This is a genomic window from Devosia indica (assembly GCF_003056405.1).
In the GTDB taxonomy this organism is placed as follows: Bacteria; Pseudomonadota; Alphaproteobacteria; order Rhizobiales; family Devosiaceae; genus Devosia; species Devosia indica.
Genome location: NZ_PYVZ01000007.1, coordinates 111,901 through 169,031 on the forward strand (window position 1 = coordinate 111,901; position 57,131 = coordinate 169,031).

At 61.2% G+C, this 57,131-nt stretch carries 53 protein-coding genes, 1 tRNA gene and 1 riboswitch (2 of these 55 only partly in view); of the genes, 26 read left to right on the top strand and 28 right to left on the bottom strand.

Translation table 11 applies throughout. The features are described from left to right. The 6 genes from plsX to DDE76_RS08965 all read left to right on the top strand — a co-directional run. Positions 1 to 974, top strand: partial view of a phosphate acyltransferase PlsX gene (gene plsX / locus DDE76_RS08940; protein ID WP_104895061.1) — the 3' portion only. The gene continues 97 nt to the left of window position 1, outside the view; the window shows 974 of its 1,071 coding nt (coding positions 98-1,071); the start codon falls outside the window, past its left edge; it ends in the stop codon at positions 972 to 974. Continuing rightward, positions 971 to 1,951, top strand: coding sequence for a beta-ketoacyl-ACP synthase III (locus DDE76_RS08945; protein ID WP_245891854.1), 981 nt, complete (start codon positions 971 to 973; stop codon positions 1,949 to 1,951). The genes plsX and DDE76_RS08945 overlap by 4 nt, the downstream gene beginning before the upstream one ends. A 223-nt stretch (positions 1,952 to 2,174) precedes the next feature. Beyond that, positions 2,175 to 2,486: an integration host factor subunit alpha gene (locus DDE76_RS08950; RefSeq protein ID WP_104894606.1), complete on the top strand. Its 312-nt coding sequence runs from the start codon at positions 2,175 to 2,177 to the stop codon at positions 2,484 to 2,486. A gap of 105 nt (positions 2,487 to 2,591) precedes the next feature. Then, positions 2,592 to 3,047 (top strand): MerR family transcriptional regulator, encoded by a 456-nt coding sequence (locus DDE76_RS08955; RefSeq protein WP_104894605.1) that lies wholly within the window; start codon positions 2,592 to 2,594, stop codon positions 3,045 to 3,047. Positions 3,048 to 3,146: 99 nt separating this feature from the next. Next, a complete protein-coding gene (gene iolG / locus DDE76_RS08960) occupies positions 3,147 to 4,184 on the top strand; it encodes an inositol 2-dehydrogenase (RefSeq protein ID WP_104894604.1) in 1,038 nt (345 codons plus the stop codon). 65 nt (positions 4,185 to 4,249) lie between these two features. After that, positions 4,250 to 4,621, top strand: a complete 372-nt coding sequence (locus DDE76_RS08965) for a VOC family protein (protein ID WP_104894603.1) — start codon at positions 4,250 to 4,252, stop codon at positions 4,619 to 4,621. 9 nt (positions 4,622 to 4,630) lie between these two features. Here DDE76_RS08965 and iolB read toward each other — a convergent pair whose 3' ends face one another. The 7 genes from iolB to DDE76_RS09000 form a co-directional block, all read right to left on the bottom strand. After that, positions 4,631 to 5,431 (bottom strand): 5-deoxy-glucuronate isomerase, encoded by an 801-nt coding sequence (gene iolB, locus DDE76_RS08970; RefSeq protein WP_104894602.1) that lies wholly within the window; start codon positions 5,429 to 5,431, stop codon positions 4,631 to 4,633. Continuing rightward, positions 5,376 to 5,627 carry a hypothetical protein gene (locus DDE76_RS08975; RefSeq protein ID WP_104894601.1) on the bottom strand — a complete coding sequence of 84 codons (252 nt, stop codon included), beginning with the start codon at positions 5,625 to 5,627 and terminating at the stop codon, positions 5,376 to 5,378. The genes iolB and DDE76_RS08975 overlap by 56 nt, the downstream gene beginning before the upstream one ends. Before the next feature lie 57 nt (positions 5,628 to 5,684). Then, positions 5,685 to 6,602: a myo-inosose-2 dehydratase gene (gene iolE, locus DDE76_RS08980; protein ID WP_104894600.1), complete on the bottom strand. Its 918-nt coding sequence runs from the start codon at positions 6,600 to 6,602 to the stop codon at positions 5,685 to 5,687. Positions 6,603 to 6,611: 9 nt separating this feature from the next. Then, the gene (gene iolD / locus DDE76_RS08985; RefSeq protein ID WP_104894599.1) at positions 6,612 to 8,459 is read right to left on the bottom strand and encodes a 3D-(3,5/4)-trihydroxycyclohexane-1,2-dione acylhydrolase (decyclizing); all 1,848 of its coding nucleotides are present in this window, start codon (positions 8,457 to 8,459) and stop codon (positions 6,612 to 6,614) included. Next, positions 8,456 to 10,375 carry a bifunctional 5-dehydro-2-deoxygluconokinase/5-dehydro-2-deoxyphosphogluconate aldolase gene (locus DDE76_RS08990; RefSeq protein WP_104894598.1) on the bottom strand — a complete coding sequence of 640 codons (1,920 nt, stop codon included), beginning with the start codon at positions 10,373 to 10,375 and terminating at the stop codon, positions 8,456 to 8,458. The genes iolD and DDE76_RS08990 overlap by 4 nt, the downstream gene beginning before the upstream one ends. Positions 10,376 to 10,477: 102 nt before the next feature. Next, positions 10,478 to 11,308 (bottom strand): MurR/RpiR family transcriptional regulator, encoded by an 831-nt coding sequence (locus tag DDE76_RS08995; RefSeq protein ID WP_104895059.1) that lies wholly within the window; start codon positions 11,306 to 11,308, stop codon positions 10,478 to 10,480. A gap of 110 nt (positions 11,309 to 11,418) precedes the next feature. Continuing rightward, complete coding sequence (locus DDE76_RS09000) at positions 11,419 to 12,390, bottom strand: DMT family transporter (protein ID WP_104894597.1); 972 nt, start codon at positions 12,388 to 12,390, stop codon at positions 11,419 to 11,421. A gap of 99 nt (positions 12,391 to 12,489) precedes the next feature. Further along, positions 12,490 to 12,634, bottom strand: a riboswitch (FMN riboswitch). 268 nt (positions 12,635 to 12,902) lie between these two features. On the opposite strand from DDE76_RS09000, the gene trxC reads away from it, so the two are divergent. Then, positions 12,903 to 13,334 (top strand): thioredoxin TrxC, encoded by a 432-nt coding sequence (gene trxC, locus DDE76_RS09005; protein WP_104894596.1) that lies wholly within the window; start codon positions 12,903 to 12,905, stop codon positions 13,332 to 13,334. Between the two features lie 79 nt (positions 13,335 to 13,413). Then, a complete protein-coding gene (locus DDE76_RS09010; protein ID WP_104894595.1) occupies positions 13,414 to 14,832 on the top strand; it encodes an MFS transporter in 1,419 nt (472 codons plus the stop codon). 38 nt (positions 14,833 to 14,870) lie between these two features. Here the strand turns inward: DDE76_RS09010 and DDE76_RS09015 are convergent, their stop codons facing one another. Beyond that, positions 14,871 to 16,877, bottom strand: a complete 2,007-nt coding sequence (locus DDE76_RS09015) for an aldo/keto reductase (RefSeq protein WP_104894594.1) — start codon at positions 16,875 to 16,877, stop codon at positions 14,871 to 14,873. A gap of 221 nt (positions 16,878 to 17,098) precedes the next feature. Here DDE76_RS09015 and DDE76_RS09020 point away from each other — a divergent pair, with 221 nt between their 5' ends. Next, on the top strand, positions 17,099 to 17,992 hold the full coding sequence (locus tag DDE76_RS09020) for a helix-turn-helix domain-containing protein (RefSeq protein ID WP_104894593.1): 894 nt from the start codon (positions 17,099 to 17,101) through the stop codon (positions 17,990 to 17,992). Positions 17,993 to 17,995: 3 nt separating this feature from the next. Then, the gene (locus DDE76_RS09025; protein ID WP_104894592.1) at positions 17,996 to 20,098 is read left to right on the top strand and encodes a CHASE2 domain-containing protein; all 2,103 of its coding nucleotides are present in this window, start codon (positions 17,996 to 17,998) and stop codon (positions 20,096 to 20,098) included. Here DDE76_RS09025 and DDE76_RS20035 read toward each other — a convergent pair. The 5 genes from DDE76_RS20035 to DDE76_RS09045 form a co-directional block, all read right to left on the bottom strand. Next, positions 20,095 to 20,220, bottom strand: coding sequence for a hypothetical protein (locus tag DDE76_RS20035; RefSeq protein WP_281261859.1), 126 nt, complete (start codon positions 20,218 to 20,220; stop codon positions 20,095 to 20,097). The genes DDE76_RS09025 and DDE76_RS20035 overlap by 4 nt on opposite strands. Before the next feature lie 107 nt (positions 20,221 to 20,327). Continuing rightward, complete coding sequence (locus tag DDE76_RS09030; protein WP_104894591.1) at positions 20,328 to 21,725, bottom strand: CehA/McbA family metallohydrolase; 1,398 nt, start codon at positions 21,723 to 21,725, stop codon at positions 20,328 to 20,330. A 14-nt stretch (positions 21,726 to 21,739) separates the two neighbouring features. Beyond that, positions 21,740 to 22,585, bottom strand: coding sequence for a carbohydrate ABC transporter permease (locus tag DDE76_RS09035; protein ID WP_104894590.1), 846 nt, complete (start codon positions 22,583 to 22,585; stop codon positions 21,740 to 21,742). Position 22,586: 1 nt separating this feature from the next. Further along, the gene (locus DDE76_RS09040; RefSeq protein WP_104894589.1) at positions 22,587 to 23,468 is read right to left on the bottom strand and encodes a carbohydrate ABC transporter permease; all 882 of its coding nucleotides are present in this window, start codon (positions 23,466 to 23,468) and stop codon (positions 22,587 to 22,589) included. Between the two features lie 61 nt (positions 23,469 to 23,529). Next, positions 23,530 to 24,870 carry an extracellular solute-binding protein gene (locus DDE76_RS09045; protein ID WP_157955728.1) on the bottom strand — a complete coding sequence of 447 codons (1,341 nt, stop codon included), beginning with the start codon at positions 24,868 to 24,870 and terminating at the stop codon, positions 23,530 to 23,532. 251 nt (positions 24,871 to 25,121) lie between these two features. Between DDE76_RS09045 and DDE76_RS09050 the strand changes: the two genes are divergently transcribed. Both DDE76_RS09050 and DDE76_RS09055 read left to right on the top strand, forming a co-directional pair. Continuing rightward, positions 25,122 to 26,162, top strand: a complete 1,041-nt coding sequence (locus DDE76_RS09050; RefSeq protein WP_245891855.1) for a LacI family DNA-binding transcriptional regulator — start codon at positions 25,122 to 25,124, stop codon at positions 26,160 to 26,162. Positions 26,163 to 26,171: 9 nt separating this feature from the next. Beyond that, complete coding sequence (locus tag DDE76_RS09055) at positions 26,172 to 28,166, top strand: DUF5054 domain-containing protein (protein ID WP_104894587.1); 1,995 nt, start codon at positions 26,172 to 26,174, stop codon at positions 28,164 to 28,166. On the opposite strand, the gene DDE76_RS09060 is transcribed toward DDE76_RS09055, so the two are convergent. From DDE76_RS09060 to ugpB, 7 genes are all read right to left on the bottom strand, one after another. Continuing rightward, entirely contained in the window at positions 28,132 to 28,917 is a 786-nt protein-coding gene (locus DDE76_RS09060; protein WP_104894586.1) for an HAD family hydrolase, read from the bottom strand. The genes DDE76_RS09055 and DDE76_RS09060 overlap by 35 nt on opposite strands. After that, on the bottom strand, positions 28,914 to 29,660 hold the full coding sequence (locus tag DDE76_RS09065; RefSeq protein ID WP_245891856.1) for a DeoR/GlpR family DNA-binding transcription regulator: 747 nt from the start codon (positions 29,658 to 29,660) through the stop codon (positions 28,914 to 28,916). Before DDE76_RS09065 ends, DDE76_RS09060 begins: the two co-directional genes overlap by 4 nt. 41 nt (positions 29,661 to 29,701) lie before the next feature. Then, the gene (locus tag DDE76_RS09070) at positions 29,702 to 30,451 is read right to left on the bottom strand and encodes a glycerophosphodiester phosphodiesterase family protein (protein WP_425430621.1); all 750 of its coding nucleotides are present in this window, start codon (positions 30,449 to 30,451) and stop codon (positions 29,702 to 29,704) included. Positions 30,452 to 30,491: 40 nt separating this feature from the next. Then, on the bottom strand, positions 30,492 to 31,544 hold the full coding sequence (locus tag DDE76_RS09075; protein WP_104894583.1) for a sn-glycerol-3-phosphate import ATP-binding protein UgpC: 1,053 nt from the start codon (positions 31,542 to 31,544) through the stop codon (positions 30,492 to 30,494). Positions 31,545 to 31,547: 3 nt separating this feature from the next. Then, on the bottom strand, positions 31,548 to 32,396 hold the full coding sequence (gene ugpE, locus DDE76_RS09080; protein WP_104894582.1) for a sn-glycerol-3-phosphate ABC transporter permease UgpE: 849 nt from the start codon (positions 32,394 to 32,396) through the stop codon (positions 31,548 to 31,550). Positions 32,397 to 32,408: 12 nt separating this feature from the next. Further along, a complete protein-coding gene (gene ugpA / locus DDE76_RS09085; protein ID WP_104894581.1) occupies positions 32,409 to 33,293 on the bottom strand; it encodes a sn-glycerol-3-phosphate ABC transporter permease UgpA in 885 nt (294 codons plus the stop codon). 104 nt (positions 33,294 to 33,397) lie between these two features. Further along, positions 33,398 to 34,723, bottom strand: coding sequence for a sn-glycerol-3-phosphate ABC transporter substrate-binding protein UgpB (gene ugpB, locus DDE76_RS09090; protein WP_104894580.1), 1,326 nt, complete (start codon positions 34,721 to 34,723; stop codon positions 33,398 to 33,400). Positions 34,724 to 35,015: 292 nt separating this feature from the next. On the opposite strand from ugpB, the gene DDE76_RS09095 reads away from it, so the two are divergent. The 3 genes from DDE76_RS09095 (at position 35,016) to DDE76_RS09105 (ending at position 37,920) form a co-directional block, all read left to right on the top strand. After that, positions 35,016 to 36,683, top strand: a complete 1,668-nt coding sequence (locus DDE76_RS09095; protein ID WP_104894579.1) for a Na/Pi cotransporter family protein — start codon at positions 35,016 to 35,018, stop codon at positions 36,681 to 36,683. Positions 36,684 to 36,808: 125 nt separating this feature from the next. Beyond that, positions 36,809 to 36,885, top strand: a tRNA-Pro gene (locus tag DDE76_RS09100). Between the two features lie 60 nt (positions 36,886 to 36,945). After that, on the top strand, positions 36,946 to 37,920 hold the full coding sequence (locus DDE76_RS09105) for a phosphotransferase enzyme family protein (RefSeq protein WP_104894578.1): 975 nt from the start codon (positions 36,946 to 36,948) through the stop codon (positions 37,918 to 37,920). On the opposite strand, the gene DDE76_RS09110 is transcribed toward DDE76_RS09105, so the two are convergent. From DDE76_RS09110 to DDE76_RS09125, 5 genes are all read right to left on the bottom strand, one after another. Further along, the gene (locus DDE76_RS09110; protein WP_157955729.1) at positions 37,893 to 39,173 is read right to left on the bottom strand and encodes an O-antigen ligase family protein; all 1,281 of its coding nucleotides are present in this window, start codon (positions 39,171 to 39,173) and stop codon (positions 37,893 to 37,895) included. The two genes, DDE76_RS09105 and DDE76_RS09110, sit on opposite strands and share 28 nt — an antisense overlap. Positions 39,174 to 39,175: 2 nt before the next feature. Further along, complete coding sequence (locus tag DDE76_RS19535) at positions 39,176 to 40,621, bottom strand: hypothetical protein (RefSeq protein WP_157955730.1); 1,446 nt, start codon at positions 40,619 to 40,621, stop codon at positions 39,176 to 39,178. Between the two features lie 4 nt (positions 40,622 to 40,625). After that, on the bottom strand, positions 40,626 to 42,140 hold the full coding sequence (locus DDE76_RS09115) for an undecaprenyl-phosphate glucose phosphotransferase (RefSeq protein ID WP_104894576.1): 1,515 nt from the start codon (positions 42,138 to 42,140) through the stop codon (positions 40,626 to 40,628). A 101-nt stretch (positions 42,141 to 42,241) separates the two neighbouring features. Further along, positions 42,242 to 43,372 carry a glycosyltransferase gene (locus DDE76_RS09120; RefSeq protein ID WP_157955731.1) on the bottom strand — a complete coding sequence of 377 codons (1,131 nt, stop codon included), beginning with the start codon at positions 43,370 to 43,372 and terminating at the stop codon, positions 42,242 to 42,244. Continuing rightward, entirely contained in the window at positions 43,372 to 43,923 is a 552-nt protein-coding gene (locus DDE76_RS09125; RefSeq protein WP_104894574.1) for a polysaccharide biosynthesis/export family protein, read from the bottom strand. The genes DDE76_RS09120 and DDE76_RS09125 overlap by 1 nt, the downstream gene beginning before the upstream one ends. A gap of 151 nt (positions 43,924 to 44,074) precedes the next feature. Between DDE76_RS09125 and DDE76_RS09130 the strand changes: the two genes are divergently transcribed. Together DDE76_RS09130 and DDE76_RS09135 are read left to right on the top strand one after the other, a co-directional pair. Beyond that, complete coding sequence (locus DDE76_RS09130) at positions 44,075 to 46,471, top strand: GumC family protein (protein WP_104894573.1); 2,397 nt, start codon at positions 44,075 to 44,077, stop codon at positions 46,469 to 46,471. Positions 46,472 to 46,487: 16 nt separating this feature from the next. Beyond that, positions 46,488 to 47,528: a polysaccharide deacetylase family protein gene (locus DDE76_RS09135; protein WP_104894572.1), complete on the top strand. Its 1,041-nt coding sequence runs from the start codon at positions 46,488 to 46,490 to the stop codon at positions 47,526 to 47,528. A 19-nt stretch (positions 47,529 to 47,547) separates the two neighbouring features. Here the strand turns inward: DDE76_RS09135 and DDE76_RS09140 are convergent, their stop codons facing one another. Beyond that, the gene (locus DDE76_RS09140) at positions 47,548 to 47,772 is read right to left on the bottom strand and encodes a DUF2842 domain-containing protein (protein WP_157955732.1); all 225 of its coding nucleotides are present in this window, start codon (positions 47,770 to 47,772) and stop codon (positions 47,548 to 47,550) included. A gap of 79 nt (positions 47,773 to 47,851) precedes the next feature. Here DDE76_RS09140 and DDE76_RS09145 point away from each other — a divergent pair, with 79 nt between their 5' ends. From DDE76_RS09145 to DDE76_RS09165, 5 genes are all read left to right on the top strand, one after another. Further along, positions 47,852 to 48,913, top strand: a complete 1,062-nt coding sequence (locus tag DDE76_RS09145) for a COX15/CtaA family protein (RefSeq protein WP_104894570.1) — start codon at positions 47,852 to 47,854, stop codon at positions 48,911 to 48,913. 140 nt (positions 48,914 to 49,053) lie between these two features. Then, positions 49,054 to 49,518: a 50S ribosomal protein L13 gene (rplM, locus tag DDE76_RS09150; protein WP_104894569.1), complete on the top strand. Its 465-nt coding sequence runs from the start codon at positions 49,054 to 49,056 to the stop codon at positions 49,516 to 49,518. Between the two features lies 1 nt (position 49,519). Then, positions 49,520 to 50,002: a 30S ribosomal protein S9 gene (rpsI, locus tag DDE76_RS09155; protein ID WP_104894568.1), complete on the top strand. Its 483-nt coding sequence runs from the start codon at positions 49,520 to 49,522 to the stop codon at positions 50,000 to 50,002. A gap of 62 nt (positions 50,003 to 50,064) precedes the next feature. Continuing rightward, positions 50,065 to 50,466, top strand: coding sequence for a VOC family protein (locus tag DDE76_RS09160; RefSeq protein ID WP_104894567.1), 402 nt, complete (start codon positions 50,065 to 50,067; stop codon positions 50,464 to 50,466). A 5-nt stretch (positions 50,467 to 50,471) separates the two neighbouring features. Then, positions 50,472 to 51,116 (top strand): SdpI family protein, encoded by a 645-nt coding sequence (locus tag DDE76_RS09165; protein WP_104894566.1) that lies wholly within the window; start codon positions 50,472 to 50,474, stop codon positions 51,114 to 51,116. Here the strand turns inward: DDE76_RS09165 and DDE76_RS09170 are convergent. Next, a complete protein-coding gene (locus tag DDE76_RS09170; RefSeq protein ID WP_104894565.1) occupies positions 51,113 to 52,369 on the bottom strand; it encodes a cytochrome P450 in 1,257 nt (418 codons plus the stop codon). The two genes, DDE76_RS09165 and DDE76_RS09170, sit on opposite strands and share 4 nt — an antisense overlap. Before the next feature lie 134 nt (positions 52,370 to 52,503). Here DDE76_RS09170 and DDE76_RS09175 point away from each other — a divergent pair, with 134 nt between their 5' ends. From DDE76_RS09175 to clpX, 3 genes are all read left to right on the top strand, one after another. Then, positions 52,504 to 52,731: a hypothetical protein gene (locus DDE76_RS09175; RefSeq protein ID WP_104894564.1), complete on the top strand. Its 228-nt coding sequence runs from the start codon at positions 52,504 to 52,506 to the stop codon at positions 52,729 to 52,731. Between the two features lie 265 nt (positions 52,732 to 52,996). Further along, a complete protein-coding gene (locus DDE76_RS09180; protein WP_104894563.1) occupies positions 52,997 to 53,626 on the top strand; it encodes an ATP-dependent Clp protease proteolytic subunit in 630 nt (209 codons plus the stop codon). A 174-nt stretch (positions 53,627 to 53,800) separates the two neighbouring features. After that, positions 53,801 to 55,078: an ATP-dependent Clp protease ATP-binding subunit ClpX gene (gene clpX / locus DDE76_RS09185; protein ID WP_104894562.1), complete on the top strand. Its 1,278-nt coding sequence runs from the start codon at positions 53,801 to 53,803 to the stop codon at positions 55,076 to 55,078. 104 nt (positions 55,079 to 55,182) lie between these two features. On the opposite strand, the gene rocF is transcribed toward clpX, so the two are convergent. Beyond that, complete coding sequence (gene rocF, locus DDE76_RS09190; protein WP_104894561.1) at positions 55,183 to 56,154, bottom strand: arginase; 972 nt, start codon at positions 56,152 to 56,154, stop codon at positions 55,183 to 55,185. 289 nt (positions 56,155 to 56,443) lie between these two features. Here rocF and lon point away from each other — a divergent pair, with 289 nt between their 5' ends. Next, a protein-coding gene (gene lon / locus DDE76_RS09195) for an endopeptidase La (RefSeq protein ID WP_104894560.1) crosses the window boundary here: on the top strand, positions 56,444 to 57,131 show its start. The gene runs 1,739 nt beyond the window's last position; only the first 688 of its 2,427 coding nucleotides appear in the window; the start codon lies at positions 56,444 to 56,446; the stop codon falls past the right edge of the window.

Sequence of the window (57,131 nt, forward strand, 5' to 3'; positions counted from 1 at the left end):
AGAACACGCGCTTTATCTTTCATGGCCTGAAGGAGCAGATCGACCCTCTGCTTGAAGAATTCCCGGCCCTCAAGCCGGTTTCCACCGTTAGGCATTGCGAGACCGTGATTGCCATGGACGAGAAGCCGAGCCAGGCCCTGCGCAAGGGCAAGGGCATCTCGTCCATGTGGATGGCTATTCAGGCGGTCAAGGACAAGGAAGCCGATGTCGCCATTTCCGGGGGCAATACCGGCGCCCTGATGGCGATGGCCACCTTCTGCCTGCGGCCTATGAAGGGCATTTCGCGCCCCGGCATTGCGGCGATCTGGCCCACCCTGCGCTCCGACATCATCGTTCTCGACATGGGTGCTACTATCGGCGCCGATGCCCAGCAATTAGTGGATTACACCATCCTGGGATCCGCCCTCGCCCGGGCCCTTTTCGATTCCGAATCGCCTACGGTCGGCCTGCTCAATGTCGGCACCGAGGAGGTGAAGGGGCTCGACTACATCAAGGAAGCCGGCAAAATTCTCTCCGAAGCAAGCGGCGCCGGCTTTACCTATCACGGCTTTGTCGAGGGCGACGACATTGGCAAGGGCACGGTGGATGTGGTGGTCACAGAGGGGTTTGTCGGCAATATTGCCCTCAAGACCGCTGAAGGCACCGCGCGTCAGGTTGCCAGCTATCTGCGCCAATCGCTCAAGGCGACTTTGATGAGCCGCATCGGCGCCCTGTTTGCGTCGTCTGCCCTCAATGCCCTGCGCCGCAAGATGGATCCGCGTACCGTTAACGGCGGCGTGTTCATGGGTCTCAATGGCATTGTCATCAAGTCCCATGGTGGCACTGACGAGATCGGCTACAAGAGTGCGCTGGGCCTGTCCTACGAGATGGCGCGCAGCCGCCTGATGGACAAGATTGGCGACACCATGCATCGTTTTCCCATCCACAAGGCAGACCCCAACCTGCCAACCGAGACCGAGGCCAAATCGGCGTGACCAGCTCAATCCGTTCCGTCATTCGTGGGGTTGGCAGCTATTTGCCAGCCAGGACCGTCACCAATGAAGAATTGGCCAAAACCGTCGATACGTCCGACGAATGGATTCAGCAGCGCGTCGGTATCAAGGAACGCCATATCGCAGCTGAGGGTGAATTTACCTCCGACCTGGCCGCCGCTGCGGCGCGGGCAGCACTCGACAATGCCGGCTTTGCGATCGAGGACATCGACCTCATAATCGTTGCCACCACGACACCCGACTATACCTTTCCCAGCGCCGCCACCCTGGTGCAGATGAAGCTGGGCATGCATCACGGCTTTGCCTTCGATATCCAGGCGGTCTGCTCTGGCTTCGTCTATGCCGTAGCCACGGCGGACAGCTATATCAAGAACGGCATGGCCCGCCGGGTGCTGGTGATCGGCGCCGAGACCTTTTCGCGCCTGCTTGACTGGACGGATCGCACCACCTGCGTGCTGTTCGGCGATGGGGCTGGCGCAGTGGTCATGGAGCGTATCGATCTGGCCGAGGGTCAGCCTGAACGCGGCGTGCTCAGTTCGGCCCTGCGCTCAGATGGCCGCCATTGGGACAAGCTCTATGTCGATGGAGGGCCCTCGACCACCGGCACCACGGGCCACGTGCACATGCAGGGGCCGGAAGTCTTCCGCCACGCCGTAGGCAAGATCACCGACGTGGTCTACGCCACGCTTGAACAAGCGGGCTACACGGTGGCCGATCTCGACTGGTTCGTGCCCCACCAGGCCAACAAGCGCATTATCGACGGGGCAGGGGCCAAGCTTGGCCTGCCACCTGAGAAGGTCATTATTACCGTCGATATGCACGCCAACACCTCCGCGGCCTCCGTGCCCTTGGCTTTGAGCGTGGCCGTTGCCGATGGGCGCATCAAACAAGGTGATCTGGTCATGCTCGAGGCCATGGGCGGCGGCTTCACCTGGGGCGCATCGCTCATTCGCTGGTAGTCCCGTTAACCGCATTGACCTCAAGCGTTTCAAGGCGTTAGTGTTCTTCTAGGGTGGAGGAAACCGGCGCTGACGCAAACGACGAGATCGTGCGGCGGCGTCATTCTGGGGAAGGGATCCCGTACGGCGATGCAGCTCCGGCGGTTGCATTGGTGTCTGGTGACATGGGTTTTGCCATGGCGCCTGCTGGGAAGTCCGAACCCGCTGCAACTTGGGGGCGCGAATGACGCAGAAGACGGTTACGCGGGCGGATCTTGCCGAAGCGGTCTATGGTTCGGTCGGGCTCTCTCGAACAGAGTCAGCGGAACTGGTGGAGCGCGTCCTCGAACTGATATCGGACGCTCTTGTGACGGGCTCCAACGTCAAGCTCTCCTCCTTCGGCTCCTTCCAGGTCCGCTCCAAGAACGAAAGGATCGGCCGCAACCCAAAGACTGGCGAGGAGGTCCCCATCCTGCCGCGGCAGGTTCTTGTGTTCAAACCCTCCAATGTGTTGAAGTCCAAGATCAACAAGTCTATGGTCAGCGCTGGAAAGTAAGGCTTTTACGCGCCTGGTCGAAGAGCGTTTTGGTTCTCCGAAAGGCCCGGCTGGTAAGGGCGAAACTGCAACAAGCGCGTTGCCGTGGGCAGGGAGAATCGCGGTTTGGACAAGTCGCCAGACGCGTTCCGTACCATCTCTGAGGCTGCTGAAGAGCTCGATCTCCCGCAGCACGTTTTGCGATTCTGGGAAACCCGTTTCAATACCATCAAGCCGCTCAAGCGCGGCGGTGGGCGGCGCTATTATCGCCCCGAAGACGTGATGCTGCTCCGTGGTATCCGCCATCTGCTTTACGATCAGGGTTTCACCATCAAGGGCGTGCAGAAGATCCTCAAGGATCAGGGGCCCCGGTACGTCATCGCCGTTGGCGAGGGCAAGGGACTGGACGAAATTCTGCCCATGATCGAGCAGGCCGAGGCCGCGGGCGATGAGGCGGAACTGGAAGACGCCCAGATGTTGGCCAGCCCTGCGCTGGATCAGGAGTCGCGCGACAAGCTCTCCGAAGTGCTGCGCGAACTGCTTGAGTGCAAGCGGTTGCTGGAGCGCGCGCGCGAGCATTGAAAGTCCTGGAATTTCTGTTTCGCTAGCTCGAAAAATGGACTATCTGTTCCGCAAGATTGGGCCGCTGATCGGCTCGTTGATTGCTGGAGTCTGTTCGCGATGACCATTCGTTTTGGCCTGCTCGGGGCAGGTCGCATTGGAAAAGTACACGCCAAGGCCATTTCTTCGAACGGGCGGGCCGAACTGATCGCCGTTGCCGACGCCATGCCCGATGCCGCCTCGGCATTGGCCGGGCAATACGACGCCCAGGTGCGCACGATCGAAGCCATCGAGACGGCGTCGGACATCGATGCGGTCATTATCTGTACACCGACCGATACTCATGCCGATCTGATCGAACGCTTCGCCCGGGCCGGCAAGGCCATCTTCTGCGAAAAGCCCATTGATCTCGACGTCGAGCGGGTGAAGGCCTGTCTCCGGGTCGTCGATGAAACCGGCGCGACGCTGATGGTCGGGTTCAACCGGCGCTTCGATCCACATTTCCAGGCGGCAAAACAGGCCATTGCCGATGGCCAGATCGGTGACGTCGAGATGGTCACGATCATCTCCCGCGATCCCGGTGCGCCGCCGGCCGACTATGTGAAGCGCTCCGGCGGCATTTTCCGCGACATGACCATCCACGATTTCGATATGGCCCGCTTCCTGCTGGGCGAAGAGATCGAAACCGTCTCCGCCCAGGCTTCGGTTCTGGTGGACAAGGCGATTGGCGAAGCCGGCGACTTCGACAGTGCCTCGATCATGCTGGCGACGGCATCGGGCAGGCATGCCACCATTTCGAATTCGCGCCGCGCCACTTATGGCTATGACCAGCGCATCGAAGTCCATGGCTCGAAGGGCGCCGTCGCTGCAGAGAACCAGCGCCCGGTTTCCATCGAGATAGCCAATGCAGAGGGCTATACACGGCCGCCGCTGCATGACTTTTTCATGACCCGCTACACAGAGGCTTATGCCCGCGAAATCAGCCACTTCATAGATTGCGTTGAATCAAAGTCTCCGGCCGCACCGAGTGGCGCCGACGGGCTCATTGCCCTCGCTCTGGCCGAGGCGGCGTTGAAGTCGGTGGCCGAAGGCCGGTCGGTCAAGGTAAGCGAAATAACTGGCCCGCTGGCTGATCGCTCCGTGTTCCAGGGTCGGTAGGCCGCCGGCCTTGCGACCACCAGCCGACCTCCCTAGTCTTTGCGAGCAAGACAAGGGAGCGTCCAATGCAACTCGGTGCCTTTTCCGTCAGCCTCGCCGTCAAGGACATTGCCGCCTCGCGCAGCTTCTATGAGAAGCTTGGCTTCTCAGCGATCATGGGCGAAGAGGCACAAAACTGGCTCATCATGAAGAATGGTGACCACGTTGTCGGGCTGTTTCAAGGGATGTTTGACAAGAACATCCTGACCTTCAACCCGGGTTGGAATGCCGACTCCGAGCAACTACCCGATTTCACCGATATCCGGAAAATCCAGCAGTCGCTCAAATCAAGCGGCATCGATGTCGGCACCGAGATTGATCCGCAATCTTCCGGGCCGGCGAATTTTTCGGTCACCGACCCGGATGGCAATGTCATCTTGTTCGACCAGCACGTCTGAGCGGCGGCGCTACTTCAGCATCCATTCATGCTCGGGCGCATTGTGGAACTTCCACACACGCTTGGGCCCTGCCATGACGTTGAGATAATAGAGGTCATACCCCGCAGTTGTTGCCACGGGGTGATAACCGCGCGGCACCAGTGTCACGTCGCCGTCCTCGATCGCCATGGCTTCGTCCAGGCTTCGGTCATCAGTATAGACACGCTGGAAGGCGAAGCCCTGCGGCGGGTTCATGCGGTGATAATAGGTCTCTTCCAACTGGCTTTCGTGCGGAAGGTTGTCCTGGTCATGCTTGTGCGGCGGGTAGGATGAGGTGTTCCCCTGTGGCGTGATGACCTCCACCACCAGCAGCGCATTGGCGGCCCCATCATCCTCGGGCATGATATTATAGACATGTCGCACATTGGCGCCTGTACCGCGCGTGACACGCGGATGGGTTCCGGGTGTGATCACCTTGGCATGATAGTCTCCGCCACCTGGCGCCGAGCAGACAGCCAGTTCCAGATCGGTCGTCGCATCGACTGCCCAATGCCGCCCCGCGGGCACATAGAGCGCGTGCGGCGCACCCTCAAAGGGGCTCATGCGCTCGCCCAGTTCGCCGAAATCCTCGCCATCGACGGCAAAGCGGCCCTTGCCGCTGACCAGCACCAGGCAAACCTCGCGCTCGCCGGTTTCCTCGCCATAGGCTTGGCCCGGCGCCAGCCTGTGCAGGCCGAAACCGACATGGCTCCAGCCAGCCCTATCCGGCGTGACGTCATGGATCCTGCCGGTCTTGCTCGTCGGCCGGACGAGGAGGGGGGACTTGCTCATTTTCGTTCTCCTCCTTGGGGAATTTGTAAAAGAAGTTCCAGCCCACATAAGCCAGCGCCGCGCCAACGAGGATGGCCCAGAACATGTCCTGGGTGAACAGCAGTTCCCAGCCCAGCCAGAGCGCAAGGAACACGGCGACCGCCACGCGCCGCCACATCGGGCGGAACCATTTGAGGTCGTTTTCTTTGAGGGCCATTTCCGCCTCCCGATTGATTCACTTCGGCAAGGCTTTAGCACAGCCCCTTCAAAAGACTCACCCTTTTGGAAAGCCCTGGGTCTCGACGGTGTAGCCAGCGGCCGCCATCACGCGCATCAGTTCGGCATGCCCAACCTGCGCCATCTTGAGCGGTGGGTTCTGAACCGGATCTTGCTCGGCCTCGACCACGAACCAGCCTTCATAACCATGATCGGCCAGCCGCTGCACGATGGCGCCAAAATCAAGCGACCCATCACCTGGCACGGTGAAGGCCCCAAGCGCCACCGCATCGAGAAAGCTCTGCCGGCTGCGATCCAGACCGTCGACTACCGCCTGGCGGATGTCCTTGACATGCACATGGTTGATCCGTGCGTGGTGTCTGTCGATGGCCCGCAAGACGTCACCACCGGCAAAAACCAGATGCCCGGCATCGAGCAGGAGTGGAATGCCCGGCCCGGACGCTGCCATGAAGGCGTCAAGCTCGGCCTCGGTCTCGACCACGGCGCCCATATGGTGGTGATAGCTCAGCGGCATGCCCTGCTCGGCGCACCATTCGCCAAATGTGGTGACCTTGCGCGCATAGGCCGCCATTTCGTCATCCGAAAGCTTGGGTTTCTGCGCCAGCGGCACATCGCGCTTGCCCTGGATCGAGCGACCCACCTCGCCATAGACAATGCAGGGGGCGTTGACCGCCTTGAACAACTCGATCATCGGCGCGATGCGGTCCTTGTTGACGGACAGGTCTTCATCCACCAGCGTGCCGGAGAACCAGCCACCGCACAGCGTCACGTCAGCCGCCTTGAGAATGGGCAGCATCACCCGGGGATCATCGGGAAAGCGACGCCCCTTCTCCATGCCGGTAAACCCCGCCGAGCGGGACTGCCGCAGGCATTCTTCGAGCGAAACATCGTCGCTCAGTTCGACAAGATCGTCGTTCCACCACGCAATGGGCGACATGCCAAGCTTGGCTTTCATTTTGTTCTCCTACCCGGCCCGCTGCGCCTTGAGCGCCTTCACATAGGCGTCCCGCGCCGCATTGACCTGGGGTCGCGTGCTGACTTCCGGCACCGCGACATCCCACCAATGGCCACCCTCGTCCGTGGTGATCAGCGGGTCGGTGTCGATGACAAGAACCGACACGCCTGCATGGTCCTTGCTCTCTTTGAGCGCAGTTTCCAGTTCGGCCAGCGAGGCAACATTCTTCGCATTGGCCCCCATCGATGCGGCATGGGCGGCAAAGTCAACATTGGGCATGGTCTGGTGACGGGTGTCGCGGAACAGATTGTTGAAGTTTGCCCCGCCGGTGGCCATTTGCAGCCTGTTGATGCAGCCATAGCCGGAATTGTCGAGCACCACGATGGTCAGCTTGACGCCGAGCATGACGGCACTGACGATCTCCGAATTCATCATCAGATAGGAGCCGTCACCAACCATCACGACGGTGTCCGTATCCGGCTTCGCCAGGGCGACGCCAAGCCCGGCGGCAATTTCGTAGCCCATGGTCGAAAAGCCATATTCGAGATGGTAGCTGCCCGGCGCATCGGCCCGCCACAACTTGTGCAGCTCACCTGGCAGGCCGCCGGCAGCACACACCAGGGTGGCCTTGTCCCGGCCCCGCAGCACTGCGCCGATGACCTGGGCATCCGAGGGCAGTTCCACATTCGAGGCCGCCAGCGCCGCGTCTGCCGCGCCCAGCCAATCTTCCTTTTCCCGCAAGGCCTTGCTGGTCCAGGCGGAATCAACCTGCCAACCCAAAAGGGCCGCATCCAAAGCTTCCAGCCCCACACGCGCATCGGCCACCATGGGCAGCGCATTGTGTTTCATGGCGTCAAACACCTGGACATTGAGACCGATGATTTTGAGGTCCTCGTTCTTGAACAGCGCCCAGGACCCGGTGGTGAAGTCCTGCAGCCGCGTGCCGACGGCCAGCACCACGTCGGCCTCTTCTGCCAGTGCATTGGACGCCGATGTGCCGGTCACGCCAACGCTGCCCATATTGAGGTCATGGTCATGGGGCAGGGCGCTTTTTCCCGCCTGCGTTTCCATCACGGGAATGCCGTGCGCCTCGGCAAAGGCCGCCAGGCTCTCACTGGCTTGTGAATAGAGCACACCGCCACCAGCGATGATCACCGGCTTCTTCGCCAGTTTCAGCGCGGCTGCTGCGGTCGCGAACTCGTCGGCATCCGGCATGATCCTGCGCGGGCTCCAGACCTTTTCGGCAAAGAAACTTTCCGGATAGTCATAGGCTTCCGCCTGCACGTCCTGGCAAAGGCTCAGCGTCACTGGCCCGCATTCCGCGGGATCGGTCAGCACCTGCATGGCCCGTCGCAGCGCGGGCATGATCTGCTCGGGGCGCGTGATGCGGTCGAAGTAGCGGCTCACCGGCTTGAAACAGTCATTGGCCGAAACAGTGCCATCGCCAAAATCCTCGACCTGCTGCAAGACCGGGTCCGGCAGGCGATTGGCAAACACGTCGCCGGGCAGCAGCAGAACGGGGATGCGGTTGACATGAGCCAGCGCTGCCGCCGTCACCATGTTGAGTGCGCCGGGCCCGATGGAACTGGTGCAGGCCATGAATCGGCGCCGGAAATTGGCCTTTGCATAGGCGATGGCGGCATGCGCCATGCTCTGCTCGTTCTGGCCACGATAGGTTGGCAATGCATCTTTGATGCCATGCAGCGCCTCGCCGACCCCGGCTACATTGCCGTGCCCGAAAATGGCCCAGACGCCGCCAAAGATCGGCACAGTCTCGCCATCGATCACCGTTTTCTGCACGCTCAGGAAACGCGCAACGGCCTGCGCCATCGTCAATCGGATTGTATTCTGGCTCATGGCCGCTCCCAAATCTCTACCAGCGCGCCGAACCTTTTGGCCATCTCGGCCACGGCCTCTTCGTCGCTCATCTTGTTATTCAGCCAGTCGCGCGCGACCTCACCGAAGATCGTCCGCCCCACGGCAAAGCCCCTGACACTCCGCGCCGACTTTGCAGCGGCGAAACCTGCGGCCAGTTCATCCTGTGGCGCGTCGAGGCCCAGCATCACCACGCCGCGACAGTAAGGGTCGCGCGTTTCGATGACACCATCAATGGCGGCCCAGGCCGCTTCGCTCTTTTGCGGCTCGAGCTTCCACCAGTCCGGCTTGATGCCGGCATCGTAAATTTCGGTCAGTGCCCGGGCCAGCGTGTCATCATTGGTCTGTCCATGCTTGGACGCAATGACTTCGACCAGCAATTCACGACCAATCTTGCGCGCCGCATCAAAAGCCGAACGCAACTTGCCGATCTGTTCATCTCGCAGGTCCTGGCCATCATCGGGATGGAAGAAGCACAGCACCTTGATGCAATGGTCCACCGGCCAGTCGATCAGGCGCGAGCCGAGATCCTGCGTAAATTCGAACTGCAGCGGCCGTGAACCGGGCAATTCGATGGGCCTGGCGATCCAGAAATTGGGCAGCGTGCCGGCGGCATAAAGCGCGTCACGGCCATATTTGTCGTCGAGCAACATGCCGAACCCATCGCGCCCATCGGCCACCCGGGCCGCCGCTTTGACCGCCAGAACCTTTAAATGCGGCAGCCGGGCTAGCTTGTGCGGGTCGCCGCCTGCCAGGTCCTCGAGCTGACTGCGATGGTCGATGGCCAGCGCCATCAGCTTGGGTATCTCGCGCCGCCGGGTTGTGGCCCAGTGGACATGATTGATAGCTTCATCCTTGCGCAGGGCCTTCTCGGGGCTGCCCCGTTCCAGGAAATACTGCAGCTCGTCCCAGGTGGGGATCTCTGGTGCACAGAGCAGGCGGCTCACGGCAAAGGCCCCGCAAGCATTGGCCCATGTGGCGCTTGTCTGGTGGCTCTCGCCCCGCAGCCATCCGCGCAGGAAACCGCTCATGAAGGCGTCGCCTGCGCCAAGCACATTATAGACTTCGATGGGAAACCCTTTGCCGACGATCCCGTCTTCGAGATCGTCGGGAATGGCCTCGTCATAGACAATGCAGCCCATGGGGCCGCGCTTCAGGACGATCACGGCGGAGGACAGGCTCCGGATCGTCCTGAGCGCAGTTTCAAGATCACTGGCACCAGAGGCAATGAGCACCTCTTCTTCGGTTCCCACGATCAGATCGCACTCGGGCAGCACCGTCTTGAGATGTGCCGAAACCGTATCGGAAGCGATATAGCGGCTGTCGCCGGCGTCGTGCCCGGCAAGTCCCCAGAGATTGGGCCGGTAGTCGATATCGAATACAACCTTGGCGCCGCTGCCCCGTGCAATCCGCATGGCCTTGCGCTGGGCTTTGTCACTGTGTGGCTTGGCAAAATGGGTGCCCGTTACCAGCACGGCCCGCGCCGAGCGGATAAAATCGGAGTCGATATCGCTGTCCTCGAGTGCCGCATCGGCGCAGTTGTCGCGGTAAAAGATCAGAGGAAAGGACTTGTCGTTCTCCACTGAGAGCAGGACCAGGGCGGTCAGGCGCTCCGGGTCCGTCACGATCCCGCCAGTCTCTACTCCCTCGCGGGCGAGTTGCTCGCGAATGAAGCGTCCCATCTGTTCGTCGCCGACCCGGGTAATCAGCGCAGATTTGAGACCCAGTCGCGCCGTGCCGACGGCAATATTCGTGGGGCATCCACCAACCGATTTGGCAAAGCTGCCTACGTCTTCGAGCCGCGTCCCGATCTGTTGCCCATACAGGTCCACTGATGCGCGCCCAATGGTGATGACATCAAGAGAGCGGTCCGGGATCTGGTCAGTGGCGAGGGACAAGGCGAGAACTCCGTTGCGGTGACCTCATCAATGAAACACAAGTTCCGCAGGTTCTCAAGATAGAATGTTTGTTCCATTCATGGAATGTCGGGCTCTGCTGCGTCAGGCTTGCCGGCGCCGCTCTGCAACGCCCACGGTCAGCGCCATGGCCAAGGCCATGCTAGCCGATAGCGAGCGAAAGCCGGCATGATCGGCCTCGACCAGTTCAAACCAGACTGCAGCACTAGCTGCGAGTGGGGAAAGGGCCGAGTCGGTCAGTCCGACCACCGCAATGCCGCGCTCGCTTAGCGCCTGTGCCTGTGCTGCGCTTTCGGCCGCATAGGGCGAGAAACTGACAGCAAACGCTGCGTCGGCCGCGCTGGCCTGCGCCAACAGATCATCGTCATTGCCGATGGCGGTGCTGACCACCCGGCAGGGCACTTTTAGCTTGCCAAAGGCATAGGCCATATAGGTGACAATGGGAAAACTGCGGCGCCGTGCAATCAGGTAGATGGTCTCGGCGCGCGCGAGGATGCTTATGGCCCGCTCAAGTGCTGCAGCGTCAATTGTATCGGCCAGCGTGTCCAGGCTGTCATGACCGGCTGCCACAAAGCCGTTGAGAATGGCAACGCCTTCGGTGTCCGCCACACCACCCGATTCGAGATGGCGCAACCGGTCCTCATAGCTGCCATTGCGCTCTTTCAGCCTTTCCCGGAACAATTGCTGCAGGCCCGAAAAGCCGTCAAATCCGAAGTGTTGTGCAAAGCGCACTAGGGTTGAGGGCTGAACCTGTGCGGCTTGCGCGATACTGGCTGTCGTCCCGAAGGCCATGTCGTCGGGACGTTCCAGGGCATAGCCGGCCACCTGCATCAGCCGCTTGGGCAAGGTTGCGCGCATCTCGACAATGGCAGCACGCAGGCTTTCGAAGTCGCGTGGCGGGAGTTGGGCGGTCATCTGATCCTCATGGAATGCCTGTTCCATTTTTGGAACAATTTGCCGCGCCCTGCAACAAAAAGGGCAGGGCGGTGGACCGTCCTGCCCTTGATGGATCGCGGAAGGAGGACCTAAGCGGGTTGCAGCGAGGCCGGCTCCTGGCGGTTTTCGATCCAGTAGATGAACACCGAAGCGCCCACGATCAGGGCGGCGCCGGGCCAGAACCAGATCGAAGGCACCTGGCCGAGGGCAACCCAACCGACCAGGCCGCTCAACGGCACTTTCAGATCGCCGAAGGGCTGCAGATAGACCGCATCAGCGGCCCGGTAGGCGAAGGCCAACAGATATTGCGCCGCCGCAGTGAGAGCGCCGAGCAGCAGCAATAGCCACAAGCCGGTCATGTCCGGCAGGGCGAATGGGAAGCCCGGTGCCATGGCGGTGGGAAGAACGCCGGAAAGTGCATTGGCCACCAGCAGGATGGCCAGATGGTTTGGCGTCATCAGCACCAGAAGGGAAACCGTCAGGGTTTCCGGGCTTTCGCCCTGGCGTGTCAGATATTTGGTCAGAACGTCGGTGCCAGCCCAAAGTGCGGCGGCAGTGATCGGGATCAGGGCCTGCCAGCCAAGGCTTTCGGTTCCGACACCCGAAACGATTATGGCGCCGACAAATCCTGCCAGAGCCGCCACAATCCGTGCCGTGGAGGCGCGCTCACCAAGAAACAGGGTAGAGCCAAGGACAATGAAAAGCGGTCCAGTTGCCAGCAACGTCACCATCTGCCAGATCGGCACGCCCGAGGCGAAGCCATAGACAAATACATGCACGCCCAGCGCCGAGACAAAGGCGCGAACTTCATGGGCAAGCGGGTGGCGGGTCTTGAGATTGGAGAGCCCAATCCTCAGGATCAGCGGCAAGGCCAGGACCGAGGCAATCAGATATTGCCAGAAGGCCATTCCGGTCGAACTCATCCCAAAGCCGCCATACTCGATCGGCGTAGGCAAAATCGATTGCAGCGTATTGGTGCCGGCAAAGGCGATACTCGCCACCAGCATGAAGAGGGCACCCGACGTTGCGGCGCTACGTGAAGTAGAGGAAATCTGGCTCATCTGTCGTCCTTTCCGTAACCAGTTTCCTCAGGGTTACGGGAGACGACATGCCAGAATGAGCGCGGCCAAATAGCCGCGCACGCCGGCAAAGGCGTTTGGTCCCGTTCTCTTTCATCCGGACTATGACCGTCGGCTCCGGAGTTACACCGGATCTGCTGACCTCCCGTTCCTTGGGAGCGCTCGCGGGCTTGGCGTCGCTGCCTTTACCGCCGGTGGGGAATTACACCCCGCCCTGAGAACAATGCAGGCGAACCTGCACCAGCACATCTAGGGCAAGCGGTCGCCGGGCGCAAGTAAGCACAAGAGTGTAACTGTGCGCGTTTCCCGAACAACAGGAAAAATCTGTTCGCAAGAACCCGTCTGCCGAATGACCCAGATCAAGGTGTTGCCTCTGGCGCTGCGGCAAATTGCGTGAATTCGGTGGCTCCCCACCCATATCATATTGGCGGGGTGGTGTGATGGCGACGAGTGCGACGCTGGCCGGCCCTTCTGATCGATAGCAGGACTTAAAGATGCAACACATTGTCTGCGCCCAGTGCGGGGCGACCAACCGATTGCCTGACGGCCGCGACGCGCTGGCCGGAAAATGCGGCAGTTGCGGCCAGCCCCTGTTCGGGGATGGACCAGCCGAGGTGACAGGGCAGAACCTGGATCGGCAGATCAAGCGCTCCTCACTGCCAATATTGGTTGATGTCTGGGCGCCCTGGTGCGGCCCGTGCCGGATCATGGGGCCACAATTCGAGGCCGCCGCGAAACAGGCCCAGCCTGAGATGCGCTTCCTCAAGCTCAACTCAGATCAGAACCAGGAATTCTCCAGCCGCATCGGTATTCGCGGCATCCCCACCATGATCCTGTTCGACAAGGGCAGGGAGGTGGGCCGGGTGTCGGGTGCCATGTCCAGCACTGACATTCTCGCCTGGGCGCGGGCGCAAATCCGCGCCTGACAGATGCGGCCTACAAAGCTGTTGGCTATCGCCATGGATTCAATTAAACAAGAAGTAACTTGTTTAATTGGAATCCGTTATGTCTGACACTGTCGACGGCCGGTGGGCCGAGATTTTTGGGCCTCGCTACCTTTCGGTCACCACGATCCTGGCGCTGGGCGTCTCGCTCTTTGCCTTCAACGTCTTCCTCTCGGCCACTGCATTGCCTTCGGCGGTCCAGGAGCTGGGCGGCATTGAGGTGATTTCCTGGGCCACCACGCTCTATCTGGTCTTTGCCATTGTCGGCGGTGCCGCTGCAGCCCTGATCAAGCGGCGGCTCGGTTCCCGCGTGGCCTTGATCGGGCTGGCCAGCGTCTTTCTGGTAGGCACGCTGATCGCCGCCAGCGCTGGGTCAATGCCTCAGGTTTTGGTCGGGCGCGCCGTCCAGGGCTTTGGCGAAGGTGTCGTTGCGGCCCTCTGCTTTGCGCTTATTCCAGAACTGTTTCCCAGCCGCCTCGTGCCCAAGGTTTTCGGCATGCAGGCCGTTGTCTGGGCCGTTGCGGCCTTTGGCGGTCCCGCCGGAGCTGGGGCCCTGACAGAGTTGATTTCCTGGCGTGCCGCCTTTCTCATCAACGTGCCGCTGGTTCTGATCTTCGGGGTCATGGTGCTCCTGGTGGTGCCCGCCAGTCAGAGGATCGTCGGATCATCGGGCTTTCCGGGTCTGCGCCTCGGCGCCATTGGCGCTGGTACCATGCTGGTGGCGATTGCGGCCATCGTCCCGCCCGCTTCGGCAACCCTGCTCCTGCTGGGCGCAGCCATTGCCCTGGTGGCTGCCGTCTGGATGGACCGGCGCAGCACAGAGCGCCTGATGCCGCCGGACGCGTTTTCGCTCAAGACCGCCGTTGGTTCGGGCCTCTGGCTCTTCCTGCTTATGCCGATCGCCGGCGCGGCCACGGCAGTTTATCTGGTCCTGCTGTTGCAGCAGCTCTGGGGGTATGGCCCGACCTTGGCTGCGGCCCTTGGTGCGGTCATGGCCATTGGCTGGAGCTGCTCATCGGTGACCGTGGCCAATGTGCGCAAACGCGCCACCCGGCGCATCCTGATCCGCACCGGTCCTGTGCTTCTGGCGCTTGGCCTGAGCGCGGTCCTGTTCGCATTGGAAACCAGTCAGCTACCGGTCCTGATCGTCGGCCAGTTTGCCATCGGCATGGGGTTTGGCATCTCCAATGGCTACATCATGCTCACCATCATGGAAGCCAGCACGGACGCAGAGCGAGACCGGACATCGGCCCTGTTGCCGACCACCCAGTCCGCAGGCAATGCGCTGGGCGCGGCTCTGGCTGGTGTCGCCGCGAACGCGGCGGGCTATGCCCAGGCCAGTGGCAAAGCCGAAATCCTTGTCGCCATAATTCCATTGTTCGTCATGGCCGTGGGCTTCGCGGTGCTGGCCTGGCTGGCCGCGCTGCGCATGGTTCACCTCGCCAAAACCACACCCATCGCCCAATTCGCAGAAGGCTGAGCAAAGGCCCCGGATCGCTCCGGGGCCTTTTTCGTATCTCAGCCCTGTTCCAGCCAGCGCACCTGTTCGGGCGTCAGCTTGATCTCGAAGGCCTTGAGGCTGTCTTCCAGCTCGATCAGCCGGCGCGGTCCGATCAGCGGCACGCTGGGGAAAGGCTGCGCCAGCACATAGGCCAGGGCGACATGGATCGGCGAATGGCCGAGCTCCTTGCCCAATGCGATCGCCCGGTCGCGGCGGCCGAAATTCTGGTCATTGTACCAGCAGCGCACCAGCTCCTCATTGTCGCGCTTGTCCCGGCCGGCAAAGTCGGTGAAGAAGCCGCGCGCCTGGCTCGACCAGGAGAAATTGGTCACTTGCCGGTCGATCAGCCATTGTTTGAAGTCTGGTGTCGCCGCGGTGACGCATCCGGCCCAGATCGGGTCGAGCATTTCGGCCAGGGCGAAATTATTGCTCAGCGCCTGAGGGGCGGTCTTGCCATTGGCCCTGGCATAGGCGATCGCCTCGTCCATGCGCTCCTTGGTCCAGTTCGACCCGCCATATGGCCCGCGAATGCGGCCGGCCTTCACCTCCGCATCCATGGCATCAACGAACTCGCCCACCGGCACATCGAGATTGTCGCGGTGCATGAAATAGATGTCGACATAATCGGTCTGCAGCCGGTCGAGCGACTGGGTAAGCTGCTTGGCGATCACATCGGGATAGACGAGCGGGGAATGTGCGCCCTTGCCGATCAGCACCGCCTGCTCACGCACGCCGCTCCGTTTCTGCCATTCGCCCCAGAGCTTTTCGGTGTAGCCACCGCCATAGATGAAGGCGGTATCGAAGATATTTCCGCCCTTCTCCCAGAAGGCGTCCAGCAGGATTGCGCCCGACGAGAAGGTCTTGAAATCTTCAAAGCCCAGCGCCACCGCAGAGGCCTGCTTTTCCAGACCCGGAATGCTGCGCTTGGGGATGATGCCCTGATTGGCGCCAAGCGGGCGGTTGTCCAGTGTATGGACGCGGTTTGCGGATTTCTCGACCGAGAATTCGATACCGGCATCGGCCCGCCATTTGTCCAGCACCCGAAGATTGCCCAGCGTGTCGTTCCAGCTCATCCCAGGTGCATCGAACTCGGTCTTGCCGGCGAGAATGGCCAGCGAGGCGGTTTCCGCCTCATAGGAATAGAGATGCGGTTCGGCCCCGACGCTGATGGTTTCGGTCTGGCCCCCCTTGATGATGTCGATGCGGCCCAGTCCCTGGTCGCGGTCGCCATTGGCGAACCAGAAATCGGGGACCTCGATGCGCCCATCAGAGCCATGAATCCGCAGCACATTGTCGAGATTTGCCATCACCGCGCAACTGACCTGCGCCACGATGCCGTTCTCGAAGCTGAGCATGGCCGCAGCCCGGTCATCGGTGCCTTCGGCATTGAGCGTGGCAGCGCCGGAGACCTTTACCGGGTCGGCAAAGGGCTTGCCCATCGCCGCCCCGGCAATCAGCCGCGCCATGGATACCGGGTAGCAGCCGACATCCATGATGCCGCCACCGGCCAGCGCGGATGCAAACAATCGATGCTCGGGTTGAAACTTGCCCATCGAGAAGCCAAAGCTCGACTGGATCATCCGAACGTCGCCAATGACACCGGACTGAATCAGTTCGATCAGCTTGGCCGCCTGCGGATGCACGCGATACATGAACGCCTCGCCCGCGAATGTACCGGCCTTGCGATGGGCATGGAACACGGCGTCCGCCTCATGGGCGGACAGCGCGAACGGCTTTTCCACCAGCACGTGCTTGCCCGCCTCAGCGGCCTTGATCGCCCATTCGGCGTGGCCGGTATGGGGCACAGCGATATAGACCGCGTCGATCTCGTTGTCCGCCAGTAGCGCCTCATATCCGTGCACGATTCGGGCTTCGGGAAAGCTGTCCTTGAGGCCCGGCCGGTCCGGGTTGCGCGTGGCAATGGCCGCCAACTCGCCATGCTGGCTGTCGTTCAGGCCGCCGCGAAACGCCTTCGCAATGCTGCCCGGGCCAATAATGCCCCAGCGGATCTTCTTATCGGTCATATCTTCTTCCTCACCAGAGCACCGTGTCGAATAATTCGACGCCGTTCTCGGACGGTCCCGATGCTCAATCCAAAGTTGTCGTCGGAGCGTTGCCCGGCCGGCGTGAACTGCGTGTCCAAAGACAAGCTTTTCAATTGCTCTTGCGCCATGTGATTTCTAAGTTAGCGCGCCCGCAAGTGGCATACCCCGATTTCGGGTAGGCGGAACGGGCGGAAAGTAAGATGGATACTCGCATTTTTTATGAGCCGCGCACCAACGGGGTCGAGCGCCTGCCGACCACGCTGCAGATGTTCCATACCACGCCACGCCTGATGCGGGCGGACCACTGGCATGCGCAGGTCGAGGTCAACTATGTCGTGCGCGGCTGGGCGCACTACCACATGGCCGGGCATGAAGCGCGCTTCGAGGCGGGGGATTTTGCCCTGTTCTGGGGTGGACAACCCCATCGGCTCGATGACGCCTCCGAGGATCTAGTCTATGCGGGGGGCCATTTGCCACTGGTCCATTTTTTTCGCCTCCGCCTGCCAGCGGACGTTCAAGCGCGGCTGATGCAGGGGGCGACGCTCTTGTCCAATGCGACCGATGCGGCCGACCCCGTCAACTTCGAGCGCTGGGTCAACTATGCCCGCTCCGGTGATCCGATGAAGGCCAGCCTTGCCGTGGACGAACTTCTTCTGCGCATCGAGCGGCTGCGCTTCTCGCCCTATCGCCTGCTGCCCGAAACCCAGCCAGTGTCCGACAATGGCGGGCTGGACCAGCACACGTCTCCCATCGTGGTGCGCATCTGCGACTTTATCGCCGACAATTTCCGCGAAGAGATCGATTCGGTCGATATCGCCGTGGCGGCCGACATTCATCCCAAATACGCCATGACCGTATTCAAGAAGTGCACCGGCATGACGTTGAACGACTACATCAATCTCATGCGCCTCTCCTATGCGCAGGCGCTGCTGATGCGCGACGAGACCAGCGTGCTCGCGGTCGCCATGGACAGCGGATTTGGCTCGCTGAGTGCCTTCAACAAGGCTTTCCGCAAGATGTCGGGAACGTCCCCCAGTGACTTTCGCCGCGAGGTACGTAGCCGCCCCGTCGTGGCCGACGGCCGGTACAACTAGCGCATGGGCAGGCGCGGCTGGCTGGCGCTGCTCTTTGGCCTGATGGTCATTGCCGGACTGACGCTGTTGCGCGCGGCCGATCCATATCCAGTGCAGGTCGCGCGCGAGACCACCTTCGATCTGTTCCAGCAATTGCGGCCGCGCGAGGCCCCGCCCGACCTGCCCATCCGCATCATCGACATCGACGAGACCTCCCTTGCCGCGCAGGGACAATGGCCCTGGCCAAGATCAACCATGGCGGACATGTCCGACCGCTTGACCGAGCTGGGCGCGGCCGCTGTCGTATTCGACCTGCTGTTCAGCGAACCGGATCGGCTGTCGCCTTCTGCCAGAGTCGATGGCGGCCAAGATTATGACCGAATGTTTGCCGCCGCGCTCTCTGCCGGACCCACCGTTCTCAGTCTTGCTCAAAGCGGTCGCGCGGCGGTGACCGGTCTGGAGCCGAAATCCGGGCTGGCGATGACGGGCGATGACCCTCTGGCACAGGTGCCGCAATTGGGCGGTGCGGCCCAGCCCTTGCCAATCCTGGCCGAAGCGGCGCGTGGTCTTGGCGTGGCCAGCCTCGACCGGGACGGGGCAGGGGTGGCGCGCCGCCTGCCCATGCTCTGGCGCAATGGCGACGCGGTGCTGCCATCGCTTTCTGCTGAAGCCCTGCGAGTGGCGCTCGGCGTGTCCACCCTGGTCGTGATCGGCGACAGCGCAGGGGCAGGAACGGTCGAACAATTGCGCATTGGCGATTTCGCCGTGCCAACGGGGCCGAGCGGCGACCTCTGGATCTATTATCGCCATCTGCCAGACGACATCTATGTTCCGGCCCGTGAACTTTTGGCCGATGGCTATCGTGACCTCTCACCGCAGATTGCCGGACACATTGTGCTTGTCGGCACTTCGGCCAGCGGCCTGCTCGACATTCGCGCCAGCGCATTGGGAACGGCCGTACCGGGTGTGTCCATCCATGCCCAGATACTTGAGCAGATGCTGACCGGCACCTTCCTGGACCGGGCCGACTGGGTCGGTGGGCTGGAGATGATCGTCTTCGCCGTGGCGGGCCTGCTGATCGTCCTGGCGGTCATCATCACAGGGCCAGTCGTCGGCCTCGTCATCTCGCTCTTGATTGCCGGCGTGCTGATGGCGGCAAGTTGGTGGGCCTTTGCCCAGCCGCGCCTGTTGATTGACCCCAGCTTTGCCCTGTTCGGCGCGCTGCTGCTCTATGCCGCCATGGCCTTTTTCCGCTTTGCGGTCACCGATGCCGACCGCCGCCGCATCCGGAGGGCCTTTGCCCACTATGTCGAGCCATCCTTGCTGACCCGCATCGAGGCCGATGCGCGGCTGCTCAAACTCGGCGGGGATCTGCGCGAATTGACGGTGATGTTCTCCGATGTGCGCAACTTCTCGGCGCTGGCCGAACGCACCACGCCGGCCGGGCTGGTGTCGATTCTCAACCGGCTCTTTGCCGCATTGGGCCAGGCGATCGTCAATGAACAGGGAACGATCGACAAGTTCATGGGCGATGCCGTCATGGCCTTCTGGAACGCCCCTGTCGATGTCGAGCGCCACGCATCGCGCGCCTGCCTGGCTGCCTTGGCCATGCGCGAGGCACTTGAACGGCTCAACGCCGCCAGCAACGAGCCCATCGCCATCGGCATTGGCATCGCCACCGGTCCGGCGCTAGTGGGCAATATGGGGTTTGAGCGCCGCTTCGACTATTCCTGCATCGGCGACACAGTCAATGTTGCCAGCCGCATCGAGGGAAGCTGCCGTGCCGTCGGCTATGACATTCTGGTCACCGAAACCACCGCCGCAGCGGCGGCCGAACTAGCGCTATTGCCCGCAGGCGCTGTTGAACTCAAGGGCATGACTGGCCGCGAACCGATCCATATCCTGGTCGGCGACAGCACCATGCGCCAGAGCGAGGCGTTCGCCGCCCTCGAAACCGCCCATCGGGACTTGACGGCCACCCTCGGAGCGGGCGCCGATCCGGCCCGCAGCCTTGACGCCTGTCGCCGCGCTGCCCTGGCGGTCGATACGCGCCTGGGTGCCTTTTATGCGGCCTGTGTCGAGCGTAGCGACGATTTCAGAACAAGCAGTCCGGATACAAGCGTCTAGACGCGCCCCAACCCCATCATCACCATGGCGCCAAGCACCAGTGCGCCAATAATCCATATGGCGCCGGCCAGCAGCGAAAAGCCCTCGATGAAATCGAGCCCGGGGTCTTCTTCGTGATCCATGTTTGTCTCCCTCCTTGTCCGGCCGACGAGAACCGTGACCGCTTATCCTCCAAGGGGAAGTGTAGTGCATTCTGCGCCCGCGTCGATCCCTATCCTGCGGGTGAATCTCAGGTGTTGCGGAGATAGATCGGGTTGCTCAACGCCCGGCGAATGGGCTGCTCGGCAACGGCCGGATCCGCCGCAACGGCGGATTTGCCGAGACCCAGGGCTAGCAGGTCTTCGATCAGACCCTGTCGGCTCGCCTCGGCGACAATCTCCGCGCGCACAAATCCAACCGGGTTCTCCAGTGCAATATTGGTTCGCCAGTCAGGGCTGGAAATGTCCATTCGGGCAATTGGGCCCGTCGCGTCGACCAAGATCAGCGCGTCGCCCTTGGCGCCACGAACGTCAACGTCCAAGGTGGTGATTTCGTCGGTCTCCCCGCCCATCACCACATTGCCGCACCGGATCTCCAGATGCGGTCCATTCGGGCTCTCGGTGACATAACCATGTCCCGCCTTCATCGCGGCCAGAATGGCGTCCTCGCTCAATTCGGGCAGGAACAGCACGGTGGTCGGCCGCGCCAGCACAAGCGGTCCCTCCGGCCGCAGATCGGCTGGCTGGTGGAAGTCCGAGCCGCCAATGGCCGAGAGCCGCATGCCGCCGGCGAGGCGCTGCTGATAGCGCTCGAGAGATATCCAGTTTCGATCCAGCCAGGTGGATTGCCAGACTTCCTGGCAATCGGCGGCAGGCATTTCATAGTCCCAAGGGATCACCGGTTTGTCGTGATTGATCGAAAGCAGGCCGCCCTTCTCGTGCACCAGCCGTTCCAGCACATGCGCGTCGGACGGTTTGGTCATGCGGAAGTCGATCCATTCATCCACGCCGAACACATTGGCGTGCCCGACCGCGGTGGTGACCTCCATGCCCCGCACGAAAACCAGATCCGGCGACGAATGAGGATGGAAATAGCGGCGCTGGGTGATGGTGTTGTGGTCGGTGATGGCAAGGAAATCCAGCCCGGCCTGGCGGGCCGCCGCATGCAGGGTCTCCGGCGCCCCCTTCGCATCGGAGTGAAAGGTGTGGCAGTGCAGATCGCCCCTGTACCAGCCGGCGCCTTTTCGCATCGGGAACGTCCGGGGCGGCTGGGGCGTCAAAGGGCGCGGCGATGCATCCAGCGTCACCGTCACGTGCACTTCTGCGCCCGCCTCGGGAACCTGATACAGGCCCAATATGACAGTCCACCGGCCTGCCGGGATCGGGCCATGGACATAGCCCGGCGTCGCATCGTCCGTGGCGATAAAATAGCTGCTGCGCGCACCGCCGCTCCAGCCGCGAAAGCCCTCTGCAGTCGGGTAGCCGGTATCGCGCGGATCGAAGGCTCCCAGATCGATGATACAATCCGCAGACTTTGCATAGTCCAGCGTCACATCGATCCGTGTCGTGCCTTCCGGAACCTCGAACGGAACATAGAAATATGGATTGGCGGCCTGATCGGCGCGCGTGACGCGGGCGGTCACCTGCATGGGCATTTCCAGGGCTATTCCTTCACCCCGCCGACCGTCAGGCCGCGGATGAGGTATTTCTGCATGAAGGGGTAGAAGATCAGCAGCGGCACCAGCGCTACCACAATGGCGGCCATGGTGACATTGGGGGCGATGAAGTCGTTCGTCGAGGTCGAACTCTCGCCCTGGATCACCGACTGCAAGGCAATCTGCAGCGTGATTTTCTGCGGGTCATTGATGAACAACAGCGGCTCGATAAACAGATTGTATTTGTGCACGATCTGGAAGGCCGCCACGGTCACGACGCCAGGCAGGGCCAGCGGCAGGTAGAAGTCCTTGAGCAGCTTGAAATGGCCCGCGCCATCGATCCGCGCGCTCTCCACCATCGATTTGGGCACCTGTTCGAAATAGGTCTTCATCAACAAGATCGAGAAGGCAGACACCAGCTCCGACACAATAAGGGACAGCAGCGTGTTGAGCAGCATGAATTGCTTGAACACGACAAACAGCGGCACCAGGATCACCTGGGTGGGAATAGTCAGCGTGAGCAGGATAACACCGGCGATGATCTTGCGGCCCGGCAGGTCCTCTTGGATCAGCACATAACCGCCGAGCGCCGAGAGCAACACATGCGCCACCGTGCCAACCACGGTGACATAGAGCGTGTTGGCAAAGGGCAGCACGAAGTTGAGCCGCCGGAACAGCGTATCGAAACCCTCGAACGAGATCGGATTGGGCCAGAGGTTGATGCCCGCCTGCAGGGAGCCGAACTTGGTCGAAAAAGCCGTGGCCACCACTGTCCAGAGCGGGATGATCATCGTTCCTGCCAGGAACAGCAGGATCACATAGGACAGAATGCGGATTGACGGGGAACGCAGCATCTCAGTTCTCCCGCTCGGTCCGCGTCACGACTTGCGCAACGCCGGAAATCAGCAGGGAGACGACGAGCAGCACCACGCCGGCGGCACTGGCCAGGCCCAGGTCGAAATTGAGGATGCCGCGCTCATAGGTGAAGATCGCCAGCGTCCTGATCTGGTCTGCAGTCCGGCCATTGAGCATCAGGAACGCAGAGTCAAAGGTGCGCAGCGAACCCAGCAGGGTGATCAGGAAGACCACCTTGATCATCGGCATCAGGTGCGGCAGCAGGATGTCGCGGATCTTCTTGTAGTCATTGGCGCCATCGATATCGGCGGCCTCGAGGATGTCCGGGCTAAGCGAAAGCAGGGCGGCCAGGTAGATGAGGGCGTGAAAACCCACATCCTTCCATACGGTCAACCCGATCACCATGGGCCGGGCCCAGAACGGGTCGGCAAAGAAATTGATCGGCGCATCGATCAGCCCGACGCCTTCGAGAACCGAATTGACCAGCCCGACTGGCGAGAGCGTATTGAGCCAGATGCCGACAATGATCACCCAGCTCAACAGATATGGCGTGTAGATGGCGGTCTGAAAGCCGCGTTTGAGCCAATCCGGGGTGATCTGCAGCAGAGCGATGGCCGGCAGGATTGGCAGCAGTGTGCCTACAATGGTGATGCCAGCGGCGATGATCAGCGTATTCCAGATCGCCTGCCAGACCGCCGGGGTGGAGAACACCTTGGCGTAATTGTCCCAACCGATAAATCCGACAGGCCCCAGCAGCCCAGCTTTCTGGGTCGACAGGAAGATGCCCTGCGCCATCGGGTAGAATAGGAAAGCGCAGAAATAGGCCAGGATCGGCGCAATCAGCAGATACAACATCCAATGCCGGCGGATGCGGTCGAGCATGGCGAAACCTTTGACTAGGGGTGAGCGAGGCGCGGGCTCGGGCCCGCGCCTCGCCGGACGCTTATTCGTCGATCAGGCCAGCAGCCAGCAGTTCGGCGTGCATGGCGGATACGGCCTCTGCGCCGGTGACCTCGCCCAGCATGGCCTGGAAGGCATGCTTTTCAACGATGGGCTGTGCCTCGCTCCATTCGGCCGGCAGATACTCGGTCGAAGCGTGCTCCATGATGATCTCCTGAGCCTCTTCAACGCCTGGAAGGGCGGGGAAGGGGTGTTCCCAGGTGGTGGAGGTGACGCGGGGCGCACCGTGGTCCATGCCGTGGGCCTGACCCTGCTCTGTCAGCTCGTAGCTGCCGTCGGCGGCAACGGTGTAGTCCACGCCTTCAACGCCCAGCGTGCCTAGGACATAGCCTGGTTCGGAATGCCAGAATTCCAGGAACTTGATGGCATTTTCCGGATTCTCGGCATTGGCCGGCATCATCCAGAGCGATGCATTGCCGCGACGCAGGATGATATCGCCATCTGGGCCCGGAACACCGGCGACGCCCTTGGCCTCAAAGCTGCTGTCCGGATGGTCAGTAGCCATGATGTTGTTGAACAGGCCGACCCAGGCGTCCCAATAGGTCACCGCTGCGACACGATCTGTCATGAACAGGTTACGGAATTCACCCGAACCATTGGTCACGAAATTGGGGTCCAGCAGGCCTTCCTCGGAGAGCATGGCGAACCAGTCATAGACTTCAGCAGCGCCATCGGTCGCATAGGGAATGGTGCGCTTGCCGTCTTCCATGACATAGCCGGCCTTGATGCCGGCAGCCGACATGAAGCCCTGAATGTCATAGAGCTTGGAGGTCGAAAGACCGTAGGCGCCGTCCTTGTTGTCCCGCGCCCATTTGAAAAAGGCGGTCCAGTCATCAAGCGTCACGGGCGTTTCCATGCCCGATTCTTCCAGCCAATCCTGGCGGATGGTGGGCAGGGTGCCACCTTCGAACTTGTTCGGCACGGCCCATTTGCGACCGTCAATGTCGAACAGGGCCCATTCGCCGGCCGGAATGGCCGTTTCGTCCGACAGAACTGCGGAGGCAGAGACCATGTCGGTCATGTCGGTGATTGCGCCCTGATCGATCAGGCCGGGGAGCATGCTCGAGTCGCCGTAGATCAGGTCGTAGCGCTCACCGCTGGCCAACGAGGTGAACAGCACATTGTTGTAGTCCGAGGCCGGCTTGACCATTTCGATGTCGAGCCCGAGATGCTCTTCGAGTTCGGCGACGAACTGTTCGTGCTCGGCGGCGTCCTTGCCACCGGTCACAGCCGTCAGGATGCGCAGATCAGCCGCGAGGGCGCTGCTGGCCATCAGGGCGGCGGCGAGAACCGTCAGATTGGCGGTCAGAAGTGTCTTCTTCATGGGGTTCCTCTCCCGTAAAAGCGAGCCCTCGGCCCGCGGCGACCCGCCCTCCATATGCGGGTCAGATGACAGCTAAATGAAAGCGTGTGCATCTTGTTCGTCATTATGGCTTGCGCCGGTTTGTCATTTGATCGTCGTGAAACCAGCAGAATGTCACTGATACTGACTATTTTTGGTTGTTAACCGGTGGTACAGCCGGACTGAACTAGACAGTAGTTTTGAACACGCTGTCAATCTGGAGCAAGGCGGCCATGACCGAGATTCCGGCCACGCGGATGGCGCGTGCCACCGCAGAAATGGTTGCTGAACGGGCCAATGTCTCCCGGGTGGCGGTTTCGCGCGCTTTCAACCCCAATGCCTCGCTTCGTCCCGACAAGCGCGAGCTTATTCTCAGGATTGCGCGGGAACTGAACTACTTTCCCGACAGGGCAGCGCGCACCCTGGTCAGCGGCCGCTCGCATCTGATCGGGGTGATCGTGCCCGACGTCTGCAGCTATTGGGAAAGCCAGGAAATCGATACCCTGACGTCGGCCTTGCAGAATGAGGGTTTTGCCACGCTGCTGTTCAAGACTCGCACCGACTATTCCATGGACGAGCAATTGCTGGCCTACATGCGCGGTTTCAACCCGGACTCGGTGATCGCTTTCGTCGAAAACGTGAAACCGCAGATCCTGACCCGCTTTCTTGACCGCGCGGTGCCCATCTATGTCGACTATCCCCATTCCGGCGTGGCATCTCCAGCAGAACCTGGCCCTGTCTTTGACCGGCTCAATATCCTGCAACGTGACGGCATTGAGCAGGCTATCGCGCTGTTGCAGGGCTTTGGCGCCAGTCGCATCGCCTATCTGGCGGGCAAGACCAAGTCCCGCGCCAGCGCGGCCCGGGAAACCATGCTTCGCACTATTATGAACGAGCGTGGACTGGCCCCGCCAATACAGATGGCCGGAGATTTCGGATATGAAGCGGCTTTTCAATCCACCATCGACCTGTTCAAGGTCGCCGGTGGCGCCGACGCCATTTTTGCCGCCAATGACGTGAGCGCCTTCGGGGCGCTCGATGCTCTGCGCCATGAACTGGGCCTGCGCGTGCCCCAGGATGTCAGTGTCATTGGCTTCGACGACATCGCCCAGGCGAACTGGAAAAGTTACAATCTCACCACGGTCAAGTTCGACCTTGAAGCGCGCGTGCGGGCGCTCGTGCGACTGATCCTGCGCCGGCTCAATGAGCCCGATTCTCCTGGCCTAGAAGAAACCCTGAGCACGCGATTGGTTGTGCGCGGCACCGTTGGTTGAGACCTTGAAATGACTGAGAAACGCATTCACCTGGTCTTCAAGACTCATCTCGATATCGGGTTCACCGATCACGCGGCCAAGGTGCGCCGGCAATATCATGACCAGTTCATCCCGCAGGCGATTGCGACCGGCGAGCATTTCTTTGCCGAGCAGCCGGGCAATCCGCAGTTCATCTGGACCACCGGGGCCTGGCTGATCTGGGATCACCTCCACTCGCAGGATGCAGCGCGGGTGAAGCGTCTCGAGCGCGCAATCGAGCGCGGATTGATCACCTGGCACGCCTTGCCGTTCACCACCCATACTGAGCTGATGTCACCTGCGCTGTTTCGCGCCGGGCTGAGCTATGCACAGGCACTCGACCAGCGTTTCGGCCGAAAGACGATTGCCGCGAAAATGACCGATGTGCCCGGACACACGCTTGGCATCGTGCCGCTATTGGCCGAGGCTGGCGTGCAATTCCTGCATTTGGGCGTGAACACCGCTAGCCCGGTCCCCGACGTGCCGCCAATGTTCCGCTGGCAAGCGCCCGGAGGCGAAGAAATTGTCGTTATGTATCAAGGGTCTTACGGTGCCACCGATTTCCCCGCGGGCGAGGATATGGGGCTCAGCTTTGCGCATACCAACGACAATATGGGTCCGCAAAGCGTCGGACAGGCCGTCGAGGCCATCCGACATCTGCAGGGCGAGCATCCCGATGCGGTAATTCTGGCCTCGACCCTGGACGCCTTCGGTGCCGAAATCTGGGCCCGACGCGAAACATTGCCGGTCATCACCGCCGAAATTGGCGATAGCTGGGTCCATGGCACCGCCAGCGACCCGCACAAGCTGGCGCGTTTCAGGGCGCTGCAGCGGGTCTATGACGGTTTCGAAACGCTCGACGAGCAGCGTCTCGCCTTTGGTCGCGGCCTGACAATGGTGCCCGAACACACCTGGGGCATCGACATAAAGACCTATCTTCGTGATGAGCAGGCCTGGGACCGTGCCGATTTCGAGATCGCGCGCGCGCAGGACTACCGCTTTGCCTATGCCGAGCAGTCATGGGCCGAACAGCGCGCCTATCTCGACCAGGCGCTGGATCATCTGGCGGACGAGGATAGAGCTGCCGCAGACAAGGCCATTATGGCCTTGGAACCCGATGCGGCTGTGGCTTCGCCAGTCGAGGGCACAACGCTGGAACATGCCGGGTGGTCGGCCAGGCTGGACCCCGCCACAGGCGACATTACCAGCCTCACCAACGCAAGCGGATTGACCATCTCGGGGCAGGGCGGATCGCTGATCGGCTTCCGGCACGAAAGCTATGACAGCGCGGAGCTGCAAAAGCACCTGGACAGCTATCTGCTGCACCGTGCGGCTTGGGCCGTGCTCGATCACGACAAGCCGGGATTGAACCATGCGCGCACCGCGCGGACTGGCACCTTCACCCCAACGCTTCAGGGCGTCGCCCAGGGCAATCGCGCAGTCCTCCTCATGCCGGGTGACGCGGCGGAGAACTTGGGCGCCGCGCGCAATGTAGAAATTGCGATCAAAGGGCAGGGCGATTGGCTCGAACTGACGCTCATCCTGCGCGATAAGCCGGCCAATCGCATGCCCGAAGCTGGCTTCCTGCATATCCGTCCGGATGCGATTTCTGCGGTCCGTCTGCAAAAGATGGGCATTTGGCACGATAGCGCCAATCAGGTGCGCCAGGCGGGCGGCCAATTGCAGGCGATCGAGGCGCTGGATCTACAGGGCCCTGGAGCCTCGATGCATATCACGCCATTGGATTGCGCCCTGGTCGGGCCTGCCGGCGTCCCCTTCATGCCCTTCCAGCCCGAACGGCCCGACTGGTCATCCGCCGCGCGCTTCAATCTCTACAACAACAAATGGGGCACCAATTTCCCCATGTGGTGGGAAGGCTCGATTGCCTTCAGATTTGTCATAAGCCTGCGCCCTTCCTGGGAGGGGGCAAGTCTGAAGCAGCCTGCCGGAGCTATGACGGCTCCTGGTCATTTCGCGCAGCGATGATGGCGCGAGCCACTTCGACAAAACCGAACCCGGCTTCGCTGCGGGAAATCCAGCGCGGCGCGGCAGGCAGATACTCAAGAACTGGTATGATATTGGCCACGCCAAAGGACTTGGCCACCATAGCGAACATGGGCGCGTCATTGCGCGAGTCCCCCACAAAGCTCACCCTGTCTGTGATCGCCTGGCCCAAGATGCCCCATTGAGCCAGCAGGCGCTCGCTCATGGTCTGCTTGTTGTACTCGCCGATCCAGGTGTTGATGTGTACCGAGCTTATGGCGACGGTGCCGCCGATCTCCCGGATCCGCTGCGCCAGCGCTTCGACGTCCGATCGTGTCTTGCCCACGATGTCTATGGCAACATCGGCGACCCTGAGCCTCTGGTCATGGGCAAATCGGAACGCGCCCAGCAGAGGGCGCACGGCCTCGAGATGGTGCTGCTGCCGACGCGCCTGAAGCACCTCGTCCTCCCAGAACTGTATCTGTGCCGTATTGCCTTCGCTGATCATCAGGAAAGCGCCGCTCTCTCCGATCGCCGCGGCAACCGGCCAGGCCCGCACCATGTGTTCGCACCAGCCCGCCGAGCCACCAGTCACCGGGATCACTGCCACCCCCGCATTGTGTAGGTCCCACAGCGCCTGGAAGGTCTGCGGCAGCAAGCGTCCACCCGTGGTCAGCGTGTCGTCGACATCGGTGAACAGGTAGCGCACGCTGCGCAGCTCGGCCGGCTGCGGAGAGGGGCCGCGAAAACTCACAAATCACTCCCGCACAACTCAACCCGGATACCCGACGTCTCAAGGCTCTTTTGAACGCGATCCTGATCGGGCAGGGCGTCGGTAAAGAAATGCGAGACGGCCGAAAACGGTACCACCCGCACAGACGCATCCCGCGACCACTTGCTCATGTCTGCCACGAGATACTGCTGGCGTGCATTTTCCACCAGCTTCATGGTCACCTGCGCTTCTGAATAGCTGTAGTCCAATATGCCCTTGCCGGCATTGAGCGCGCCCGCGCCGATCACGGCATGCGACGCATAGAACTTGTCGAAGTAGTGCAGCACGTCAGCGCCCACGACGTCGCGGTCATTATGGCGCATGATGCCCCCGGTCATGTGCACCTCGATTTGTGGTGCGTCGCTCAGGGTCAGGGCGACATCCATATTATTGGTGACGACCCTGAGGCTCTTATGGTCACGCAGGGCCGTCGCCACGAACTGCACTGTGGTGCCAATGCCCAGAAACACGGTCGAGCCATCCGGAATGGCTTCAGCGACGCGGCGCGCAATGCGCTGCTTTGCATCGCTGTTGAGGGCCGCGCGGGCGTTGACCGAGATATTGCGGGCGCCGACGGGCACGTCCACCCCGCCATGAAAGCGCCGTGCATAGCCAAGGTCGCAGAGGGCATTGATGTCGCGCCTGATCGTCTGGGTGGTCAGTTCGTAACGCGCCGCGAGCTGCTCAATATATTGAGCGCCTTCCGCCTCTATCAGAGTCAACATATCTCGTTGTCGGTCCGAAAGCATGACCGGGGCGCCCTTTGCTATGGGAGGAACAGGCTGGGATCGTCCGTAATGACGCCGGCCAGCCCGGCATCCCAGAATGAAACCAGTTGCACCGGATTGTTGCAGGTCCAGGCACGTACCTTGATGCCGCGCTTGCTGGTCTCCTCCAACAGGCCAATGCTCAGCGCTTTGAAATGCATGTGAATGGTGCGGGCGGGAATGGCAGCCAGTTGCGCTTCCCAGTCCTCGGGCGGACGCCCCCAAAGCATGGCCATTTCCAGCTCCGGCTCCAGCGTGTGCATGGCCTGAAGGGCCGCCGGATCGAAGCTGGAAATCATGATCTCGGTCTGCGATGCGCGCCGGGCGATGGCGGCCTGCACCGTTTGCACCAATTGATCCAGCGACCGATGATGGGCGTGCTGCTTGATCTCGACATTGGCATTGAGGCCAAGCTTGCCCAGTTCTGCGATGACCGCGTCAAGGGTTGGCAGCGGCTCCCCGACAAACTTGACATCGAACCAGCTCCCGGCATCCAGACCTTCCAGGTCCGCGCGCCGCATGTCACCCAGCGCGCCCCTTCCCGACGTTGTGCGATCGATCGTGACGTCATGGATCACCACCAGGGTCCCGTCGCTCAACAGGGCAACGTCCAGCTCGACCCATTTTGCCCCCTGTTCGGCGGCCTTGCGGAACGCCGCAATGGTGTTTTCCGGCGCGAGGGCCGAGGCTCCGCGATGGGCGTGCACTTGGTCTGGTCTGGGTCCTGGCATGGTTTCGACTGTCATGATGCGTGTTGGAGCGTCCAAGTATGCCTTTGCTTGCCGCGGTCTAGTTGGCGTCTGTCCGTCGGCCCGTTTGCTGGTTGAACGGATGGATATCCTCCGGGCGGGCATAGACCGTGATGGTGTCGCCCTCCGCCAGTTTCGGCCGTCCCTGCACCGTCAGAATGATCGGCTGTTCCGTTCCGTTGATTTGAACATGCAGATGGCTCTCGCCGCCGACCGGCTCAAGCAATTCCACCGTGCCCGCGAGTGTCAGGACGTCCCCCTCGGGCCGCGCGATGTAGAGCTGGTCCGGCCGCAACCCGACAATATCGGTTTCCGCGCCCAGTCGCAGCGTCCCCGCATTTTCGCCAGCCGAGAGGGAGGCTGCAGGGATAAGGTTCATCGGCGGTGAGCCAATGAAGCCGGCGACGAACAGCGTGGCCGGGCGGTCATAGACCTCGGTGGGCGTGCCGATCTGCTCGACCAGGCCACCATTCATCACCACCAGCCGGTCGGCCAGGGTCATGGCTTCGAGCTGGTCGTGCGTCACATAGAGGCTGGTCGTCTTGAGACGGCGTTGCAGCCGCCGGATTTCCACCCGCATCTGAACGCGCAGTTTGGCGTCGAGGTTTGACAAGGGTTCGTCGAACAGAAACGCAGCCGGCTCGCGCACAATCGCGCGACCCATGGCGACGCGTTGCCGCTGCCCCCCCGAAAGCTGACGCGGCTTACGGTCGAGCAGAGGTCCGATTTCGAGAATGTCTGCCGCATCCTGGACCCGGCGATCGATTTCCCCGCGCGGCGTGCCGCGGTTCTTCAGTCCATATTCCAGGTTCCCGCGCACGCTCATATGCGGATAAAGCGCATAATTCTGAAACACCATGGCAATGTCGCGCTCGGCAGGTTCGGCACGCACCACATCCTTGCCACCGATCTCGATACGGCCGGACGTGACGGTTTCGAGCCCGGCCACCATGCGTAGCAGCGTCGATTTCCCGCAGCCCGATGGTCCAACCAGCACGATCAGCTCGCCATCGGCAACTTTGAGATTGACACCTTTGACGGCCGGGACATTGCCGTAGTTCTTCTTGAGGTCGATCAGGTCGATCGTAGCCATGGCTTATTTCTCCGTATCCACGAGGCCTTTGACGAACAGGCGCTGCATGAAGATGACGACAAGGACGGGGGGCAGCATGGCCAGGATCACCGAGGCCATGACGAGGTTCCACAGGGGTTCGGAATCGGCGGTCGCCGCCAGGCGCTTGATGCCCATGACCACGGTGTAATAGCGGCTGTCGGTGGTCACCAGCAGCGGCCAGAGATACTGCACCCAGCCATAAATGAAGAGGATCACGAACAGCGCCGCGATATTGGTACGCGACAGCGGCAACAGGATGTCCCGGAAGAACTTCATGGGCCCCGCACCATCTACCCGCGCCGCTTCCATCAGCTCATCCGGCACGGTGAGGAAGAATTGACGGAATAGGAACGTGGCGGTAGCCGAGGCAATCAGGGGCAAGGTCAACCCGACATAGGAGTTGAGCAATCCAAGGTTGGCCACCACTGCAAAGGTCGGGATGATGCGCACTTCGACCGGCAGCATCAGCGTGATGAAAATTGTCCAGAACGCCAGCAGCCGGAACGGAAACTTGAAGAACACGATCGCATAGGCCGAGAGCAGCGAAATGGCGATCTTGCCCACGGCAATCACGATGGCGATGATCGTCGAATTCATCAGCATGATCGAGACCGGTGGCGCGCCGGCCGTGGAGATGCCCTGGGTGAGCATGCGGCCATAGTTTTCCAGCATGTGCGGGCCGGGCAGCAAGGGCACGAGCCCGCGCATGAAGTCGCCGCTGCCATGCGTTGAGGCGATGAAGGCGAGATAAACCGGGAAGACGACAACGACGACGCCGACGATCAGCACCAGATGGGTGAGCAGGCTGAGCCAGGGGCGATTTTCGACCATTTTCTTGGCTCCTTAGTATTGGACGCGCCGCTCGATATAGCGGAACTGGATTGCTGTGAGGGCGATGACGATCAGCATCAACACGACCGATTGGGCGGCCGAGGATCCGATATTGAGGCCGAGGAAACCGTCGGCATAAACCTTGTAGACGAGGATGTTTGTGGCCTGGTTCGGCCCGCCATTTGTCGTTGCGTCGATCAGGCCAAACGTGTCGAACATGGCGTAGTTGATGTTGACGATGAGCAGGAAGAACGTCGTCGGCGAGAGAAGCGGAAAGACAATAGTCCAGAACCGCTTGAAGGGACCGGCGCCATCAATGGCCGCCGCCTCGTTGAGCGATTGCGGTACCGATTGCAGCCCGGCCACGAAGAACAGGAAATTGTACGAAATCTGCTTCCAGCTTGCGGCGATCACGACGAGGATCATCGCCTGATTGCCATCGACACGATGGTTCCAGTCGATCCCGAGGCCCCGCAGCATGTAGGGTGCAATGCCGATGGTGGGGTTGAACATGAACCACCACAGGATACCCACGACCACCGGTGCCACCGCATAGGGCCACACCAGAAGGGTCGTGTAGGCACGATTGGATTTTAGAACCCGGTTCACGGCCACCGCCAGCAACAGCGACAGGCTCATCGACAGCAGCGTCACCGAAACCGCGAATATTGCCGTTTTGGTGAGCGAGTTGAGATAGCCCGGTTCGGAAAACAGTCGCGTGTAGTTCTCGAACCAGATGAATGTGGTTCGGAACCCGAACGGGTCCTCGCGCTCGAAGGACGATTTGACCGCCTGGGCGGCGGGCCAGATGAAGAAGATCAGCGTCACGGCCAGTTGCGGCGCCAACAGCGCATAGGGCAACAGCTTGTTTGGAAAGATTGTGCGCTTGGTTTGCATGGGCCGAGAGCTCCCCCGATGGTCACGACTGGAAGGTCCGGGCGGCTTGTGGGCCGCCCGGGTGGATTGTCCCGCATGCGGTCAGCGGCACAATCCGGGGAGGTTCAGCTATTGGCGGCTTCGAAGTCGCGCAGGATCTGATTGCCACGTTCAACGGCAGCGTCCAGAGCTTCCTGGGCGGTTTTGCTGCCCGAAAGCAGGGCTTCGAATTCTTCATCCACCACGGTGCGGGCCTGGGTCAGGTTGCCGAAGCGGATACCCTTGGAATTGGCTGAAGGCGTGCCGCGCGTGATCTGGTTGATGGCGATGTCCGAACCCGGATTGGCTTCGTAATAGCCCTGTTCCTGGCCCAGCTCGTAGGCAGCATTGGTGATCGGGAGGTACCCGGTTGCCTGGTGCCACTCGGCCTGGACTTCCGGGCTCGAGAGATAGGTGAAGAACTGGGCAACGCCTTCATAGACGGCCGGGTCTTTGCCATTCAGCGCCCACAGCGTCGCGCCGCCAATGATCGAATTCTTCGGGTCCTCGATCTCGTCGTCATAGTAGGGCAGGGGCGCGAATCCGACTTCGAAATCGCCTGAATTGTTGATCACGCCGGCGCGCGAGGCCGAAGAGTTCATGTAGATAGCGCATTCCTGTGAGTAGAATTTCGGCGGCGCATCGCCGCCCCCCACTGGGCCGCCATATTCGAACAGGCCTTCATCGGCCCAGTTCTTGAGGTTCTCCCAGTGTTTGACTTGCACCGGACCATTGAAGGTGAACTCGGTGCCCAATCCGCCAAAGCCGTTTTCCAGCGTACCATAGGGCTGGTCATGGATGGCCGAGAGATTTTCGAGCTGCACCCATGAAATCCAGCCCGAGGTGAAGCCGCAGGGCGCCGCACCCGATTCCATGATCTGCCGGCTCATCGTTTCCAGCTCGGCCCAGGTCTTGGGCGGCATTTCCGGATCGAGGCCCGCCGCCGCGAACACATCCTTGTTGTAATACATGATGGGCGTGGACGAGTTGAATGGCATGGACAGGATGTTGCCATCGGTATCCGAGTAATAGCCGGTGACCGGCGCCAGGAACCCGCTCGGATCCCATGGCTCGCCATTGTCGGCCATGAGCTGATAGACCGGATTGACGGCGCCTTCAGCGGCCATCATCGTGCCGGTGCCCACTTCAAAGACCTGCACAATGGCCGGCTGTTCATTGGCCCGGAACGCCGCAATGGCGGCGGTCAATGTTTCGGGGTAGGTGCCCTTGTAGCTTGGGACCACGACAAATTCGTCCTGGCTGTCGTTGAAGCCCTGGGCAATGGCTTCCAGCCGCTGTCCCAGTTCGGCGTCCATGGCGTGCCACCAGGCGATTTCTGTCTGAGCAAAGCCTGGCGTTGCGGTAATCATCGCAGCCAGTCCCGCTGACAGGAACAATGCGTTCTTGAACATGCTCTCTCCCTATTATGTTTTTCGCTGAGGCCTCCCTGCCTCAGGGCGAAGCCGGATTGGAGCCGAGCCATGTCACTTTTGCAACCGAAAAATGTTCATTTGAACATCCAGGGGCATCGTTCGCCCACCTGGGTTGCGAGAAGCTTTCGAAATTTCAATGTCTTGCATCGCAGATATCTCGCATGTGTCAGTTGTTCACAAGGAGGGCTGCAGCGCATTGCCCTAGATATGTTCATCTGAACATGATGAGATAGCAGGCTGCGATTGCAGAGTCGGAGGATGAGGAGACCGAATGTATTTCATCGTTGTGCACCTGGTGGCTGCCATAGTCCTGCTGCTCTGGGCCGTTCGCATGGTGCGCACCGCGGTTGAGCGGGCCTACTCCGCCCAGTTGAAGCGCACGTTGGCCCGGGCAGAAAAGAGCGCCTTGGCGGCAGCGTCCGTAGGCGCGGCGATGGCGATCGCACTGCAAAGCTCGACGGCCGTGGCCGCGCTGGCTTCGGGGTTTGCCTCCGGCGGATTGCTGGCAGGTGCCACCGGTCTTGCCTTGGTGCTCGGCGCCTATTTCGGCTCCGCCATCGTTGCGAGCATACTTTCGTTTGACCTCTCGCTCCTCATCGCGCCCCTGATCATCGCAGGAGGCGTGCTGTTTCTGCGCGGCACTGAACGCCGCACCAAGCAGTTGGGGCGCATGGTGCTGGGTATTGCCTTCGTCCTCCTATCCCTGCAGATGGTCTCCGAGGCCACGGCGCCATGGCGCGACAGTGAATTGCTCGGCACGGTGGTGAATTATTTCCGGGGCGATCCATGGACGGGTTTCCTGGCGGCGGCCTTGATAACCTGGCTGTCCTATTCTTCGGTAGCCAGTGTGCTGGTCATCATCACCTTTGGGGCCGCCGGCATCCTGCCGTTGGAGATCGCCACCGCCTTGGTGCTGGGCGCCAATCTTGGCGGCACATTGATTGCCTATGGCATGACCCGCGGCGGTGATGTGCGAGCGCGCCGCATCGCAATCGGGGCGGCCATGCTGCGCGGCGGCGCGGCGCTGGCGTGTCTTATTCTCCTGCAGGTCTGGCCGCTTGCGGCCATCGGACTGCCGGGCAATGTCGGTCAGCAGGCCAGCCTGCTCCATATTGCCTTCAACTTTGTCGTCATGGTCATCGGCCTTCCGCTCGCGGCGCCCGTGTCCGCCCTGCTGAACCGGCTCGTGCGCGATGCGCCGGCCGAGGAGGGCAGCGATCTTGCCCGGTTCCGTCAGACCGCCCTGTCGGGCGGCCACAAGGGCAATGTTGACATAGCGCTCGCCAGCGCCACGCGGGAGTTGCTGCGCATGAGTGAAATGGTCGAGGTCATGCTGCAACCGGTCATTGAGATTCTCAAGTCCGGCGACAAGATCGCCATTCGCCGCGTCAAGGCCCTGGAGCCCGAGGTGGATCAGTCCAATTCATCGATCAAGCTGTTCCTGGCCCAACTCGAATGGGAAGCGATGGACGAGAGCCAGACCGCTCGTGCCTCGGACCTGAGCAATTATGCCGTTAGTCTCGAACAGGCGGCCGATATCATCGCCCGTCCTATCCTGCGCGTCGCCGACCAGTTGGTGGAACGGCGCCTGACCTTTTCCGAAGAAGGCTGGGGCGAACTCATCGATCTCCACGCCCGTGTCCTGAGTAATTTGCAACTGGCCCTCAACGTGCTGATCTCCGAAGATCTGGAATCGGCGCGTCAATTGGTGGCCGAAAAGGATGCGGTGGGCGTCATGGAGCGTCAGAGCATGGGCGGACACTTCTCCCGCCTGCGATCGGGCAATACCAACAGTTTCGAAACCAGCGAACTGCATCTCGAAACCGTCCGCGCGCTACGCCGCATCAATTCGCTGATCTGCGGCATTGCCTATTCGATCCTGAGCGAACACGGCGAACTGCTCGGCTCCCGCCTGGCCAGGCGCCCCGCTGTTGGCTAGGGCGAAATGCAGGGCGCACATTGCGGGCGCAGTTGTTCGGCAGCAAACATATTCTGTTTCCGCTCCAAAAAACCTGGAATTTCCCCTTGCGTCAAAACTGCTGGTTCCGTATGTCTCCGCCCAGTCGGGGCGTAGCGCAGCCTGGTAGCGCATTTGTCTGGGGGACAAAGGGTCGTCGGTTCAAATCCGGCCGCTCCGACCATTCACTCTAGAGCGACTTCTCGGGGCCTTTGGCGGCCCCTTTCCCAAGCCGGAGCCGACCATGCCGCTACAGGTGAGCGACCTGGATAACGCCATTCCGCTATGGGACGAATTGGCCAGCGCCCAAGGGCGGCTGATCAATCATTCGGAAAACCACACCTTCCTGTTCTCCGCGCCGCACGGGGAGGCCTATTGCCTGCGCGTGCATCGGCCTGACTATCAAAGCACCGCCAATATCGAGAGCGAGCTGGCCTGGCTTGAGGCGCTGCACCGCCAGACCGAACTGGTCATCCCCGAGCCCATCGTTGGCAACAATGGCAAGCTGCTGCAACGCTTCACGACGGCGACCGGCAATACGCATCACGCAGTCCTTTTCCACTTCATTCCCGGCCGTGAGCCGACGCCGGAAAGCAATCTGGTGGAACTATTCTCGGTGTTGGGCGGCTATGCCGCCGGCCTTCACGAACACGCAATCGACTGGCAGAGGCCGGCTGGATTTGAGCGGCAGGCATGGACGGCAGGCGCCATTCTGGATGCCGACGGCCTCTGGGGCGACTGGCGTGTGGCGCCGGGTGTGACAACCCAAGTGCGCGACGTGCTTGATCGTGCAGAAACCGTGCTGCGGCACCGACTGGCGGACTATGGTACAGGGCCGGACCGTTATGGCCTGATCCATGCGGATATGCGGCTTGGCAATCTGCTGGTGGAGGGTAACCAGGTCTGCCTGATCGATTTCGATGATTGCGGCCTGTGCTGGTTTGGCTACGATTTTGCCGCCGCTATTTCCTTCCACGAAACGCACAAGGCCGTGCCGGCGCTCAAGGCCGCCTGGCTCGAGGCTTACCAGGCCCGTCGCCCGCTCTCCGCCCAGGATATTGAAATGCTCGATTCCATGGTCATGCTGCGTCGCATGGCTCTGCTGGCCTGGATAGGGTCACACTGCGAGACCAGCCTGGCGCAGACCCATGTTGACGGATTTGCCGAAGGGACCATGGATCTGGCCCGGCGCTATCTTTCCGGCGCCATCTGGCCCTGACGAGACACAGGTTGCGGCCGCGCAGCCTTCTGCTTCGCAGCGGCCCCGAGGCAAAACACGTTCAGGCCCCAGACCAGCCCGAAGAACAGCCACATATGCCGCCAGTGCTCGCCCTCATGCAGCGTCGCGCACATCACGATGCCGACCAGCGAGGCCAGCAGCACCACGGGGATCTCGCTGCGGGTCCGGCGATAATTGCGGATCGATACCACGGCGCTGCCAAAGGCCAGGCACAGCCAGGCTATGCCGCCGCCCCAACCATAATTGACGAAAGAGCTGAGCCAGATGTTGTGGATCGGCTCAGGAAATATCTTCTCCAGTTGCAGCACGCCGACACCGATCGGATCCTGCATGATCATGGGCAGCACGAGCAAGTAACGCCCATAGCGGCCTTCTTCACCCAGATCATAAGGCTGCGCCAGGGTCAGGCGCTCCAGAAAGCGCTCACTGAACTCGGGCGAGGCAATCGAGATGATGCCGGGCAACAGCACGGCGGAGACAACCAGGCCCAGAAGGATCAGCAGGAGCCGCCGCGGGTCGCGCCGATTCTGAAAGAAGATATAGGCCAACAGGCAGGCAAGGGCCGCCACCAGCGCGATGCGTGAAAGCGAAAAAAAGATACCCAGCAGAATCAGGAGCATGGCGCCGAGAAAGAACAGCTTATTGGCGCGGGTGCGCGTAAGCAGATAGGCGCAGAAGATCACCGCCGGAATCAGGAACGAGCCATACATGTTGGGGTCATCGATCAGGCCTTTGGCGCGACCATCCCAGGTGAGAAGCTCATTCTGCAAGAAAAAGCCAATGATCCCCAGCACCGAAGCGATGCTGCAAGAGACAACATAAACCCGCATAAAGGTCTCGAAATGCCGCCTGTTCCAGCTCATGGACACGAAGGCCCCAATCACCCCGATCGCGATCGAGAACGTCTTGGCGAGCAGCTCGAACAGCACATTCTCTTCGCCGACATGCGGCGCCGATGCGAGCATATAGGATACGGCCCACGCTCCCACGGCAAGTGAGAGGTACACAGCTCTGCGCGTCACCCCCAGTCGCGGCGACAAGGTCAGGTAGAACAAGGTGAACAGGAAGGCAGTGATATAGAGCAGATCCACCGGCGAGGGGCGGAACAGGGTGAAGTTCATGGCCAGGACCGCCAGGAAGAACACAAAGTTCCGCGTCGAGAACACCGCGAACTGCAAGCCCGAAAGGCTGACCTGCCAGCCCTTGGTGCCGCTATTGGTGGTCTCGCTCATACTCATTGTGCAAGTCCGTAGCCAAGCCGGGTTTCCATAGTGCCAAGGCCTTCGCAATCGGCATTGGCTGACGCCAGATACGATGCTGTTGCATCTGCCCGGCAAAGATAGACGGGAACGAAGCCGGCCTGCTGTTCCTCCAGAAGCCAGCCGACGGTTCGGCCTTCGGCGCGCCCCAGTGACGCACATTTTCCTTCCATTGCGATCAGCGGACCGGAACGGCTCCCAGAGCATTCGGTCAGCTTGACGCTGAGCATGTCGTCCGGGGCCCGGGTCAGGGCATAAGCAACAATGGCATCGAACTGGTAGGCCGACTCCGCACCTGTCAGTGGCGCGGTCGTCGAGATGTAGCGACCGGTTTCGGGCTCGTGCCAGCGGCTCAGGGCAATGCCCGCCTGTGCGGGAGGCGGGGTTGCCTCGACCGCGAGCGTGACGTCACGATGCACAAGGTAGCGGCTCTCAAATCCCTTGCCCGCCGGAACCAGGACGTAGCTCAAGACGAAGCGGTTGCCGACAGTGCTGCCACCAGTCTCCGGGTCAAGGATCGAGGCATAGACAGAAAGATCGGTCGGAGCAGGGCGGTTCCAGTCGGCGCCATCGATCGGCACCAGAGGCTCATCTAGGTCGACAAAGGAGATCTTGTTGTCCGACAGGGATAGGCGCAGCCCGCCGAACCAGGGATCCGTGGCGACTGCCGCGACCCAGTCCTGCTCTTCGAGATATCCAGCGCCGGTCCCGACAAAGCCGATATCGGTCGCTGCGCCACCCAGTCCTGGCTCTGTCCATCCGCCTTCGTGAAATTTGCGCCAATCTGTCGGATACTGCGCCGGCGTTCGGGCAACAATGGTCTGCCAATCGGTATTTCTCAGGCAGTAGGCATAGAGAAAGCCGTCGTGACCATCCACGAGCGAGCAATCGCCTTCCCCGGTAATCTGGTCGGGCAACGGTTGATCGGTGCCGGCAATCACTGTGCCCAGATTGGTCCAGGTCAGCCCATTATCGTTCGAGGTTGCAATGGCCATCGACTTGTCGGTGCGACCCACACCGTAGTCGCAGGCCCGTTCCTGATGCACGAAGCCGACAAGTGTTTCGGCTGTCCGGACGGTTGAGGTCAGCCAGCTTCCGCAATCGTTGATACTGCCGGGTTCACCCACTTCGAGCACGGCGCGGCGCGACCCGCCCATGTCCGAAATGCTCGCCCCCTCGACCGCATAGGTGGCACCATTGGCCGTAAAGCCGCGATAGCTCCCATCCTCCAGCCTAATGGCCGAGAAAGTGGCGTCCAGCTCGTCAGGAAATGGGCCGCGAACGACCTTGGGCGGGCCGACGCGCACGCTGATACAGTCCACGCAGATTGCTTCGTCGGCCAACGCAGGAGAGGGCGCCAGCCCGGCGAAGGTCGGCAGTGCAATCAGTCCAGCAAGGCGCAATGCAGAAGCTTTGGTCATCCGGCTAATAGGCATTTTCCGATGTGAACAAACGCAGTGGCGTCATCAGGACGATGTAGAGATCGAACAGGATCGACCAGTGCTCGATATAATAGAGGTCATGGTTCACGCGCTGCATGATCTTGTCGATTGTGTCGGTTTCCCCGCGCCATCCATTGATCTGCGCCCAGCCGGTCATCCCGGGCTTGACGCGGTGCCGTGCAAAATAGCCTTCCACGGCCTCGTAGTAGAGCTGGTTGGCGGCCTTGGCCTGCAGCGCATGGGGGCGGGGGCCAACCACGGATAGCTCGCCTTTGAGAACGTTGAAGATTTGCGGCAGCTCATCGATGGACGTGCGGCGGATGAACTTGCCCACCCGGGTAACCCGCGGATCGTCACGGGTTACCTGCTTGGCTGCGTCATAGTCGAGCATGTCGGTTCGCATCGAGCGGAACTTGTATATGCGGATCAGCTCATTGTTGAAGCCATGCCGGTTCTGCACGAAGAAGACCGGGCCCTTGCTCTCGAGCTTGATGGCAAGGGCCGTCACGATCATGATCGGCGAGAGAAGGATCAGCGCGGTCAGCGCCACGGTCTTGTCGAAGACCCATTTGAAGATCAGGTTCCAGTCCGAAATCGGACGATCGGCCATATCCAGCACGGGCAATTCGCCAACATAGGAATAGGCTTTCTCGGTAAAGCGCAGCTTGCTCATATGCGCGGACAGGCGGATATCCACCGGCAGCACCCAAAGCTGGGTCAGCATGTCGAGAACCCGTTTTTCGGCCGAGAGCGGCATCGAAACGATCACCAGGTCCACGGGTGTGCGCCGCGCGAACTCGATCAACTCGGAGACCTTGCCCAGCTTCTCATAGCCCGACACCATGTCGGGCGAGCGTTCGCCCTCACGATCATCGAACAGGCCGAGCAGGTTGATGTCCTTGTCTGCACCGGCCTGAATCTGATCGATGAGCAGCGCTGCATCAGCCCCGCCACCGACAATCACCGTACGCCGCTTGAGGCGTCCCTGTGCCGTCCAGCGTGACACCAGGCCACGCAGGATCTGCCGGTAGATCACCAGTAGCGCGGCCCCGCCCAGGAACCAGCTCAACAGCCATACCCGGGAGACCATGTCGCCGGCCTTGAAGAAGAACAGGCCGACGGTCAGGATCAGCATGACGCCAGCCCAGGCACCCAGTACACGACCAGTCTGTGAGAGTACCGTACGATAGGCGGTGATGCGATGCGAGCGCACCGCGTTGAATGCAATATTGGCAATCAGCACGCTTGCGAGGATGACCGGAATGTAGAACCCATCCTGGCGCGGCTCTACATAGGCAAGGTGTATCCCATAGCCGAGCAGCGCCAGCAGCGTTGCCTCGATGATCTGTGCAATCCCGGCCACGACCGCGCCTGAAAGCGTGCGCTCGACAGGCGCAGCAATGATGCGCTCGGCACTATCTGAGAGTCGCGTATCGCCCGCGGCAAGGTTGCGGGACGCATGGCCCTCAAAGGCTTTCTTGGGGTCGACACGAAACATGAGGCTTACCGGCGCTTTCTGGTTTTGCCCGGCATGATGGCGTCGCAGACCTTTATACTCGGTGAAATCACGCAGCACGGTATCGTGAAATCTCCGAAAGGTTACTGTCGGGTTGCCCCGTGATAGAGGTCTTCAATGGCGCCGGCCATGCGCTCTACCGAAAACTGGGTCGAGACATGAGCAAGCCGTACGCGCATGTCCGCCTGAGCGGCGTCAGGGTCGGCCAGGAATCGCCGCATGGCATCGGCTAGGTGCGGCGCGCTGTTCGGCTCGACCAGACGGTCCGCTGTCGGGCCAAAAATTTCGCCAATGCCGCCCACCTGGGTGGCAATCACCGGTAGCTGCGCTGCGGCAGCCTCCATGACCACATAGGGCAGGGATTCTGCCAGGGATGGCACAACGGCGCAGCGGCCCCGCTGGAAGACGCTGCGTGCGGGCTGCGAGCCGACCAGGTCGACCCGATCCGCAATGCCAAGGTCGCGGATACGGGCTTCCAACGCGGCGCGCTCGGGTCCGTCTCCGGCCATCACCAGCCGTGCAGGCTGGCCATCCGGACGCGAAACCAGGGCAACCGCATCCACAAGCGGGAAGATCCCTTTGAGCTCCCGCAATTCGCCAACAAAAACGAAGTCTGCAGCATCGTCTTGCGGCACCACTGGCTCGAACTCTTCAGGGCGCAGGCCATTATGGATGACCGCGCTTTGACAAGTCGGAGCGCCGATCAGGGCGGAGTAGGTCCGCTCGGCATAGGCGCTTTCGAAGATGATCGCCTCAGTACGGCTCATCAGATGGCGTTCAATGCCATGAAACAGACGCCCCGACATCTGGTTCGCCGGGAAATGCAGCACGCCGCCATGTGGGGTATAGAAGACCCTGACCCTGTGGCGGCCATAGCTTGCCAGGCGGGCGTAAAAGCCCCCCTTGGCCCCGTGACCATGCAGGATGTCAACATTGAGCCGTCGTGCCAGCGCGGTGACGGCAAATGGTGTCCGAAGATCGCCACTTCCGAACTGACGTGGCATCGGCAGCCGATGGATGCCAAGGGACGCATGCTGTTCGAGAGCCCTGAGCAAGGTTTCCGTCTGCGCGTCATTGGCGACGCTGTCAACGATCAGGCCGATGTCGTGGCCCTGTGCGGCAAGATAGCGGGTCAGGTCCGCAACATGCCGAAACAACCCGCCAACTGGCGCGCGCAGGATTTGCAGTATGCGCAAGCCACCAGCCGTTGCCACTAGAACCAGCGCTCCTGCACCACGATCGTATCGCCGGGGAAAATGGGGAAGTCGAGATCGACGGCACCCTTCACCATTTCATTGCCCTGGCGGCGATAGACGACCGCTCGGTTGCGGTCCGCTGTCTCGGTATATCCGCCGGCGGTGCTGATCGCGGCGCGCACCGTCATGCCGTAAACATAGGGGAACTGGCCGGCCGTCTTGATCTCGCCCTGGATATAGAAGGGGCGGTACTGGTCAATCTCCACGGCAACGTCGGGATTGCGCATATAGCCGTTGGCCAAGGCGCGCGCGAGTCGCTGTGCGGCGACCTCGGTAGTGCTGCCGCGCACCGGCACCGGCCCTACAAGCGGAAAGGCAATCGCGCCCTTGTCGTCGACCTTGTAGGTCTTGCTCAGTTCAGCATCGCCATAGACGGAAACCCTTACGACATCGCCCGTATCGAGTTGGTACGGTCCCTTGGTGTCCACCAGGTAGCTTGCAGGACGCGTTGTAGCGCAGCCAGCCAGCGTCAGTGACATGATGACGGCAATAAAGGGGAGCCAGCGCATAATAATCCTGAGCCTTCGAGTTGCCCGCAGTCTGGTCTGACATGGTTAAGAATTCGCTTATGGGCACGCCTTTGGCTTGCGCGCTGCAAGGTCGGTTAACTCAATGTTGACCATGGCTGGCGTAGGTCTACGTCAGTATTGAGGGCCCGCTATGACCTACGAACAACCACCTATGGATGATACGCGGATTGATGTGGCGGCCCTGCTATCGGCAATTGTGGGGAATTTACCGCGCATTCTGCTGATCACACTTGGCTTGCTTGTCGCCACGTTTGTCGTGCTGCTGTTCCAGCCGCGCATGTACGAATCGACCTCGGCCATTCTCGTCGAGCCACGGTCGAGCCCCTATGTGCGGGCCTCCAACGAGCAGGCGCCTTCCTCCTCGGGCAATGAGGTGGGTGTGGTGTCCAGCCAGATTGAGTTGCTGAAGTCTCGCGACACCCTGCTTGGCGTGATCGATGCCCTCGATCTGCGCTCGGTCGCTGAGTTCAACGGAGCCGCTTCCGGCTTTTCGCCTGTCTCAATGATCATGCAGGTCGTCGGCAGGCGGGCTGTGACGCCCAACAGCATCGACGAGACCGTGCTCACCGCTTTGTATGATCGGCTTGATGTTGCCCAGGAAAGGGATTCGCGGATCATTTCGGTGACTGTCAGCACGACCGACCCGGAGCTTTCCGCCCGCATTGCCAATGCTGTCGCCTCGGCCCATGTTGCCCGCCGGGCACAGCTTTCCATTTCCGATACCGCTGATGCATCTGGCTGGTTGCGCGCAGAAATAGACCGGCTGCGCGTTTCGGTTCAGGAAGCGGAATCTGCGGTGGCTGATTTCCGTGTCGAGAACGACCTGTTCACCGGGCAGAACAATACCAGCCTGCTCGATCAGCAATTGTCCAATATCTCGTCGCAGATCACGGCAGCGCAGGAGCGCAAGAACACGGCCGCGTCGCGCGCTGAGCTGATCCGCGGCTTGATCGAGCGCGGCCAGCCGATTGAGGGTGTGGCCGATGTGCGCGATTCCGTGGTCATTCAACGCCTCAGCGAGGAGAAGGCCCGCTTGCAGGGTGAGCGCGCACAGCGATCGGCGACGATGCTCTCGAATCATCCCTCCATTCGCGCGCTCAATGCCCAGATTGCCGAACTCGATAGTCAGCTTCGCATTGAAGGGGGCCGTGTTGCCGATGCTCTTGAAGCTGAAGCGCAGATCGAAGCGGACCTTGCCGCTTCCCTGGAAGCGGATCTGGCACGAGCCAAGTCGAGCGCCTCGCTGGCCACGCGGGAGACCGTGACCCTTGACGGTCTTGAACGTGAAGCCAAGGCCCAGCGCGATCTGCTCGAAGCCTATCTTCTGCGCTTCAATGAGGCCTCCTCGCGTGTCGATTCCAATTCTGCGCTGCCCGATGTCCGTGTGGTTTCGGAGGCTGCCCCCTCGGTCACGCCGGCCTCCCCCAAAACGTCCTTCATCATGTTGGCTGTCGGCGTCGTGTCGGTCATTGTTCAGGTCGGGGTCGTCGCTTTTGGCGAGCTGATGTCCGGACGCGCGCTGGCGCCGGTTGTGCGCAGGCCCGTGGCCACGGACACGCTTGAAGAATCGCCCTTCAACGCCGACGAGCTGGAGCCTGAACAGCGTTGGGAGGATGAGGCCGACGCAGGCGCGGGTGAGGTGGCCGGTCAAACCGGAACGACCGACGATGCGTCGTTGGACGAGGCCGAACTGGTCGACGCTGTCGCGCATCTTGATGAGATGGACGAGCCGGCCATCGTGGTCGATGAGGGCGCACCTCTGGCAGAAGAGCCGAACCAGGAATTCGCCGGGCTGGCGGACCTTGCTGGGGATCCGCAGCCCTCTGCCCCCAGGCCGCAACGCCAGGAAATCGCTTCCGATCCGGCGCCATCTGGGTCATGGGACAACCAGCCTGAATTGCCGCCGGTCTTGCGGCAGGACTGGACCTCGGCGGGTCCTGTGGCTGAACCAGGGATCATGCATAAGGCAACGGCCACATCGGAAATCATCCGCTCCGCCGATCTGGTGTCTGATCTTGTCCTGGGTCGCACCCATCTGCTGCTGCTGGCCGACCATTTTTCCGGCCAGGCCAGCAGCATGCTGGCCGAAAACCTGGTGGGCGATGCCATCTCCCGGGGGCTCAGTGTCGCTCTGATTGATGCGGGCACCGGCCAACGTACCGCGGAGACCGGCCTCAGCGATCTGAGCAACGGGCATGCCGGCTTCGGCGATGTGGTCCAGAAATCCGCAGACAATGGCTTTGCCGAAGTGACCTGGGGCACCGGCACTGGAATCAATCACCGGTCAAGCCGGCCGGCCACGCTGGTTGAAGCTCTGGGTGACATCTATGAAGTCGTGATCGTTCTGACCGGCAGGGTGGGCGGCGCCTCCACGCTGGATATGTTTGTCGAACTCGGCGGCCGGGTCGTGCTGGTTGCCGATAGCGATGCCGAACTGGACAGTGCGGAGTCGGCGCGTCGGGCGCTGGAAAACGCAGGTCTGGCCCAGGTAGAGATCGCGGCCCTGGCTGAGCCGGTGGCGGCCTGATCGCCGGGGCCACGCCGTGTCGCTGAAATATGCCGCCATTCGCGCCAGCTTTGAGCTGCTTTGGCTCACCGGGATGCCGCGCCTGTTTCGGTTGTTGTCGCGCTCGCGCGGTGTGATCTTCACCCTTCATCGCGTGCTGCCCGCGCCCCCGGCCGACTTTGCACCCAACGCCATACTGCAGGTGCAGCCCGATTTTCTGGACTATTGCCTCGAGCGATTGGGCGAGCTGGACATTGATAGTGTCAGCCTTGATGAGGCGCTGCAGCGTCTGGCGAGCAGCAGGAAGGGCCGTCCTTTTGTCGTCCTGACCTTCGATGACGCCTATCGCGACAATCTCCAGCATGCCTTGCCCATCCTGCGGGCGCATGAGGCGCCGTTCACGCTTTATGTCCCGACGGCCTTCGTCGACGGCGTCGGGCAGCTCTGGTGGCAGGCCATCGAAGACATCATCGCCCGCCAGGAAGCCGTCGCTTTCAGTGAGGCCGGCGAGACCGAATATGTCGAGACTCGCACCCTGGCGCAAAAGCAAGAGGCCTTTGACCGTCTCTATTGGCGCATGCGCAAACTGCCCGAACCCGAGCGGCTTGCGCTTCTCAACGATTTCACCACTGCCTATGGCTATGACCTGCATCGGCAATGCCGCGAACTGATCATGGACTGGCAGGAGCTGCGCCAATTCGCCGGCGATCCCCTTTGCACCATTGGTGCGCACACCGTGCACCATTACGAGCTTGCCAAGCTCCCGCTTGAGCAGGCACGCAACGAGATGATCCAGTCCGTTGATATTATCGAGGCTCAGTTCGGCATTCGGCCCAAGCACTTTTCCTATCCATTGGGTGGCCCGCTTTCTTGCGGTCCACGCGAATTTGAACTGGCAGCCGAACTTGGTTTTCGCACGGCGGTCACAACGCGACCCGGCGGTCTTTATCCGCACCATTTAGACAAGCTGTGCCAATTGCCCCGCGTCTCGCTCAACGGATATTTCCAGGCGCGGCGCTACGTCGATGTCTTTGCCAGCGGGGGATTGTTCACCCAACTTGGCAGATTGACCGGCTAAGCCTCGGAATGGATTCGCTTTAGCGTCCATTAACCTGTGTTGTGTCGGGCTTTGCCATCCATTTGATCAACGGCATTGCAGGCAGCATCCAGCCCATCCCTGCGACGATGAAGAAACCGATCAGCACCAGACCGGGAAGCCCCTCGGGCAGCAGCAGGTAGACCGAGGTCGCCAGAATCGACCACAGGATGATCGAGCCGACTAGAAGGAAGGCGCCTATCAATTTGCGGCTACGCTGGTTCATGTGCGGCATCTGGGCTGTTGCGAGGCAATCATGAGCGGATTACCACTCCCGCACGCTTATCGAAACCGGAAACCGTGCCGTGACCCCCAAGCAAGATGCCGCACCGGGCCAAGTCAGCTACGCAAGTGATCCATTACGGCCCGTCCGCATCTGGCTCTATGGACTGGCCGCCTTTGTCCTGCTCATCGTTGTGGTCGGGGGCATCACGCGCCTGACCGAATCCGGCCTTTCCATCACCTCGTGGAAGCCCATTTCAGGTGTGATTCCGCCGCTCAACCAGGCCGAATGGGAGGCCGAGTTCGAGGCCTATAAGCAGATCCCGCAATATTCGGTGATCAACTCTTGGATGAGCCTTGATGATTTCAAGTTCATATTCTTCTGGGAGTGGTTCCACCGCCTCGTCGCGCGCTTCCTCGGCGTGCTCTTCATCGTCCCCTTTGTCGTCTTCCTGTTCCAGAAGCGCCTGCCGCGGAATCTCGCCTGGCCGCTGTTTGGCCTGTTTGTACTTGGCGGCTTCCAGGGCGCATTGGGCTGGTGGATGGTATCATCGGGCCTGACCGAATTGACCTCCGTATCTCAATACCGCCTGGCCGCCCATCTGACGGCCGCCTCTCTGCTATTCATCGCACTGGTCTACGTAGCCCGTTCGCTCTCGCCAGGCCGTGTTCTGGGGCGGGTCACCGGCTTTCACATGGCTACGGCGATCTTGCTGCTCGTCTCAATCATTCTGCAGATCGGGGCAGGGGCCTTTGTGGCCGGTCTTGATGCGGGCATGGGCTACCAGACCTGGCCGCTGATGGACGGGGCCATCATTCCAAATGGGCTGTTCGCCATGGATCCGGCATGGCGCAACCTGTTCGAGAATGCGCTCACCGTGCAGTTCATCCACCGGGGCCTCGCATATTTGATCGTGGCCTATGTCGCATATCTGATCTGGCGCCGATATAGCGATGGCGGCTTTGGCGGTGTCCACGGCTGGCTGCCGCGCATCGGTGCCATCGTGCTGCTGCAGGTCGGTCTGGGCATTGCGACCTTGCTGATGAGTGTCCCCATCGGTCTTGCCGTGGGCCATCAGGCCCTTGCTTTCATGCTGGCCGGCCTCTCGATTGCCTACATTGCCGACATGCGCCGAGTGCGGTAATATAATACCGCGTTTGTAAGCTGTTGATTTATATAGTGAAATAAATGGGAGTTGACGATACTCGGAATCTCCCTTAGAGAGCCGCTCGAACTGGCCGGTCCATGCGTGGGCCGGCTGCTTGAATCTTAGGGAATTCGCTTATGAGCACGTACTCGGCAAAACCGAGCGAGATCGAAAAGCAGTGGGTCCTGATCGACGCCGAAGGGCTGGTCGTGGGTCGTCTGGCTTCGATCATCGCATCGCGTCTGCGCGGCAAGCACAAGCCGACCTTCACCCCCCACATGGACATGGGTGACAACATCATCGTCATCAATGCCGACAAGGTGAAGTTGACCGGTCGCAAGCTGGACCAGCATCGCTTCTACTGGCACACCGGTTACCCCGGTGGCATCAAGGACCGCACCGCGCGTGAGCTGCTCGAAGGCCGCTTCCCGAACCGTGTCCTCGAGAATGCCGTTCGCCGCATGATGCCTGGTGGTCCGCTGACCCGCGCCCAGCTCAAGAACCTGCGCGTTTACGCTGGTACCGAGCATCCCCATGAAGCGCAGAATCCGAGCAAGCTCGACGTCGCTGCGATGAACACCAAGAATGCGCGGGTGAAGTAATATGGCTGAAACCATCAACTCCCTCGAAGACCTCGGCACCACCGCAGCCGCTCCGGCTGTGAACACCGCTCCGGTCCACGAACAGAAGCTCGACAGCCTCGGCCGCGCCTATGCCACCGGCAAGCGCAAGAACGCCGTCGCCCGTGTCTGGATCAAGCCGGGCAAGGGCACCCTCACCGTCAACGGCCGCGAATTCGCCAAATACTTCGCCCGTCCGGTTCTGCAGCTCATCGTCAAGCAGCCGATCGTCGCTTCCGAGCGTCTCGATCAGTATGACGTGAACGTCACCGTCGCCGGCGGCGGTCTGTCCGGTCAGGCCGGTGCCGTTCGTCACGGCATCTCCAAGGCTCTCACCTACTTCGAACCCGCCCTGCGCCCGGTTCTGAAGAAGGGTGGCTTCCTGACCCGTGACAGCCGCGTTGTGGAACGCAAGAAGTACGGCAAGGCCAAGGCCCGCCGGTCGTTCCAGTTCTCCAAGCGCTGATCGCTGGACTATCGAATTTTGCGAGGGGCCGGGAAACCGGCCCCTTTGCTTTGGGAGGTGTCATGTTCAGCCATGTGACCGTCGGCAGCAACGATCTCGAACGTGCTGGTCAGTTCTACGATGCCGTGCTTCTGCCGCTTGGCCTTCGTCGGCGCGTGGTAGAGCCCGATGGCGGACCGGAGGCGCTCTGCTGGGTGGGAAAGTCCCCATATCCGCGCTTCTATGTCTATGTACCGTTCGACGGGCGGGCAGCAGCACCGGGGAACGGCGCGATGCTGGCTTTCATCGCGCCAAGCAAGGACGCCGTGATCGAGGCCCATACTGCAGGCTTGGCGGCCGGCGGTCGGGACGAGGGGGCGCCCGGCCTCAGACCGCACTATGCGCCAGACTATTTCGGCGCCTATTTGCGCGATCCTGATGGCAACAAAGTCCACCTTGTATTTCGGGCGGTTCTGCTCACCTGATTGCCATGCCCAGTCTCGTCACGCGCTTTCACATGCTGATTTTCATCGTCACCTTGGCCATTGCCGGTGTCGCTGTCCTCAACATCCCCGAGGGTTACGCGTTCCCGGCGCATTGGCGCGGTTCGACCGTAGATTGGTTATGGCCGCGCAATCTCGCCCTGGCCGTCGCGCCGGCATTGCAGCTACTGCTCATCTCTGCCTTCTTTCTGCTCGGACGTGCCCTGACCAGGAACCACCTCGCCAAGACCCGGCATATCTTGGACCCGGCGCTGAGCCTGCTTCTGGCCGTCGCTGCGGCCCTTCAGCTTGGGCTGCTTTTCAACGGCATCGGCTCTGACATCGATATGTTCCGCATCACGGCTTTTGGCCTGGCAGCCCTCTTGCTGGTGCTGGCTGTCGTCATCTACGAGGCCGAGCGCCACTCCTATGCCGGACTGCGCATGCCCTGGCCCATCCCATCCGATCGCGCCTGGAAAGTTGTCCACCGCATCAGCGGAATTGCTTCAGCGCTCGCCGCCATCGCATTGGCCTGGCTGGCCTGGCTCGACCCGGGGCCGGGCATGCTTGTGCTTGCAATGGCGGGAACGCTCGGCATGCTGCCCTTGTTGGCCGGCCTGGTTACGCTTGCGACCCGCGCCATGCAGGACTAGCGCCACCCCACCATCAGCCTCTCCAGCCCGTGGAAATGATAGACATTGCCATAGCGCGGCGGCTCCACGATCCTGAGCGTCGGCAGCCGCTCGAACAACACGCCCATGGCTTCCTGCAACTCGATCCGCGCCAATGGCGCGCCGATGCAGAAGTGGATGCCCGCGCCGAAGCTGACATTGGCGCCATCCGTGCGGAAAGGATCGAACCGGTCGGCATGGGCAAACCGCGCCGGGTCTCGATTGGCCGCCCCCAGCATCAATCCGATCACATCGCCCTTGCGCAGCGCAATGCCGTCCACTTCCGTGTCCATCAACGCATAGCGGGTGAACAGATGCAGGGGCGCATCGAAGCGCAGGCATTCTTCCACGGTTCTTTCTGCCTGTTCCGGCGTCGCGAACAGGCTCTGCGAGTCAAGCCCGCTTTCCAGGATCGACTTCACCCCATTGCCAGTCGTATGCACCGTCGCCTCATGCCCGGCATTGAGCAGCAAGATGGCGGTCGAGATCACCTCGTCATCGCTCAGCACGTCGCCATCGCGGTCCGTGGTCAGCATATGGGTAAGCAGGTCTTCGCGCGGCGCTTTGCGCCGCTCCGCGATCATGTCACGCAGATAGGCTGTGAACTCCGCCGCCGCCCGATTGGCATCCAGCTCGGTCTCGCGGGTGACATTGTACATATACATGGTCACCATGCGATTGGACCAATTAAGCAATTGCGGTGCCATTTCCGCCGGCAACCCGATCATTTCGGCAATCACGATGGCCGGGATCGGCGCCGCGAAGGCCTTGATCAGATCAACGCTCTCCGCGCCCTCGAACCCATCGATGATCTCGTGCGCCAATTGCCGGATGCGCGGACGCAATTGCTCCACCTGCCGCGACACGAAAGCCCGGTTCACCAGCGTCCGCAGCCGCGTATGCGCCGGCGCCTCCAGGTTCAGCAGCGAAAATTTCTCTGTCAGGTCGAAGTCCGTCACATGCGGCTTGGGCTCGGGCAGCCCGACCTCTTCGCGGCTCGCTACATGCAGGATATCCCGCCCGAACCGCTTGTCGCGCAACAGGGCGCTGACCGATTTGAAGTCGGCAAAGCACCAATGCCCATACTCTTCCCAGAAAAAGGCCGGGTGGCTGGCATGCTGGCGCGCATAAAAGGGGTAGGGGTTCTGGTAGAAGGCCGGATCCTGCGGCGCTGCACTGGCACTGAGATGCGGCGGAACGCCGGTAATCGGTTTGACTTGGGTAATGGCGGCCATGGTCTCGGGGCGGTTTTTTTGATCGGCTGGTCAAACCTAAAGCGTGACGCGGGATCTGCCTATGCCCTCACGCCTTGCTCCCGTCGAAAAAATCGCTAGGGAAGAGGACGACAGTTTCGAGGAGCATTAATCCCGTGAGCGACATCACCTATTCCGAGGCAATCGATGCCATCTACGCCTCGATCCAGAACGACAACGAAGACCTCGATACCCATATCGCAGCGCTCAAGGCCGCCATGGCGCGTGAAGGGATCAAGGAGGCCACCTTCGAAACCGCCAAGCTGGCTCAGGGCAATCGCCAGGGCCGCAAGCTGATGCAGGCCTACTTCCGCAAAAAGGGCATTGCGGTCGGTTTCAGCTAACTTGAGACAATTTGGCTGCATTCACCTTTTAGCCACAAGAAATGGGCGAGAAACGGCGGGACTATTGAAGCCTGCCCCATTGCCGCCTATCTCTGCCTTTACCGCCCGTTAAGGCGGCGTCGACTGCAATCAGCCCGTCGCGCTGATTCTATTTCCGGCATGCCAAGCCCGTCCCGCCAATGCTGCGTCTGGGGCAGGGCATGTCCAAACCAACCAAGCCTGTCATCCGGTCCGCGACCCGGGGCAAGGCCAAGGGGCAAACCATATGCGGGATCCGCACGATCTTTACATGAACACGCTCGTTCCCATGGTGGTCGAGCAGTCGAACCGCGGCGAACGCGCATTCGACATCTATTCGCGGCTCCTCCGCGAACGCATCATTTTTGTGACCGGCGTGGTCGAGGACAATATGGCCTCGCTCATCGTCGCCCAGCTTCTGTTTCTCGAATCAGAGAACCCGAAGAAGGAAATCGCCATGTACATCAACTCGCCCGGCGGCGTGGTGACGGCTGGCCTTTCCATCTATGACACCATGCAGTTCATCCGTCCGGCCGTTGCCACCATGGTCATGGGCCAGGCCGCTTCGATGGGCTCGCTGCTGCTGGCAGCCGGTGAATCGGGCATGCGCACCTCGCTGCCCAATTCGCGCGTCATGGTCCACCAGCCCTCTGGCGGCTTCCAGGGTCAGGTCACCGACATCCTGATTCATGCTAAGGAAGTCGAGGGTTTGAAGCGTCGTCTTAATCAGATTTATGAAAAGCACACCGGCCGTTCCTACGAGGAAATCGAGAACGCTCTGGAGCGTGACCGCTTCCTCTCGCCTGAAGAGGCGAAGGCCTTTGGCCTGATCGATGCGGTCATGGAAAAACGCGCCGTGCCGGAGGCATCCGCCTGACTTGGCGCGCGTTAAGCACAATGCTGATGCGCCGTGGACTGTGATCCAAGCGCAATTGCACCGAGCCGGAACGGCCTTTAAGGTCGTTTCGGCTTAGACTTTCTTTATGCCTTGAGCGTTAGCCTGCCTGTTAACGCTTGATTTTGGGGGTGCTCAACCCCCGGGAGTGACTGGATGTCCAAAGAGACGACGAACGGCGAAACCTCCAAGAACACGCTTTACTGCTCGTTCTGCGGCAAGTCGCAGCACGAAGTGCGCAAGCTGATCGCCGGTCCGACCGTATTCATCTGCGATGAATGCGTCGAACTGTGCATGGACATCATCCGCGAAGAGAACAAGACCTCCATGGTCAAGTCCTCCGAGGGCGTGCCCACACCTGCAGAAATCTGCAAGGTGCTGGACGACTACGTCATCGGCCAGTTCCGCGCCAAGCGCGTGCTCTCCGTGGCTGTCCACAATCACTACAAGCGCCTGCACCACGCAGCCAAGAACCAGGATGTTGAACTGTCCAAGTCCAACATCATGCTGATCGGCCCCACCGGTTCGGGCAAGACCCTGTTGGCCCAGACCATGGCGCGCATCCTCGATGTGCCTTTCACCATGGCCGATGCCACCACCCTGACCGAAGCCGGCTATGTCGGCGAGGACGTGGAAAACATCATCCTCAAACTGCTGCAGTCTGCCGACTACAATGTCGAGAAGGCCCAGCGCGGCATCGTCTATATCGACGAGGTCGACAAGATTTCCCGCAAGTCGGACAACCCCTCGATCACCCGTGATGTTTCGGGCGAGGGTGTGCAGCAGGCCCTGCTCAAGATCATGGAAGGCACCGTGGCCTCCGTGCCCCCGCAGGGCGGTCGCAAGCACCCGCAGCAGGAATTCCTGCAGGTGGACACGACCAATATCCTGTTCATCTGCGGCGGCGCCTTTGCCGGCCTCGAAAAGATTATCTCGGCGCGTGGCGAGGGTTCGGGCATCGGCTTTGCCGCCACCGTCAAGGATCCGAACGATCGTCGCGTTGGTGAAATGCTGGCCGAGGTGGAGCCCGAGGATCTGGTCAAATTCGGCCTTATCCCCGAATTCATCGGTCGTCTGCCGGTCCTGGCAACGCTGGAAGATCTCGATGTGCCCGCGCTCATCGAAATTCTCACCGCGCCCAAGAACGCACTGGTCCGTCAGTATCAGCGCCTGTTCCAGATGGAAGAGATCGAACTCACCTTCCACGAGGATGCCCTCAAGGCCATCGCCGAGAAGGCCATCGAGCGCAAGACCGGTGCCCGCGGCCTCCGCTCGATCATGGAAGGCATCCTGCTCGACACCATGTACGACCTGCCTTCCCTCGAAGGCGTCGAAGAAGTGGTGATCAGCGAGGATGTGGTGCGGGGCAAGGATGTCCGTCCGCTCTACATCTATTCCGAACGCAACAAGGACGAAGCGCCGGCAACGGCCTGAATGTCCTGCTACTGAGCAGTTAAACGCCGGGCCCAGTGCCCGGCGTTTCATTTTTCATGCTCTGCTCTCCCAGCGGAAGCAGGGGCGGATCGGACGATGAGCGCTTAGTCCTGCGTCACGAATTCCACGGGACCGGCTTCCTCCCCCATGATCGAGCGCCCGAACAGGCTCGCGACCAGATCCACCATCAACGTGGCCGTCTTGCCGCCATGGTCGAGGAAGGGATTGAGTTCCACCACGTCGAGCGACCCCACCAGCCCGCTGTCATGCAGCATTTCCATCACCAGATGCGCCTCTCGATAGCTGAGGCCGCCCGGCACGAGCGTGCCGCCGCCGGGTGCAATACTGGGATCAACCGAATCGACATCAAAACTGACATGCAGGTGCGCCCCATCGGCTTTGGCCCTGTCGATGACATGCTGCATGGTTGCGACAACGCCGAGTTGGTCGAGCTTGCGCATGTCGATCACCTCGACACCACGCGCCTGCACCAGCTTTCTCTCTTCCCGGTCCACCGAGCGGGCCCCGAACACGGTCACATTGCGCGGATCAATTCGTCCCAGCCAGTCGCCACGATAGCTCGCATCGAACTCGTTTTCTCCGCAGAGCAGCGCCAGCGGCATGCCATGCAGATTGCCTGAGGGGGAGGTGTCGGGCGTATTGTAATCCGCATGGGCATCGACCCAGAGCACATGCACCGGCTTCTGTTTCGGCAGGCAATGCCTGGCCACAGCCGAAACTGTTCCGATCGCGATAGAGTGATCGCCGCCCAGGAACACAGGAAAATGACCCGCGTCGAGAATGCCCAGTCCCGCATCGCTGACCTGCTGCGCCAGGGCGAGTACATCTCCCTTTCGCTGTTCCACCGTGCGCCAGCTCAAGGGGGTCGTGGACAAATCCGCCTGCGAACTGCGCAAATCCCCGTGGTCGGCAACGTCCAGCTCGAGATCGATAAGGGCCTCGAGCAGGCCCGCAACGCGCAAGGCCTCCGGGCCCATGCCACAGCCCCGTATCGAAGCACCCGAGGCCGTGGCAACGCCGATGAAGTCAATTCGTTTGGGTCGGGCAGGGGGCATGTGGAGTTCCTCGAGGGACAGGAGCTTATGGGGTCAGACTGACATGACGATATGCTGGCAGGCCACCACATTCGTTTTGGCAGCCAAGGCACATCAGTGTTCCGGCCTTTTGCACATATCTCCTGTGCGAAGTAACGCTAATGGTCACAAAACCGCAAAGCTTGACTTGCGGGCAGGGCGGTCCACCCTATTTATTAACCTGAATCGCCCAGCCTTCTAACGATTGGGCAGTCGCAATACGGGCGCGCTACCAATTCCTCCCTCCGGCGCGCCCCGGAAAGGATATGTGATGTCGGAAGTTACCTCCACCGGCGAAACAAGCCGGGACCGGGTTTACCCGGTCCTCCCCCTGCGCGACATCGTCGTCTTCCCCGGCATGATCGTGCCGCTCTTTGTCGGGCGCGAGAAGTCGGTCAAGGCGCTTGAAGAAGTGATGCGCGACGACAAGCACATCCTCGTCGTGACGCAGAAGAACGCGCAGGACGACGATCCCGCGCCCGACCAGATCTACCCCACCGGTACCATCGCCACCGTGTTGCAGCTCCTCAAGCTGCCCGACGGGACGGTCAAGGTCCTCGTGGAAGGGCTTAACCGCGCCACCATCGACAACTACCTCCAGACCGAGGAATATTTCGAGGCCGAGGCCTCCGTTCTCCCCGAGCCTGAGGAAGATGCAACCGAAATCGAGGCTCTGGCCCGTTCCGCTCAGTCCGAGTTCGAGAACTACGTCAAGCTCAACAAGAAGATTTCGGCTGAGGTCGTTGCAGCCGTCGGACAGATCGAGAATGCCAGCAAGCTGGCCGACACCATCGCCAGCCATCTCGTGATCAAGATCCCCGAAAAGGAAGATCTGCTTGAGACCGTTTCGGTCATCGAGCGCCTACAGAAGGTCATCGGCCTGATGGAAGGCGAGATCGGCGTCCTGCAGGTGGAAAAGCGCATCCGCTCCCGCGTCAAGCGGCAGATGGAGAAGACCC

Bases quoted from the DNA above. Each gene is read 5' to 3' on its own strand.
- DDE76_RS09055 (WP_104894587.1), top strand. From the start codon at position 26,172: ATGACTGAGAAACGCATTCACCTGGTCTTCAAGACTCATCTCGATATC.
- DDE76_RS09010 (WP_104894595.1), top strand. From the start codon at position 13,414: ATGTCTGACACTGTCGACGGCCGGTGGGCCGAGATTTTTGGGCCTCGC.
- rpsI (WP_104894568.1), top strand. From the start codon at position 49,520: ATGGCTGAAACCATCAACTCCCTCGAAGACCTCGGCACCACCGCAGCC.
- DDE76_RS09110 (WP_157955729.1), bottom strand. From the start codon at position 39,173: ATGAGCGAGACCACCAATAGCGGCACCAAGGGCTGGCAGGTCAGCCTT.
- DDE76_RS09035 (WP_104894590.1), bottom strand. From the start codon at position 22,585: ATGCTGCGTTCCCCGTCAATCCGCATTCTGTCCTATGTGATCCTGCTG.
- rplM (WP_104894569.1), top strand. From the start codon at position 49,054: ATGAGCACGTACTCGGCAAAACCGAGCGAGATCGAAAAGCAGTGGGTC.
- DDE76_RS09040 (WP_104894589.1), bottom strand. From the start codon at position 23,468: ATGCTCGACCGCATCCGCCGGCATTGGATGTTGTATCTGCTGATTGCG.
- DDE76_RS19535 (WP_157955730.1), bottom strand. From the start codon at position 40,621: ATGACCAAAGCTTCTGCATTGCGCCTTGCTGGACTGATTGCACTGCCG.
- DDE76_RS09030 (WP_104894591.1), bottom strand. From the start codon at position 21,725: ATGCAGGTGACCGCCCGCGTCACGCGCGCCGATCAGGCCGCCAATCCA.
- DDE76_RS09025 (WP_104894592.1), top strand. From the start codon at position 17,996: ATGGGCAGGCGCGGCTGGCTGGCGCTGCTCTTTGGCCTGATGGTCATT.
- DDE76_RS09160 (WP_104894567.1), top strand. From the start codon at position 50,065: ATGTTCAGCCATGTGACCGTCGGCAGCAACGATCTCGAACGTGCTGGT.
- DDE76_RS08975 (WP_104894601.1), bottom strand. From the start codon at position 5,627: ATGGCCCTCAAAGAAAACGACCTCAAATGGTTCCGCCCGATGTGGCGG.
- iolD (WP_104894599.1), bottom strand. From the start codon at position 8,459: ATGAGCCAGAATACAATCCGATTGACGATGGCGCAGGCCGTTGCGCGT.
- DDE76_RS09075 (WP_104894583.1), bottom strand. From the start codon at position 31,544: ATGGCTACGATCGACCTGATCGACCTCAAGAAGAACTACGGCAATGTC.
- iolG (WP_104894604.1), top strand. From the start codon at position 3,147: ATGACCATTCGTTTTGGCCTGCTCGGGGCAGGTCGCATTGGAAAAGTA.
- DDE76_RS09115 (WP_104894576.1), bottom strand. From the start codon at position 42,140: ATGTTTCGTGTCGACCCCAAGAAAGCCTTTGAGGGCCATGCGTCCCGC.
- clpX (WP_104894562.1), top strand. From the start codon at position 53,801: ATGTCCAAAGAGACGACGAACGGCGAAACCTCCAAGAACACGCTTTAC.
- DDE76_RS09015 (WP_104894594.1), bottom strand. From the start codon at position 16,877: ATGACCGATAAGAAGATCCGCTGGGGCATTATTGGCCCGGGCAGCATT.
- ugpB (WP_104894580.1), bottom strand. From the start codon at position 34,723: ATGTTCAAGAACGCATTGTTCCTGTCAGCGGGACTGGCTGCGATGATT.
- DDE76_RS09095 (WP_104894579.1), top strand. From the start codon at position 35,016: ATGTATTTCATCGTTGTGCACCTGGTGGCTGCCATAGTCCTGCTGCTC.
- DDE76_RS09140 (WP_157955732.1), bottom strand. From the start codon at position 47,772: ATGAACCAGCGTAGCCGCAAATTGATAGGCGCCTTCCTTCTAGTCGGC.
- DDE76_RS09050 (WP_245891855.1), top strand. From the start codon at position 25,122: ATGACCGAGATTCCGGCCACGCGGATGGCGCGTGCCACCGCAGAAATG.
- DDE76_RS20035 (WP_281261859.1), bottom strand. From the start codon at position 20,220: ATGGATCACGAAGAAGACCCCGGGCTCGATTTCATCGAGGGCTTTTCG.
- DDE76_RS09130 (WP_104894573.1), top strand. From the start codon at position 44,075: ATGACCTACGAACAACCACCTATGGATGATACGCGGATTGATGTGGCG.
- DDE76_RS09170 (WP_104894565.1), bottom strand. From the start codon at position 52,369: ATGGCCGCCATTACCCAAGTCAAACCGATTACCGGCGTTCCGCCGCAT.
- DDE76_RS09165 (WP_104894566.1), top strand. From the start codon at position 50,472: ATGCCCAGTCTCGTCACGCGCTTTCACATGCTGATTTTCATCGTCACC.
- ugpA (WP_104894581.1), bottom strand. From the start codon at position 33,293: ATGCAAACCAAGCGCACAATCTTTCCAAACAAGCTGTTGCCCTATGCG.
- DDE76_RS09105 (WP_104894578.1), top strand. From the start codon at position 36,946: ATGCCGCTACAGGTGAGCGACCTGGATAACGCCATTCCGCTATGGGAC.
- DDE76_RS09000 (WP_104894597.1), bottom strand. From the start codon at position 12,390: ATGAGCCAGATTTCCTCTACTTCACGTAGCGCCGCAACGTCGGGTGCC.
- ugpE (WP_104894582.1), bottom strand. From the start codon at position 32,396: ATGGTCGAAAATCGCCCCTGGCTCAGCCTGCTCACCCATCTGGTGCTG.
- DDE76_RS09045 (WP_157955728.1), bottom strand. From the start codon at position 24,870: ATGAAGAAGACACTTCTGACCGCCAATCTGACGGTTCTCGCCGCCGCC.
- rocF (WP_104894561.1), bottom strand. From the start codon at position 56,154: ATGCCCCCTGCCCGACCCAAACGAATTGACTTCATCGGCGTTGCCACG.
- iolB (WP_104894602.1), bottom strand. From the start codon at position 5,431: ATGAGCAAGTCCCCCCTCCTCGTCCGGCCGACGAGCAAGACCGGCAGG.
- DDE76_RS08965 (WP_104894603.1), top strand. From the start codon at position 4,250: ATGCAACTCGGTGCCTTTTCCGTCAGCCTCGCCGTCAAGGACATTGCC.
- DDE76_RS09020 (WP_104894593.1), top strand. From the start codon at position 17,099: ATGGATACTCGCATTTTTTATGAGCCGCGCACCAACGGGGTCGAGCGC.
- DDE76_RS08950 (WP_104894606.1), top strand. From the start codon at position 2,175: ATGACGCAGAAGACGGTTACGCGGGCGGATCTTGCCGAAGCGGTCTAT.
- DDE76_RS09065 (WP_245891856.1), bottom strand. From the start codon at position 29,660: ATGTTGACTCTGATAGAGGCGGAAGGCGCTCAATATATTGAGCAGCTC.
- iolE (WP_104894600.1), bottom strand. From the start codon at position 6,602: ATGAAAGCCAAGCTTGGCATGTCGCCCATTGCGTGGTGGAACGACGAT.
- DDE76_RS09180 (WP_104894563.1), top strand. From the start codon at position 52,997: ATGCGGGATCCGCACGATCTTTACATGAACACGCTCGTTCCCATGGTG.
- DDE76_RS08995 (WP_104895059.1), bottom strand. From the start codon at position 11,308: ATGACCGCCCAACTCCCGCCACGCGACTTCGAAAGCCTGCGTGCTGCC.
- DDE76_RS09125 (WP_104894574.1), bottom strand. From the start codon at position 43,923: ATGCGCTGGCTCCCCTTTATTGCCGTCATCATGTCACTGACGCTGGCT.
- trxC (WP_104894596.1), top strand. From the start codon at position 12,903: ATGCAACACATTGTCTGCGCCCAGTGCGGGGCGACCAACCGATTGCCT.